Genomic DNA, 45,716 nt, shown 5'->3' with positions numbered 1-45,716 from the left:
GCGCGAGAAGGTAATACGAGTGCGCGCGCGCCGCATCGCCCCTGCGCGCGGCAATGGTCGCGAGTCCAAGCAGGGCATCGGTGCTCTTGGGGTCGCCGCGCAAGAGCTGCTGGTAGGCGCGTTGCGCAATATCGAGTTGTCCGGCCTGCAACGCGTCGTAGGCTTGTTCGAGCGTCAGATTCTGTTTGGGCTGGCTGCGCGCTAGATGGAGCGCGCCATCAGGCGCCGTGGCTGGAGCGGCGGGGGCCATGATTCTCGGCGCCGGTCGGTCGGCGCGATTGCCGGCAGGGGGCGGTGTCGCCGGAGTTTTTACTGTGCTACCGCTGCTCGCGGGAGGTGTTGCCGGGAGCGGTTCTGGCAGCGGACTGGCCGCCTCCACTATGGCCGGTTCGTTGGTTGCTGATGCGGTCGGAGTGGGCGCTTCGATCGGTGCAGGTGTTGTCACTGGCGTTGTCACCGGTGTTGGTGCTGGTACGGACTGGGCGGTGACAGCCATCGGCCCCGGCCGCGCCAGCGAACTACGCGAAACGGCCTGAAGTTGCCACCAGAAGTAAGTGCCGATTCCGGCGGCGACAAGCGCGGCGACGGGCAGAATGAACCACAGGGCGCTCCGGCGTTCGGTCGACTGTTTGGCGGAAAAGACGTTGCGCACGGCCGCTCGCTCCGAGTCGTCTCGCGGCAAATGGCTTGTCGTCTTCGGCGTGGCGTTGTTCGCGGCCGCAGGAACGGATTTGGGTGCGCGCGGCTTGTGCGGCGATCCGGTCGATACCGCCGCGAGATCGGCGTCGACCGACTCGATGTGCAGTGAGAGATCGGGGAGCGGAGATCCGCCGGTGGGCGGCTGCTGCAGCGGGTTACCGTTTGGCGCATCGGCCGGTTTCGTTTCCAGCGGCGCCAGCTCCAGCTCGCGCAGCGCCTGCGTATCCGTCGTCCTGCCTTCGCCGGCCGCGCGCTTGGCCTCCTCGGCCTTCTTGAGCGCATCCATCAGCAAGCTCATTTCAGCGGCTCCTGCATCGCGTTCGGGCCGGAAAAAGGTACGTATACCTTGTCCGTCTGGAAGAAGTCGTGATCTGGCAGCGAACTGGCGTAGTCGCGGAAGTCACCATCGATCGACGCGTCGTTGATGACGGTCGGTCGCAGGACGACAACGAGTTCAGTTTTGGAGGCGGCATTGCTGCGTGTTGTGAAGATTTCGCCCAAAAGCGGGATGTCGCCGGCACCAGGGAATCGCCCACTCTTGTTGTCCATGCGGTCTTCCATCAATCCGCCGAGCACGGCGATGTCGCCGCTCTGCACCCGCAGCATGGATTCGATTTCACGCGTACGGATCTGCGGAACCATGTTGGCGATGGTCAGCGCCGGGTTCGGGTCTCTCTTCAAATCGGAGATGCTTGAAATCGATGGCCGGACATTCAGCGTGACCGTTCCGTTGTCGCTGATCTGAGCCGTCAGGCTCATGAAGAAGCCGATCGAAACTGACTGTGGTGTCGTCGTCGTGGACGTCGTACTCAACGTTCCGCTGGTGCTGCCGGCGACGACATCCTGTTTGACGTTGAAATAGACGAAATCCTCCGATACCTTGAGTGTCGCCGTCTGGTTGTTCAACACCGTCAGCTTCGGACTGGACAGCACTTTTGTCGTTCCAAAACCCCGAAGCATATCGACGACGATGTTCAGACCGCCGGGGATGTTCCGGTACACCAGGCTGAACGGGTTCGTCGCTGCGGTGACGTTCTGCGTGTTTGATGCTCGTGTCAGCGAGAAGCCCGTTTGCGTTGCCGCCTTGGTCCAGTCGATGCCTTGTTGATAGTTGTCATTGAGATTGACTTCGATAATGGTCGCTTCGATGAGGACCTGGCGTTTGGCGCTGCGCATCACGCGGTCAAGGAATTCCTGTACCTTGCCTTGTTGGCGCGATGTGGCGCGAACAGAGATCACTCCTGTCTCGGCGTTGACGATCACGGATGAGGCAAAAACAGTTTCGTAGTTCTTAAATTCCCCAGATGAATCCACCTTGGCACGCGTTTGGCTGCTAACGTTAGCCTCAGTATTTTTACTTTGTGATCTTTCAGTGGTCTGCGTGTCAGTTTTCCGCGTAGTCGAGGACTGACTTGAGCTAGCTTCGGCGTTCGCATTACCCGTGCTAGCTGTAGAGGCGGATGAATCGGCAGTCCGGCGGGATAATATCCTCTCCTTGTCGGTGTCCTGCAGGATGTCCTGAATGTTCTTCTCCAGCGATTCCCAGAAGCGGTTCTTCGACTTGTTCTCGATCTGGATGCGCGAGGTATTGCCGCCGCCGACTCCACCGCTATTGCTGTTCGATACGGCACTCGTCGAAATCTGCGTGTTCGTCGATACCGTGCCGGTGACGTCGCGCGCGATGTTGATGTAGTCGATCTGATAGTTCTTCAGGTACGGCGTATCGGGCATGACTGCCAGATTCGGGCCGTCCAGCTCGAAGCGCATATCAACCTGTTTCGAGATGCGCGTGAGGAGCTGCGGCAGGGTCTGGTCGATGGCGTTGAGGGTGACGGAACCAGTAATTCCGGGATGGATGTCGACGTTGAGCTTTGCGTCGCGCGCCAGCGCAAAAAGCAAATCCTGCACCTTGACGTTGTTGACGACTACGCTATAAGTCTCTGTTTTGGCGGTGGCTTTGGGTCTCGGCAGCGGAACGCTTTGCTGCAGCGTTTGCGGAATGCTTCCTGGCGCCTTCACCGCATCGCTCGATTGCAGGTGCCCGGCGGAGGGGCCGCCGTTCAGTGTCGTTGGCGCGCAGGCGGTGAGAAGAAGCACGGTGATGGCGGCGCCCACGATTCGCAACATGCTCGATCTCTTCGGGTGATAGGTTGGATTGATCATATCACGTAAGGTGTGCTCTTCAAGTTGCTGATTTATATTGATTGATTGGCGAGTTTCAGGACGTTGAGCTTTATCTCAGCGCAGCTTGCTGACGGTCCGGAGGTAGGGGCTGCTTCCGGCGCTGGTGGGCGCGAGCTTTGCCAGTTCGGCTGAGGCCAGCTCTCGCGTCGCGAAGTCTCCATAGATGACGCCAAGCCGCTCGCGGCCGCTGAGCGTTGATCGATAAACCCGGATCTGCTTCGGGTCGAGCGTCTTGCTCACGTTCTCGAGAAAGATCTCGACGCCGTGCTCGTTGTTTCCGTCAGTGCTCAGCAGCTGGATGAAGTAGTGCGTTTCCGGCGTGCGCTCCAGCCACTCGTTCGTTGCGGCGATACGTTCGGCGAGTGTTTGTTTTCTAGCGATGGCCGGTTCTGGGACCGGTGGCGTGCCTTGGTCAGCCTGCGCGTGCTCGGCGTTGGCAGCAGGCGCCGCTGAGGCCTCCTGTATCGGGGCGGGTGCTTCCTGTTGGCGATTGTCGTCGGGTGTGGGCGGGGCGACTGGTTTATCTTCAGGCGCTGCTGGTAGTGGGTTCGCGGTGTTTGCGGTAGTGATTTCGCTTGCGTCCGTGTTCGTCCGGTAGCTGCCCGCGACGAAGGCCAGGCTTGTCAGGATCACGATCAGGGCGGCGCCGGCAACCCACGCGACCGGCCTGGCACTGCCGTCACGCATTGGCGAGAGCTGCGCGTCGCGCGCGGCGGCCTTGACCTGCCTGCGGTCGATCTGGTGTTTGTTCTCCGAAAAAGCGGAGAGCAGGGCCTTGTCGGCGAGGATGTTGATACGTCGGGTGAGCCCCTCTGAGGTCTTGCTGACGAGTTGTACCGCATCCGGCGTAAACAGGTCCGGACCACGATATCCGGCGGCGCGCATGCGGAACATCAGGTACTCGCCGATATCGTCCCGACGTAGCGGTTCGAGTGCGAAATTGTGGGTGATCCGTTCCTTGAGCTGGCGCATGTTCGAAGCGGCAAGGCGTTCGTCAAGTTCCGGCTGTCCAAAGAGCACGATATGCAGCAGCTTGTGCTTGTTCGACTCGAGATTGGAAAGCAGCCGGATTTCTTCGAGCGACTCTGACGGCATGGCGTGCGCTTCGTCGATCATGACGACGACCTTGCGGTCGGCGGCGTAGATTTCCAGCAAGCGGTCCTGCAACACCCGCAGTCGCTGGTGCGCGCGTCCGTCCGGCAGTTCGGTCTGCAACTCGTCGGCGATGGCGTGGTGGATGTCGGCGGCCGACAAGGAGGGGTTGGCGAGGTAAACCGTTTCGACGTCCGGCGGCAGCTTCTCGAGCAGCATCCGGCAAAGCATCGTCTTGCCGCTGCCGACTTCGCCGCTGACCTTGACGATCCCCTCGTCGTGCGTGATGGCGTAGATCAGCGCTTCGAGCGTGGCGCCCCGGTTGGCGCCGGCAAAGAAGAACTCGGTGTGCGGTGTGATGCGAAATGGAGCTTCGCGGAGTCCGAAGTGCTCGAGATACATCACTGCCCCCTGGCGAAGGATTCCATGCGGTTGTAGAGCGTCGTCCGGTTGATGCCGAGCAGGCGGGCGGCCTGGCTGACGTTGCCGTGTGCAAGCTGGAGCGCGGCTTCGATGTAGTTGCGCTCGGTTTCAGCCAGATGGCGGTCGAGGCTGAACGGTTCTGGCTGCAGCAGGCGCTGATTGGCTGATGCGAGGATGGTGTCGGCTTCCCCGTCGTTTGTCGGCAGCGGTCTGTCGACTGACGGCGGATCGTCCTGCAAATCGAGTTCCGCCTCCAGATCAGGCGATTGCACGACCTGGCCCGGATACTTCGCCGTCAGGCGGATGACGATGTTGCGCAGTTCGCGCACGTTGCCCGGGAAGTGGTAGCGCGACCAAAGCGCTTGCGCTGTGTCGGATAGCTGGAAAGGTGGTCGCTGCGACTGCGCGGCATAACGCCGGCGAAAATGCTCAAGCAGCAGCATTTTGTCTTCGTCCATCTCGCGCAACGGCGGCACGCTGATCGTGAACACCGAGAGCCGGTGGTATAGGTCGGCGCGGAAATTGCCGGCCTTGACCTCCTTGCGCAGGTCGCGGTTGGTTGCGGCGATGATGCGCGCGCGGCTCACCCGCTTTTGTGTTTCGCCGACCCGCTGATATTCCCCGTTCTCGAGTACGCGCAAAAGCTTGGGTTGAAGGTCCAGCGGAAGCTCGCCGATTTCGTCCAGAAACAAGGTGCCGTCGGCAGCGTCTTCGAAATAGCCCGCTTTGGCGGCGTTGGCGCCAGTGAAAGCCCCTTTGGCGTAGCCGAACAGGGTCGGTTCGACCAGGCTCGGCGAGATGGCGGCGCAATTGAGCGCGTAGAACGGTTTGCCGTTGCGCCGTGTGTCATGGTGCAGGCAACTGCTGGCGACGATTTCCTTGCCGCTACCGGATTCGCCTTCTATCAATACGGGGAACGGTGAGTCGGCGTACTGCTGCACCTGGACCCGCAGCTTATCGATCGCCGGACTGTTTCCTATCAGCGGAGAGGTTGCTCCGTCCGCCGGACGAGACGTTTCCAGCGACCGGTAGCTAAGTGCGCGTTGCAACACCCGGTGCAGTTCGTCCGGGCTGCATGGCTTGGCGACAAAGTCGGCCGCGCCGAGCGAGCGGGCGCGGCGGGCGTTGCCGGCGTCATTCTGTCCCGACAAAACCACGATCTTGATACCCGGCGTGAGATTCAACAGGTCGGAAATCAACCCGAACCCCTCGTCCGGACGATGCGGGAGCGGTGGCAGTCCTAGGTCGATCAGTGCGAGTTCGGGCAGCCGGCGGAGCTGCCTGAGGAGTTGCGTGCAGTGTGGCCGCGAGTGACTGGTGATGATCTCGAAGGCTGTGCTCATCGTGAAACTCAGAGTGTCGGCGATGAGCGGATCGTCATCGACGATGAGCAACAGAGGCTTCTCCTGCAGAGCGGATTCCGGTGCGTCGGGCATGGAAGTTGGAGCCTTCGATTCAGGTCAGATTTTTATGATTTTCATTATTCCACAATTGTATAGCCGTGGAGTTCTGCCGGAAACGGTCGCGGCTTCAGGTATAATCGCTGCCAATTTTGCCTCTGGGGTTCTGTTGTGCCAGCTGATTGCTTGGTCAAGATTACTGACATCAATTTCGCCTACGACGATCGTGCGATCCTGAAAGGGATCAACATGGAGATCCCGCGCGGTCAGCTCGTGGCGATCATGGGTAACTCGGGGTGCGGCAAGACGACGCTGCTGCGTTTGATCGGCGGTCAACTCAAGCCGACCGGCGGCCGGTTGCTGGTCGACGGCGAGTCGGTGCCGGACATGAACCACGACGAGCTCTACGCAATGCGTCGGCGCATGGGTATGTTGTTCCAGTTCGGGGCGTTGTTTACCGATATTTCGGTCTATGACAACGTCGCCTACCTGATGCACGAGCACACGAGTCTGACGGAGGAGCTGATTCACGACATGGTCATGATGAAGCTCAATGCGGTGGGGCTGCGCGGGGCGCATCATCTGATGCCTTCGGAGCTTTCGGGGGGCATGGCGCGCCGAGTGGCGCTGGCGCGGGCGATCGCGCTGGATCCAATGCTGATCATGTACGACGAGCCTTTTGCCGGACTGGACCCGATCTCGATGGGCGTCATCGGGCAGTTGATCCGGCGCCTGAATGATGCGCTCGGTGCGACGACGCTGTTGGTGACGCATGATGTCCAGGAAGCCTTGCAGATCGTTGACTACGTCTATTTCGTCTCGGACGGGCAGATCGTGGCGCAAGGTACGCCGGACGAGATCCGTGCATCAACCGATCCTTTCGTGCATCAGTTCGTGTTCGGTGAGGCCGACGGGCCGGTGCATTTCCATTACCCGGCGGAGCCCTTCGAGGAGGACTTGATGAGGAGGAGTGCGCGTGGTTGATAAGAGCATGGTTGCCGCGCTTCGGTTTATCGAGAGGGTCGGGCATCGCGTCAACAGCGGCGTGCAACGCCTGGGCTTTGCAGCGCGCTTCTTCGTCATGATCCTGGTGTATTCGGGCCAGTCGTTCAAACGCTTCCATCTGACGATACGCGAAATCTATTTTTCCGGTTTCCAGTCGCTGCTGATCATTCTGGTCTCGGGCCTGTTCATCGGCATGGTGCTCGGCATGCAGGGGTACGAGACGCTGCAGCGTTACGGATCGTCCGAGGCGCTTGGTGTTCTCGTCGCGCTGTCCCTGACGCGTGAACTGGGGCCGGTCGTCGCGGCGCTACTGTTCGCATCGCGCGCCGGGTCGTCGATCACGGCCGAGATCGGCTTGATGAAGGCGACCGAGCAATTGACCGCGATGGATATGATGGCCGTCAATCCCATAGCGCGTGTCGTGGCGCCGCGCTTCTGGGGTGGCGTCATTTCGATGCCCTTGCTGGCGGCCCTGTTTTCCGCGGTCGGTGTTTTCGGCGGTTACCTGATCGGCGTTGTCTTCATCGGCGTTGACGAGGGCGCTTTCTGGTCACAAATGCAAGGATCCGTCGATTTTCGCTTTGATGTGTGGAACGGCGTGATCAAGAGTTTCGTCTTCGGTGTGGCCGTTTCCTTGATTGCTGTTTTTGAAGGCTACGATGCGATCCCGACCGCAGAGGGAGTGTCGAGTTCGATCAAACGAACCGTGGTGTATTCGGCGCTGGCAATTCTTGCGCTGGATTTTGTTCTGACTTCCTTCATGTTCCGGGGGGTTTAATGAGTCGCAAGTTGCTTGATCTCTGGGTGGGTTTTTTTGTCATTTTCGGTTTTGTCGCGCTGCTGTTTCTTGCGTTGCGAGTGGGGAATCTCTCTTCGGCCAATTTCTCCGAGACGTACCAGTTGACAGCGAGGTTTGCTAACATCGGAGGCCTGAAGGTGCGGGGGCCGGTGAAAAGTGCGGGCGTCGTCGTCGGTCGGGTGACCGATATTCGTTTTGACTCCGAGTCGTATGAAGCGCAAGTAACCTTGACGATTGATAGTCGCTACCAGTTTCCAAAGGACACGTTTGCCTCCATCCTCACCGCCGGCCTGCTCGGCGAGCAATACGTGGGGCTGGATGCGGGTGGCGATGAAAAGATGTTGAAGGCGGGCGATGTTTTCGCCAAGACGCAATCGGCGGTGGTTCTCGAGAAACTGATTGGTCAGTTCATGTTCAACAAGGCGTCTGAAGGTACAGGCGAGCAATAACAGGAAGGGTTTGTCCGTGAATAAACAAATCGCTAAGCGCGTCTTGGCGGCGGCATTCGCCGCGACTTTACTCGGTGGATGCGCAACGACCGCGAACAATCCCAAGGATCCGTACGAAGGTTTCAATCGTGCGATGTTCGCGGTTAACGAAGGCCTTGATGTGGTGATCAAGCCCGTCGCGAAGGGGTATGACACCGTGGCGCCAGCGCCTGTCAAGACAGGGATCGGAAACTTCTTCGGCAATCTTCAGGACATCTGGACGGCGTTCAACAATTTCCTGCAAGGCAAGGGTGGCTCCGGGCTTTCGGATGTTGGTCGGGTGCTGATCAACACGACCTTGGGTATCGGCGGGGTCTTCGATGTTGCCAGTGAAATGGGCTTTGAAAAACACGCCGAAGATTTCGGGCAAACCCTTGGAAAATGGGGCGTGGCGGATGGCCCGTATCTGTACTGGCCGCTGATCGGGCCGCGCACGACGCGCGATACCGTGGGCTTTGCCATCGATAGCTACGCCGACCCCGTATGGACGGTGGATCATGTTCCGACACGCAACTCGCTCGTTGGAGTGCGCTTTGTCGATGTGCGTGCCAGCTTGCTGCCGTCTGACAAGGTGGTTGAAGAAGCGGCGTTCGATAAATACGTCTACATCCGTGATGCCTACCTGCAAAACCGTCGCAGCGAAATCCACGACGGCAATGTACCCAAGGAAGATCCGGACGAGTAGTTTTCCGGATTTGCTGACTCACACGGTTTTTTTTGATCAGATCTCTCGAAGGTTGCGTGATGAAATCGCTGTTTTCCATGTTTCTCGGCGTGTTTGTCTGGTGTGCCTCGGCATTTGCACAGGAGTCACCGGATGCACTCATTCAGAAAGTGACGGATGAAGTCTTGACGATCGTGCGCCAGGACAAGGATATCCAGAGCGGAAACACCGGGAAGGCGATTGAACTGGTCGAGATCAAGGTGCTGCCCCATTTCAACTTCCAGCGCATGACTGCGCTGGCCATGGGGAGGGACTGGAAGAAGGCGTCGGGCGAGCAGCAGGCGAAATTGTCGGAAGAGTTCAAAACCTTGCTCGTGCGCACCTATTCGAATGCGCTGACGGGATACAAGGATCAGACGATCCGCTACAAGCCGACAAAAATGCAGAACGGCGATACCGAAGTTGTCGTCAAGACTGAAATTGTCCAGTCGGGCGGGCGGCCGATCCAGCTTGATTACTCGGTGGAAAGACAGAACGAGGGCTGGAAGGTGTACGACGTGGTGGTGGCCGGTGTCAGCCTGGTGACCAACTATCGTGAAACGTTCAACCAGGAAGTGCGGGCGAACGGCGTTGATGGCCTGGTCCAGATGCTGGTCAACAAGAACAAGCAACTCGAAGCCGGCAAGAAATGATCGAGAAGAGTGGCAACGCTTTGCGTGTTTCCGGCCCGATGCTGATCGCCGGAGCTACGGACCTTCTCAAGTCCGGACGCAGTTTCCTGTCGTCGGCAAACGGGGCTGGCGATCTGGTATTCGACCTTTCAGCAGTTGAAGAAACCGACTCGTCTGCCCTGAGCGTGATCTTTGGTTGGCTGCGTACGGCGCAGGCGCTTGGCGTTGGAATCCGCATTGCCAACCCGCCGGCGAGCATGATCAGTCAGGCAGCGCTCTACGGCGTTTCCGATTCCCTGCCGCTCGCCTGACCGGCGGGCGCGTCTTTGTTGTCGAGTGTAGATGCCATGGGCGTCGCCGTTTCCATTCAGAACGTTGTAAAGAACTTCGGCACCTTGCGTGCGCTGGACGGCGTTTCGCTGGAAATCGCCGAAGGTGAGTTCTTCGGTCTGCTCGGACCCAATGGCGCGGGCAAGACGACGCTGATCTCCTGCTTGGCTGGATTGGTTCGTCCTGACGTCGGCGAGTTGTCGGTGATGGGACGCGACGTTCGTGCCGATTACCGCGAAGCGCGGCGACGGCTCGGCGTGGTGCCTCAGGAACTCGTCTTCGACCCGTTCTTCTCGGTGCGCGAGACCTTGCGCATTCAGTCCGGCTACTTCGGACTGCGCAACAACGACGACTGGATCGACGAGATCCTTGAAAATCTGGACCTGACGAACAAGGCCGACGTGAATATGCGCCGGCTGTCGGGCGGGATGAAGCGTCGGGTGCTCGTGGCGCAGGCGCTGGTACACAAGCCGCCGGTTATCGTCCTCGACGAGCCGACGGCCGGCGTCGACGTCGAACTGCGCCAGGGCTTGTGGCAGTTCGTGCAGCGACTGAATCGCGAGGGCCACACGGTGATTCTGACCACGCACTACCTCGAGGAGGCGGAAGCCTTGTGCGGCCGCATCGCGATGCTCAAGCAGGGGCGCATCGTTGCGCTGGATACGACGCGCAATCTGCTCGCCCGTCTGTCGGGGCATGAACTGACACTGCGCCTTGCCGATAGTGAACATTTGCCTGAACGCTTGCGCACTGTGGCGATCAATCAGGGGCAAGACTGGGTTTTTCGGCTCAATGGATTCGATGATATCGAACCGCTGCTTGCCGGGATTCGCCAGGCTGGTTGCACGATCGAGGACCTGCATCTGGCTCAGACCGATCTCGAAGACGTCTTTGTCAGCGTGATGCAGGGGCGTGGCGACCAAGACGGCGGAGAGGTTTCGCGATGATCGGTTTTCGTACGCTGCTGTACAAGGAAGTGCTGCGCTTCTGGAAAGTCGGCTTCCAGACCGTCGCCGCGCCCGTGCTGACGTCGCTGCTCTATTTGCTCATCTTCTCGCACGTGCTCGATGCGCACGTTCAGGTGAACGGCATCCGCTACACGGCCTTCCTGATTCCCGGCCTGGTCATGATGTCGGTGTTGCAGAATGCCTTTGCCAACAGTTCGTCCAGCCTGATCCAGTCCAAGGTGACCGGGAGTGTGGTTTTTGTGCTTCTGCCACCGATTTCGTACGTTGAGTTCTTTCTCGCCTACACGACCGCCGCGATCTTGCGCGGTCTGATGGTCGGCCTCGGCGTGCTGGTCGTGACTGCCTGGCTGGCACAGCTCACCTTCGTGGCACCAGTCTGGATCGTGGCTTTTGCCGTTCTCGGCGGCGGCCTCATGGGGTCGCTCGGCATGATCGCCGGCATCTGGGCAGACAAGTTCGATCAGCTGGCCGGTTTCCAGAACTTCCTGATCATGCCGCTGACGATGCTCTCCGGCGTGTTCTATTCGATCCATTCGCTGCCCGGATTCTGGCCGCACGTATCCCATTTCAACCCCGTTTTCTACATGATCGACGGTTTCCGCTACGGCTTCTTCGGTGCGTCCGACATCTCGCCCGTGATCAGCCTGACCGTCGTCGCCGCAAGCTTTATCGCCGTCGCGCTGGCGACGCTGGCCTTGCTGCGCAGCGGTTACAAATTGAGGTACTGACCAAGATGAAGCCTGAACAAGTCCAGAAGATCATCGCCGACGGCATTCCGTGCGAAGGCTTGAGCGTCCAGGGCGACGACAATTACCCGAAGGCCTTGATCGTCAGCTCGCAATTCGTCGGCAAGAGCCGTGTCCAGCGTCAGCAGATGGTGAACGCGCTGCTCAAGCCGTATTTCGACAGCGGTGAATTGCACTCCCTGCAGATGCAGACGATGACGCCAGACGAGTGGAGCGCCGCACGTGGATAAGCTGCTGATCCAGGGGGGGCGCCCACTATCCGGCGAAGTGTCGATTTCGGGCGCGAAGAACGCGGCGCTGCCCATCCTGTGCGCCGCGCTGCTGTCGGCCGAGCCGGTGCATTTCTCGAACGTGCCGCATCTCAACGACATCTCGACGATGCTGCGCCTGATCGGGCAGATGGGCGTCGAAGTGACGATGGACGGCAATGACGGCCTGATCCTCGACAGCTGCGGCCTCAATAATCCGACCGCGCCGTACGACATGGTCAAGACCATGCGCGCGTCGATTCTCGTCCTCGGGCCGCTCGTCGCGCGCTTCGGCGAGGCCAGGGTGTCGCTGCCCGGCGGCTGCGCCATCGGGGCCCGCCCGGTCGACCAGCACATCAAGGGCCTGCAGGCGATGGGCGCCGAAATCCACGTCGAGCAGGGCTACGTCCATGCCAAGGCGTCGCGCCTCAAGGGCGCGCGCATCGTTACCGATATGGTGACGGTGACCGGCACCGAAAACCTGATGATGGCCGCGGTGCTGGCTGATGGCGAGACGGTCATCGAAAATGCCGCGCGCGAGCCCGAGGTCGTCGACCTGGCAAACCTTCTGATCGCGATGGGCGCGAAGATCACCGGTGCTGGAACAGACAGTATCCGGATCGTCGGCGTTGATCGCCTGCACGGTGCGTCGCACTCGATCATGCCCGATCGCATCGAAACCGGAACCTACCTGTGTGCGGCGGCGGCGACCGGCGGCGATGTGCGGCTGACCAACACGTCGGCCGCTCACCTTGATTCAGTGATCCAGAAACTCGGCGAAGCCGGTTGCGAAATCAGCACCGAAGCCGATGCCATCCGCCTCAAGGCACCGCAGCGCCTCAAAGCCGTGAGCATTCGCACCGAACCGTATCCGGCGTTCCCGACCGACATGCAGGCGCAGTTCATGGCGATCAACTGCGTGGCCGAGGGCGCGGCGGTGATACGCGAGACGATCTTCGAGAACCGCTTCATGCACGCGGTCGAACTGATCCGCCTCGGTGCCGACATCAAGATCGACGGCAACACTGCGCTGGTGACCGGCGTACCGCGCCTCGATGGCGCGACCGTCATGGCCACCGACCTGCGCGCGTCGGCCAGCCTGGTCATCGCCGGCCTGGTCGCGCAGGGCGAAACGCTGATCGAGCGCATCTATCACCTCGATCGCGGTTACGAGCGCATCGAGGAAAAACTGACCCGCCTCGGCGCGAGCGTCCGTCGGGTACGTTGAGGCCCAGGACCGGCAAGCGAGCCGTGCGGTAAAATCGCCGGCGCTGAAACGCAGACAGAACGAAGCGAAAGAAGCGAAAGAAGCACCAGAACATTACGAGGATGAGCGCCGTGGACGGAATTACGATTGCCCTGTCGAAGGGCCGCATTTTTGAAGAGACCTTGCCGTTGCTGGCCGCCGCCGGGATCGAGCCCCTCGAGAATCCGGAAACCTCACGCAAGCTGATCATCCCGACCAATCGCGACGACGTGCGCGTGGTCATCGTGCGCGCGACCGACGCGCCGACCTACGTGCAGTACGGCGCGGCCGACATCGGCGTCGCCGGCAAGGACGTCCTCCTCGAACACGGCGGCGAAGGCCTCTACCAGCCGCTCGACCTGAAGATCGCCAAGTGCAAGATGATGGTCGCCATCCCCGCCGGTTTCGACTACGAGAACGCGGTACGCCAGGGCGCCCGCCTCAAGATTGCCTCCAAGTACGTGAACATCGCCCGCGAGCACTTCGCGGCCAAGGGCGTGCACGTCGATCTGATCAAGCTCTACGGTTCGATGGAACTGGCGCCGCTCGCCGGCCTGGCCGACGCGATCGTCGACCTCGTCTCGACCGGCAGCACGCTGAAGGCCAACAATCTGGTCGCCGTTGAACACATCATCGACATCTCCTCGCGCCTCATCGTCAACCAGGCGGCGCTCAAGCTTAAGCGCGAGATCATCGTGCCGATCCTCGACGCCTTCGCCAGCGTGGTGGGCGAATGATCGCGCTCAAACGCTTCTCGAGCAGCGATGCGGATTTCCAGGCGCGGCTCGACGCATTGCTGGCGTTCGAGGCGGCGCAGGACGAATCGGTCGATCGTGCCGTCGCCGCGATCCTCGCCGACGTCAAGCAACGCGGCGACGCGGCGGTCGTCGAGTATACGAACCGCTTTGACCGCCTCAGCGTGAACTCGCTCGGCGACCTGGAACTGTCGCACCAAGATCTGCAGCAGGCGCTCGACGGCTTGCCGGTGGCGCAGCGCGCGGCGCTGGAGACGGCCGCCATCCGCGTGCGCAGCTATCACGAACACCAGCCCCTGCAGAGCTGGCAGTACGAGGACGCCGACGGTTCGCTGCTCGGCCAGAAGGTGACGCCGCTCGACCGCGTCGGCCTCTACGTGCCGGGCGGCAAGGCCTCCTACCCGTCGTCGGTGCTGATGAACGCGATCCCGGCCAAGGTCGCCGGCGTCGGGGAACTGATCATGGTCGTGCCGACGCCAGGTGGCGAACGCAACCCGCTGGTGCTGGCCGCCGCTGCGCTGGCCGGCGTCGATCGCGTCTTCTGCATCGGCGGCGCGCAGGCCGTCGGCGCGCTGGCTTACGGCACGCAGACCGTCCCCCAGGTCGACAAGATCGTCGGTCCGGGCAATGCCTACGTCGCTGCGGCCAAGCGGCGCGTCTTCGGCGTCGTCGGCATCGACATGGTCGCCGGGCCGTCGGAAATCCTCGTCGTCTGTGACGGCAAAACCGATCCGGACTGGGTGGCGATGGATCTCTTCTCGCAGGCCGAGCACGACGAACTGGCGCAGGCCATCCTGCTCTGCCCGGACTCGGCCTACATCGACCGGGTGGCAGCGGCGGTCGACCGGCTGCTGCCGACCATGCCGCGCCAGGAAGTGATTCGCGCGTCGCTTGAGAACCGCGGCGCCTTGATCCAGGTGCGCGATCTCGACGAGGCCTGCGCCATCGCCAACCGCATCGCGCCGGAGCATCTCGAACTCTCGCTCGCCGACGCCGACGCGTGGGTGGCGAGGATCCGGCACGCCGGCGCCATCTTCATCGGCCCCAATACATCGGAGTCGCTCGGCGACTACTGCGCCGGGCCGAACCACGTCCTGCCGACCTCGGGCAGCGCGCGCTTCTCGTCGCCGCTCGGCGTATACGACTTCCAGAAGCGCAGCAGCCTGATTCGCATTGCCCCGACCGCGGCGAAAACGCTGGGACGTGTCGCGTCGACGCTGGCCACGGGCGAGGGCCTGCCCGCGCACGCACGTTCGGCCGACTACCGCGTCGCCGCCGATTAGGGCGGCCGGGGAGGCGCGGAGAAGGCGGCGCGGTTCGGGCTTTCTGTTATGCTTTTTGCGGTCTGTCGGGTGGCTTGAATCACATGAGACTTCTGATCGTTTTCGTCCTCTTCGGCGTCTTCTGGTGGCTGCTGCGCCGGATGGCCGCGGCGCGCCCGACGCGGCATGAGCGCAGGACCGTCCGCGAGCCCGAGCGCATGGTGACCTGCGCGTATTGCGGCGTGAATCAGCCGGTCAGCGAGAGTCTGCAGGTCGAGGGGCGCTACTACTGCTGTCCCGAACACCGGCACGCGGCAGCGCCGACGGATGACTAATCTTCGATGGTGAGCGAAGCCGTCGCCGGTGCAGACCAGGTCGCCGATTCGCACTGGAAGTCGCTCCGCTATTTCAACGGCTATCGTGTCTCTATCGCCGTTCTGCTCTTCGTCTCGTCGCTCATCCACCCTTCGTCCTTTTCGCTGATTGCGCCCGAGCGAGGCACGCATCATCTGCTCGTCACGGGCTTTTACCTGGCGGCCACGTTGGCCTCGCTGGTCGGCGTCAGCGTGTATCGCCGCCGCTTCAACTTCCAGCTCAATGTGCATGTGCTCGTCGATATCGGCGTGCTTACGCTGCTCATGAATTTCGGCGGCGGCGTGCGCAGCGGCATGGGCATCCTCTTGCTCGTGTCCCTTGCCGGTTCGGGGCTCGTTGGCCACGGGCGACTGGTGCTCTTCTACGCCGCGACGGCGACGCTCGCCGTGCTCTACGAGCAAACGTACCGGGCGATCATGACCGATTTCGCAGCGGCGGACTTCTTCCAGACCGGACTGTTCTGCGCGGGATTCTTCGGCATCGCGATCCTGGCCCGGCTCATCGCGCGGCGTGTCATCGCCAACGAAGAACTGGCGCGCAAGCGCGGGATCGAACTTCGCAACCAGACGCTGGTCAGCCAGCGCATCATCGAGCAGATGCAGGACGGCGTTCTGGTCATCGATCGCGATGGAATGGTGCGCCAGAACAATCCGCGCGCGGCGCGGCTGCTGGGACTGAGCGATCCAGCCAAGCGCAGTTTGACCAGTTATTCGACCGAACTGGCGCGCAGTTTCCGGGTCTGGAGCGAGCGGCCGAGCAGCGAACCCGTGCTCGTGCGGGCGCCGGCCAGCGGCATGCAACTGCGCGCGCGTTTCGTCTCCACCGACAGTTCCGAGCGCGACGTACTCGTTTTCCTCGAGGATACGGGGCGCCTGCAGGAACAGGCGCGGCAATTGAAGCTCGCCGCCCTCGGACGTCTGACGGCGAGTATCGCGCACGAGATCCGGAACCCGTTGTCGGCGATCAACCACGCGGGCGAGTTGCTGCGCGAAGAGAATCACGACCAGACGACCGATCGTTTGCTGCGCATCGTGCTCGACAATACGAATCGCGTCGAACGCATCGTCAGCGACGTGCTCGAACTCGGGCGGCGGGATCGTGCGCATCGCGAGCTGATCGACCTGCGTCAGACCTTGCGCTCTCTGGTTGACGAATACACGGCGAAAGAACGGATCGCCACCGACGTCGTCCGGATCGAAATCAGTGGCGAGGCGAAGATCTGTTTCGATCGCGCGCACTTCTATCAGGTGCTCGGCAATCTTCTTGGCAACGCCTTGCGCCATTCGAGGAAATCGTCCGGCAGCGTGCGTTTGCGGGTGAGTGACAGCGAACAGGATGGCGGCATCGACTTGCACGTGGTCGACGACGGGCCGGGCGTCGACGAGGCAACGCGCGAACATATCTTCGAGCCGTTCTTCACCACACACAGTCGGGGGACCGGGCTCGGGCTCTATATCGCACGCGAGCTGTGCGAGGCAAACGCGGCGCAGCTCGAGTTGAAGGAAAGCGAAGCCGGTGCCGACTTTTGTATTTCGGGGAGGTTCGACGAGTGTCAATAGGCAGGATGGATCGCCGTGGGCGGGGCGACAAGGCTCGGGTGCTGGTGGTCGACGACGAGGCCGATATTCGCGAGCTACTGGATCTGACCTTGGCGCGCATGGGTATCGCCGCTGATTGTGCGGGTACGGTCGCCGAGGCCAAGGCTCACCTTGCGCGTGAGGAGTACAGCCTGTGTCTGACCGACATGCGGCTTCCGGACGGCGAGGGCCTGGAGATCGTGCGCCTGATCGGGACGCAATACGGGCAAACGCCGGTGGCCGTCATCACCGCGTTCGGCAGTGCGGATAACGCGGTCGCCGCGTTAAAGGCCGGCGCCTTCGATTACCTGGCGAAACCGGTGGCGCTCGATCAGCTGCGAACGCTGATCAAATCGGCCTTGAATCTCCCGCGCGGCTCGGTTGACGAAGGCACGGCGCCGACGGCCGGGGGCGCCGCAGGGCAGCTGACTGGCGAATCGGCGGCGATCGTCGCGGTCCGCGAGATGATCGGCAAGCTGGCGCGCAGCCAGGCGCCGGTCTATATCTCGGGTGAGTCCGGGAGCGGCAAGGAACTCGCGGCGCGCCTCATCCACGCGCAGAGCGCGCGCAACAGCGCGCCCTTCGTCCCGGTGAACTGCGGCGCGATCCCGGAGAACCTGATGGAGAGCGAGTTCTTCGGCTACCGGAAGGGGGCGTTCACCGGCGCCGACAGTGACCGCGAAGGTTTTTTCCAGGCGGCCAACGGCGGCACGCTGTTCCTCGACGAAGTCGCCGACCTGCCACTGCACATGCAGGTGAAGCTGCTGCGCGCAATTCAGGAGAAAAAAGTGCGCAAGGTCGGGAGTGCAACGGAAGAGCCGGTCGACGTGCGCATCGTCTCGGCAACGCATCGCAAGCTCAAGGATTGCGTTGATACCGGCAGCTTCCGCCAGGATCTCTATTACCGCCTGAACGTGATCGAGCTGAAGATGCCGGCGCTGCGCGAGCGCCAGGAGGATGTTCCCTTGCTGGTCGAAGCGTCGCTCGCACGGATTTGCGGCGCGCGTCCGCCGCAGCTGAGCGACGACGCGATGAGCGCGCTGTGCCGCTACCCGTACCCGGGCAACGTGCGCGAACTGGAAAACATCCTCGAGCGCGCGACGGCTTTGTGTGCCGACGAGCGGGTCGAGCTTGACGACCTTCAGCTCGCTTCCGTCGGTCCCGTCGAGGAAGGGAACGCTGTTTCGGGTGAAACGCTCGATGACCATATCAACCGGGTCGAGAAGCAGCTCATTCTCGACGCCCTGGCCAAGACCGGATTCAACCGTACCGCGGCTGCGCGCCTGCTTGGCGTGACCTTCCGCTCGTTGCGCTACCGCATCGAGCGGCTGGGAATCGAGGAGTCCTGATGGCCGCTTCGGCATCCGATGGGGGATGGTTGTGCGATGCTCGCCGCTGCGTCTCGCCGAATTACGACGATCGTCCCGACGGCGAGGACGTTTTGCTGATCGTCGTTCACGCGATCAGCTTGCCGCCTTCGCAGTTCGGCAGCCACGACATCGAGCGTTTTTTCACCAACACCCTGAATCCGGAAGCGCATCCTTACTTTGCCGAGATTGCCGGAATGAAGGTCTCGGCGCATTTCCTGATCCGGCGCGACGGCGAACTGGTTCAGTTCGTCTCCTGTGCAAAACGCGCCTGGCACGCCGGCGTATCCATGTGGGACGGACGCGAACGCTGCAATGACTATTCGATCGGTATCGAACTGGAAGGCTGCGACGAACTCCCGTTCGCGGAGGCGCAGTATCAGCGGCTCCTTGAACTTGTCGCTGACCTCAAGCGGCGCTACCCCATTTCGGCGGTTGTCGGCCACAGCGACATCGCGCCATTGCGCAAGACCGACCCCGGCCCCTGCTTCGACTGGACTCGCCTTGAATCCCCGCGAACTGGAGCAGAAGGGCGAGGCGGCAACCGCTGACGCCCTTCCGGGACTCGGCGCTTATTGCTCCGGCCCGATGAAGTAGAAGGTCGCCGTCAGACCGGCGGAGGCCCATAAGCGTTCACATAAAGATTGCGCGTTGTCGTTTTTGATTCGATATTTCCTTTTACTGCTGGGCGGTGTCAATGACCATATTTCAACGTAGAAGTCAAAAATCCTGAAGCAAGTCAATTGCTCGGTCCGAGTGCTCCGGGGCAGCCTATAGGGACATCTGACTCGGCCGGTTCCTTGTATCCACCTGAAAACCTCACCGCGAAGGCGCGAAGATCGCAAAGGAAACAACGGCGGGATCGCATTTGATCATTCACCCTATGGGTGGCTACGGAAGATGCGCGCCGTTCGCGTAGCACTTTGATTTTCTTTGCGAACCTTTGCCTCGTTGCGCTCTTGCGGTGAAGAACTGCGTTTCTTGGGATCAACGCGAGGATCGGATTGGGCGTCAGGCGCGGTGCGCGCGCGATCCGTGCGATAACTCGATGACCTTGATCGGTGACGGCGTGCCGGCCGGCGTCAGCCCGGCGCTCCAGACCTCGCCGTTGCCGGCGATGCGTTCCGGGTAGGCGGGGAGCGTCGCCTCGAGGCAGGCGCGGAAGAGGCGCAGCGTGACGGCATGCGTGACGATCAGCACGTTCTGCAACTTCTCGCGTGCGCATTGCGCACGCAGGTCGACGAGGAACGATTCGACGCGCTCGGCGATCATGCGGTACGACTCGCCACCGCCGTCGGGCACCCAGTCCCAACGTGCCGTTCGATCATGGCAATAGCCCGGGTCGCTCTCGACCTCGGCGTACGACTTGCCGCTGAAGCGTCCCATGTGCTGCTCCTGGATGCGCTCGTCGATGCGTAGCGGCGCGTTGCAGGCGACGAGGAAGGGCGCCGCCGTTTGCTGTGCGCGCAATAGCGGCGAGCACCAGATGAGATCGACATCGATCTTCGCGGCGAACTCGGTGGCGATGGCCGCGGCGTCTAGTTTTCCGGTCGGCGATAGCGGATAGTCGATACGGCCGGCGAGCAGGTTGTCGGCGTTGGCGACGCTCTCGGCGTGCCGGACCAGGTACAAGGTAGTCATACGTATGGGCGATAGAGGGTGATTGAAAGCGGTCGGCTGGTTTGCGTCATCCGGCTGCGGCAAGGGCGTTGATCGTACCGGCGGCGTTATCCGTGCGCAACTTTTCGGGTTCGCGATGAGGTTGTTCCCCGGCTAAGCCGTCGGGCGTTGTTCGGCGGATGCTTGATACGATCTCCCGAAAATATCAATTACTCTTGGTTTCGCTCTGCAAATGTGTACTATAAAACGACGGATTCGTGTCATTCGGCGTTTTGCAGGGCTTCTATATTGATCGCCACGGACGAGCGGGGGAATTAAGGACAAGGAACGACGAAACACGCTCGATCAACAACCGGCAAATCCTCAACCTGAACAGGAGTCAAGAAAATGAGCACCCCCTCTGTAGGTAGACTGAACAAACGCCACGCCATTTTGACCGGCGCCGGCGGCGGCATCGGCGCTGCAGTGGCAGCTGCGTTCTTGCGCGAAGGCGCGCTGTGCACGATCGTCGATCTCGCCGCGCAGCCGTCGCAGGCCGTGCAGGAACTCGCCGCGCAGTACCCGGGCCAGGTGCTCTACGTCGGCGCCGATCTGACCAAGGCGGCGGAGCGTGAGCGCGTCGTTGCCGAGGGCGTCGCCAAGTTCGGTCCGATTCAAGTGCTGCACAACAACGCGGCGATCTTCGACATGGCCCCGCTGCTCGAAGGCGGCGAGGACATGTACGACAAGATGTTCGCGGTGAACGTCAAAGCGGCCTTCTTCATGATGCAGATCGTTTTGAAGAACATGGTCGAGAACAAGACGCGCGGCGCGATCATCAACATGTCGTCGCAAGCCGGTCGGCGCGGCGAGCCGCTGGTGGCGCATTACTGCGCGAGCAAGGCCGCGATCATCAGCTACACGCAAAGCGCGGCACTGGCCATGGCGCCGCATCACATCCGCGTCAATTCCATCGCACCGGGCGTGATCGATACGCCGATGTGGGGCGGCGTCGACGCGCTGTTCGCCAGGTACGAGCATCTGGCGATCGGCGAGAAGAAGATCCAGGTCGGCAAGGCCGTGCCGCTCGGCTACATGGGCGCGCCCAGCGACATCGCCGGCGCGGTCGTCTTCCTGGCCAGCGACGAAGCTTCGTACATCACCGCGCAGACGCTGAACGTCGACGGCGGCAACTGGATGAGCTAAGTCGGCAAAGCCCGGAGTTTTACATGGCCCCTTTGTCCGGTTCCCGCATCAATCGATCGCGCCAGCCTGAACTCGAGGCGGATTTCCACCGTACCCCGTCGCTGGGCTTTGACCCGAAGACGGAAGTCGGGCTGATCCGTTGCCTGGCGCACGGTTATCCGACGCCGCTGGCGCGCTGGCATTGCCACGAAGAGTACGAGTTGCACATCATCACGGAAACTTCGGGCAAGGCGTTCGTCGGGGACTGGATCGGGCCGTTCGAACCCGGGCACGTCGCGCTGTGCGGCCCGCGCCTGCCGCACAACTGGATTTCGCATGACCTGCCCGACGAGGGCGTGAACAACCATCTCGTCATCCAGTTCCTGCATTCCCCGGTCGAAAAGTCCTGCGCCGAAATCCCGGAACTCGGCGACGTGCTGCCGCTCCTCGATCGGGCGCGGCACGGCATCGAGTTTTTCGGCATTTCCGCGCGGGCAGTCGAGTTGTGGAACAAGGTCAAGGCGGCGAAAGGGCTGTTCCGGCTCGCCGCTTTCCTCGAAATGATGGCGGTCCTCTCCAAATGGACCGACTACCGTCTGCTCTCCAGCGTCCAGATGCGCGGCGAGAGCAACTCCGCCGAGCTTGAACAGATCAACACCATCGTCAATCGCATCAGCGGCAACCCCGAGAAGTCGATGTCGGCGACCGAACTCGCGGCCGAACTCGGGATGAGCGAGAGCCGCTTCTCGCGCTTCTTTCACCGCGCGACCGGCAATACCTATACCGATTTCGTCAACCAGGTGCGCATCAACCGGGCGTGCCAGCTGCTGATGAGTTCGGATCGCTACATCGCCAGCATCAGCTACGAAGTGGGCTTCAACAGCGTCGCCAACTTCAATCGGCGTTTCCTCGAAATCAAGGGCGTAACGCCGTCGGAATTCCGCAAGCTGGCGGAGAGCCGCTTTGGCGGTTATTCCTCATACGTCCGCTCCGGGAACGGGCAGCCCGAAGCCGCGACGAAGGCGGCCGAGTAGCGCGCCGGGCGTTCGCAATAACCATAACCTCGACCGGCCGATGTGGCGAAAGGTCGACAACAGGAGGCAAGCAATGAGCAAGATCATGACCATGGGCGAAATCCTCGTCGAGATCATGGCTACCCGAATCGGACAATCGTTCCGCCAGGCGGGCACGTTGGTCGGTCCCTATCCGAGCGGCGCGCCGGCGATCTATCTCGACCAGGTCGCCAAGCTCGGTTTCCCCTGCGGCATCATCGGCTGCGTCGGCAACGACGACTTCGGCTGGGTGAACATCGACCGCCTGAAGCAGGACGGCGCCGACACGTCGACCATCACCATGCTGAAGAACGCCACGACCGGCAGCGCCTTCGTCACCTACAAGGAATCGGGCGACCGCGATTTCGTCTTCAACATCGTCAATAGCGCGTCCGGCCAGCTCGCGCCGGGCATGGTGGACGAGAACGTGCTCAAGGGCTGCACCCACTTCCACGTGATGGGCTCGTCGCTCTTTTCGGCGCAAATCATCGAGGCGATGATCAAGGCCATCCAGATCGTCAAGGCGCAGGGCGGGACGATCTCGTTTGATCCGAACATCCGCAAGGAGATGCTGGCGATTCCCGAGATGCGCGAGGCTCTCGGAAAGATCCTCGCGCTGACCGACGTCTTCCTGCCGAGCGGCGATGAAGTGACCCTGCTGGTCGGCGCGGCCAGCGAAAAGGAGGCAGTTGCGGAGTTGCTGCGGCGCGGCATCCAGGAAATCGTCGTCAAGCACGGTGCCAAGGGCGCGACCTTCTACGATGCGACGCAAGAGATCGAAATGCCGGCGATCACTGTCGAGGAAATCGATCCAACTGGCGCCGGCGACTGCTTCGGCGCGACCTTCGTGACCTGCCGCAAGATGGGCAAGACGCCGGCCGAGGCGATGCGCTACGCCGTCGCCAGCGGCGCCAAGGCGGTGCTGAAGAAAGGACCGATGGAGGGCACGGCGACGTTTGCCGAACTCGACGCCTTCCTCAAGGAAATGGCGCGCTAATTGCGAGGTTTGCCATGAATGCACTCGACGAATTTGTTGCTCAACTGGAACGCAACCGGCGCGGACAGGGCGGTGTCGCCGTCTCGGTCTGCTCGGCGCACCCGCTGGTCCTGCGTGCCGCGTTCCGCTCGGCGCTGCGCCACGACACCTTCGCGTTGATCGAATCGACGTCCAACCAGGTTGACCAGTACGGCGGCTACACCGGCATGAAACCGGCCGACTTTGCCGCGCTGGTCAGGAAGATCGCCGTGGAAGAGGGCTTCCCGGCCGAGCGCGTGCTGCTCGGCGGCGACCATCTCGGGCCGAACACTTGGCGGCAGTTCGGTTCCGAAAAGGCGATGCAGGAGACGCTGGAACTCGTGCGCTCCTACGTGCAGGCGGGCTATCGCAAGATCCACCTCGACGCGAGCTTCGTCTGTTCCGACGACGCCGGTCCGTTGAGCGACGAAATCGTCGCCCGGCGTTGCGCGCAGATGGCTCAGGTCGCCGAAGCGGCGGCTTCCGGCACCAAGCCCATCTACGTCGTCGGCACCGAAGTTCCGATCCCCGGCGGCACGCAAGTCGACGAGGGGATGCACGTCACGTCGCCGGCCGACGTCGAACGCACCCTGGGCATATTCCGGGAAACGTTCCTCGCGCATGGCTTGAGCGACGCGTGGAGTCGCGTCGTCGGTCTCGTCATCCAGCCGGGCGTCGAGTTCGGCGATGCGAGGGTGCATGACTACCAGCCGACGCCTGCGCTGACGGCCGTTATCGACCGGCAACCGGGCCTCGCCTACGAGGCGCACTCGACCGACTATCAATCGGGCTGCAACCTGGCGCGCCTCGCGCAAAACCACTTCTTCATCTTGAAGGTCGGGCCGTGGCTGACGTACGCGTTGCGCGAAGGGCTGTTCAGCCTGGAATGTATCGAGCGCGAGCTGAAACCGTCGAACCCGTCGCGCTTCCGCGAGACGCTGGCCGGCGTGATGAAGGCCGATCCGAAGTACTGGGAGAAGTACTACTCGGGCAGCGCCAACGAGGTGGATTACAAGATCGCCTTCAGCTACTCGGACCGCGCCCGCTACTACCTGGGGCACAAGGACGTGGTCGATTCGCTGAACAGCCTGCTTGAGAATCTTTCGCCGGAAGTGCCGGACGGGCTGATCAGCCAGTACCTGCCGCTGCAGTACCAGGCCGTGCGCGAAGGCCGGCTCGGTAAGCATCCGATGGATCTGGCGGTGGATCGCGTGAGCAATGTGCTCGATCTGTATTTCGCAGCGGGGAAGTGACGCTTCGTCATCAGGACAACGGTTTTTTATCCAGGGAAGATATCCAATGAAAGCGCTAGTCATCAATTGCCCGGGCGAGATGGAAGTGAAGGATGCGGCCAAACCTGCGCCGGGGCCGGGTGAAGTCCTGATCAAGGTGCGCGCGAGCGGCATCTGCGGAACGGACGTGCATATCCTCGAAGGCGGCTTCCCCGGCGCATATCCGCTGATTCCGGGGCACGAGTTCTGCGGCGAAGTCGTCGAGGTCGGACCGGGCTGCACGCGCATCAAGGTCGGCGACCGCGTCGCGGTCGAGCCGAACGTGCCGTGCAACAACTGCCCGGAATGTCTGCGCGGCGATCATCACTATTGCCGCAACATGATCGTTCCCGGCGTCAATCGGCCGGGCGGTTTCGGCGAATACGTCGTCGTTCTCGAACGCGGTGTCTTCTCGGTCGGCGATCTCGATTTTGCCGAGGGCGCCCTGGTTGAACCCCTGTCGTGCGTGCTGCACGCCGTCGAGATGCTTGCGCCGAAGATGTCCGATCGCGCATTGGTCATGGGCGCCGGGCCGATTGGCCTGATGCTCGGCCGCGTGCTCAAGTCGCGCGGCATCGCGCAGGTCGACTACCTCGAACGCCTCGACGAACGCCGCAACTACGCCGCCAAGGAAGGCCTGGGCGAGGTGTTCGCCGGTTTGGGTGAGGTGCCGGAAAAACACTACGAGTGCGTGCTCGACGCGACCGGCGTCGGGATGCTGGTCAGCGCAGCGGCCAATCGCTTCGTGCGTGCGCGCGGCAAGGTGCTGATCTTCGGCGTCCCGCACCCCGACAGCGAGATTCGCCTGAATCACTTCCGCGTCATGCGCGAGGAAATCCAGATCATCTCGAGCTTCACGTCGATCAAGAACACCTTCCAGGCGATCGACCTCATGCGCAGCGGGACGGTCAAGATGGACGGCATCATCAGCGACCGCATCCCGCTGTCGAAGGCGCCCGAGTACGTCCTGCGCATGAAGAACGGCGACGGCGGTATCCGGAAGGTCACGGTTACCGACTTTCAGGCTTGATTGAAGCTATTCCCGGCGGCGCTCCCGCCGGGGTTTTTCTGCGACAGTGATTGAACGCTGCCAATTTGTAGTCAAATCGCGAAACGTTTCGTCCTTGCTTTTGATGATTGAAACGAAACGTTTCGCTTCTCAGTGAAAGGAAGTATTCATGGAAAATCAGACCTTCGCGATTGCCGCCGATGGCGTCGATCCGTCGCGTGTGCCCTACAAGACGCTCCATACCGGCGCTCGCATTCCCTGTATCGGAATCGGAACGTTCGGCTCCGACCGCTTCTCCGGCGAGGAAGTCGCCGCCGCCGTGCTCGGCGCGATCTCGGTCGGTTATCGGCACGTCGATTGCGCGTCGGTGTACGCCAATGAACACCTGATCGGCGAGAGCCTGCAGAAGGCCGTCGCCGGCGGCATCAAGCGCGAAGACCTGTTCATTACCTCCAAAGTCTGGAACAACATGCACGGCGAGGGCGACATCCTGCTCTCGGTCGCGAAAACGCTGAAAGACCTGCGCCTCGATTACCTCGACCTCTTCCTCGTGCACTGGCCGTTCCCGAACCACCACGCCACCGGCGTCAGCGTCAATTCGCGCGATCCGCACGCCGTGCCGTACATCCACGAAAACTACATGAAGACCTGGCGGCAGATGGAGCGGTTGGTCGATATGGGCTTGGTGAAGGCGATCGGCACGTCGAACGTGACGGTACCGAAGCTCAAGCTGATCCTGCGTGACGCGCGGATCAAGCCGGCGGTCAATGAGATGGAACTGCACCCGCACTTCCAGCAGCCGGCGCTTTTTCAGTTCTGCCTGGACAACAACATCGTCCCGATCGGCTACAGCCCGATCGGCTCGCCGAATCGGCCGGACCGCGACAAGACGGACACCGACACAGTCGACGTCGAAGACCCGGTCGTCGTCGCCATCGCCAAGCGCCTGGGCGTGCATCCGGCGCTCGTCTGCCTGAAGTGGGCGGTGCAGCGCGGGCAGATTCCGATCCCGTTCAGCATCCACCGCAAGAACTACCTCGCGAACATTCGCAGCGTGACCGAGAATCTCCTGTCCGACGACGAAATGAAGGCGATGGCCGGCATCGACAGGAACTGCCGCCTGATCAAGGGTCAGGTCTTCCTCTGGCCGACGGCGAAGGACTGGCCGGATCTCTGGGACGAGGACGGGACGATCGCCGGCGCGTAGCCATAGGCGGCAATCCATCGCAGGCCCGGCCGACGAGCGCCGGGTCCGTCCAGCCGGCAGACAGCGAGGCACCCGGAATTTCAGTTACCATCAAGGACGTCGCCCGACATACGGGACTTTCGATCGCGACCATCTCCAAGTTCATCAACGGCGGCAACGTGCTGGAGCGGAACCGGGAGGCCATCGCGCAGGCGATCAGTGACCTCGGATTCCACGTCAACGAGATCGCGCGCGGCCTGAAAACGAGTCGCACGATGACGGTCGGCGTCCTCATCCCCGACCTCGAAAACGTCTTCTGCACGAGCATCGTCGCGCACATCGAGAATACGCTGCTGCGGGCCGGCTACAGCAGCCTCATCTGCGACTATCGCGAGGATAGGGCGCTCGAACGCGAGAAACTGGAGTTCCTGGCCAAGAAGTCGGTCGACGGCTTCATCTACATGCCGCTCGGCAATCAGGAGGATGTCGTCGCACGCTTCCTTGAACGATCGCTCCCGGTCATCCTGATCGACCGTCCGCTGTCGGGCCTCGCTTGCGACACGGTGCTCGTCGACAACCTGAACGCAGCTTACGGCGCGATCGAACACCTCATCCATCACGGACATCGGCGCATCGGGATCATCGCCGGACCACCCGGAGTCTACACCGCGCAGGAACGCCTCAGGGGCTATCGGCGCGTGCACGAGGACTTTGACCTGCCGATCGCCGACGACCTGATTCTCGAGGGCGACTACAGCCTGGAGAGCGGCCATCGCCTGATGGACCAATTACTCAAGCGCCCGGACCCGCCGTCGGCGGTCTTCGTCACGAACTATGAAATGACGCTCGGCGCGATCATGGCGCTGAACGAGTCGCCGATTCGCGTGCCCGACGAACTGTCGATCATCGGCTTCGACAACCAGCAACTCGCCCGCATCGTCAAACCGGCGCTGACCATCGTCGTGCAGCCGATTCAGGCGATCGGCGAGACGGCGGCGGCGTTGCTGCTGAAGCGCTTGCGTGGCGATCGTGCCGGCTTTCCGGCGATACACCGGCTGAAAACGCGTCTGGTCATGGGTGCGTCGGTCAAACGCTCGGACTAGCCCCCGCGACGCGCATCAGGCGCCTGCCTTCGTTGCGCAAAGGCAGGTGGCCCCGGATCTCAGGCGGGCACGTCCGGGACGAGCATTCGTTCGAGATGGTAAATCTTGTCCTTGAGCAGGAGCTTGCGCTTCTTGAGGCGGTGGATCAGCAGCTGATCCTGTTCCGGTAAAGGGGTGCTGGCGAGGTGGTCGATTATCAGGTTCAGGTCGCGGTGCTCCACCTCGAGTTCGTTCAAGGTGGCGCGTGCGTTGGTAATTTCTTCTTCGGTCAGCATCGTTCAACGTCCCATAGGTTGGTATCAGATTCGCGCAAAGGAAAACCGTGAATACCGCTTGATTGGCCAGGATTCGACCACGGCTTTCTTCACCCTCTGCGAGCGCCGGATCGCCCCGTTCAAGGGCTCCGATGCACCACATTGAGGCCTATGGTAGGCGCGCCCAAGGCAAAAGACAACGACGATCTTGCGCTTCCCGGCGGCGCGCCGAAGCCCGGATACGGCGCCGTTCGGCGTGATCGAACTATGGTATCTTGGCCCGTTCGGTTCCCTGAACAGCGGCCGTTGCCGCGTGATCGTCATCTCATGGGCATGGCACTTTTTGCACTGATCGCCGTTCTGCTGATCGAGCAGATGCGGCCCTTGCCGTACCGGCAGGCGGTGCTGGAGCCGCTCGGGCGGCTGGCGCGCCTGCTTGAGGGCGTGTTCAACGCCGGCGAGCACCGCTACGGCGTCGTGGCCTGGCTGGTCGCGGTCGGCGGGCTCGTACTCGTCGCCGTCGTGGTCCATATCTCGCTGGCGGCGCTCAGTCCGCCCCTTGCCTGGCTCTGGAACGTCCTCGTCCTCTACCTCACGCTCGGCTTTCGGCAGTTCAGCCATCATTTCACGAACATTCAGTTTGCCTTGCGCATGGAAGACCTGCCGCGTGCGCGCAAGGCCCTGGGCGAATGGCGCGCGTGTTCGGCCGAAGGGCTCGCGGCGTCCGACCTGGCGCGCCTGGCGATCGAAGAGGCGCTAGCCGCTTCGCACCGGCACGTGTTCGCCGTGCTCCTCTGCTTCATCCTGCTGCCCGGCCCGTGCGGTGCAGTCCTCTATCGCACGGCCGCCTTCCTTGCCGATACCTGGGGCCGGCGCGAGGAAGACGAGGCGGGGTCGTTCGGCGTCTTCTCGCGCCAGGCGTTCGCCGTCATCGACTGGCTGCCGGCCCGGGCGACGGCGGCGGGCTTCGCCATCGTCGGCAACTTCGAGGATGCCGTCTATTGCTGGCGAAACCAGGTCGGCCGCTGGGCGGACAACGCCCGGGGCGGGTGCGCGGGCGTCGTCCTGGCGAGCGGCGCTGGCGCCTTGGGAGTCCGCCTTGGCGTGCCCGCGGCCGGAGATGACGTGATCGACGCGGTGGAGATCGGCGAGGCGGCCGACGTCGATTTCATGCAAGGCGCGGTCGGACTCGTCTGGCGCGCCTTGCTGCTGTGGTTGTCGCTGATGCTGCTGATCACGTTTGCCGGGCTGGTCGGCGGATAGGTCGGCGGCACCGTTCATTTTCCGGGGGAGAGCAGAATGGGTCGAGACGTCGTGGTGTTGAGTGCCGTTCGTTCCGCAGTGGGTACCTTTGGCGGGGCGCTGGCCGGGATCGAACCGGCGGAACTTGCCGGTCTCGTTATGCGCGAGGCCGTCGCCCGATCGGCGGCCGAGGCCGGGCGGATCGGCTACGTCACGCTCGGTACCTGCATCCCGACCGATGCGCGCTACCCCTACGTTGCGCGCGTCGCGTCGATCCAGGCCGGCCTGCCGATGGGTTCGGTCGCCATGCAGGTCAATCGCCTGTGCTCGTCGGGGTTGCAGGCGATCGTCAGCTCGGCGCAGAACATCCTGCTCGGCGACAGCGACTATGCGATCGGCGGCGGCGTCGAGGTCATGTCGCGCGGCGGCTACATGCTGCCGGCCTTGCGCTCCGGCGCGCGCATGGGCGACACGCAGGCGATCGACATGATGGTCTCGGTGCTGACCGATCCCTTTGGCGTCGGGCACATGGGGGTCACCGCCGAGAACCTCGCCGTCAAGTGGGACATCTCGCGCGAAGAACAGGACGCGTTTGCCGTCGAATCGCAGCGCCGCGCCGCACAGGCGATCGCGGACGGGCGTTTCCGCACGCAGATCGTTCCGGTCGTCGTGAAGACGCGCAAGGGCGACGTCGTGTTCGACACCGACGAACACTGCCGGCCGGGCACGACGCTCGAAGCTCTGGCCAAAATGAAGCCGGCGTTCAAAAAGGACGGGACGGTGACAGCGGGCAACGCTTCTGGCATCAACGACGGCGCCGCCTTCCTCGTCCTCGCCGAGGCGGACGTCGCGGCGCGGGCGGGGCAGCGGCCGATTGCCCGCCTCGCCGCCTACGCGCTGGCCGGCGTGCCGAACGAGATCATGGGCGAAGGGCCGATTCCGGCGACGCAGGCGGCGCTCAGGAAAGCGGGCTTGACGCTGGAACAGATGGACGTGATCGAGGCCAACGAAGCCTTCGCCGCGCAGGCGCTGGCGGTGATGCGCAGCCTCGGCCTCGATCCCGGGAAGACGAATCCGAACGGCGGTGCGATCGCGCTCGGCCATCCGGTCGGCTGCTCGGGCGCGTTCATCGCGACCAAGGCGCTGTACGAGTTGCAGCGTATCGGAGGTCGCTATGCGCTGGTGACGATGTGCATCGGCGGCGGGCAGGGCATCGCGGCGATTTTCGAGCGCCTCTGAGCGCGCGCGGTCAGTAGAGCAGGAATTCAGCGCGCTCCGCGCTCCACGCTGTCTCGTCGTGTCGGGCCAGGTGGTCCAGGTCGTCGGGCAGGGCGGCGGGGTCGTCGACCCAGTCGCGCAGCAACGGGCTGCCGTTGATGAGGTCGATGGCCAGGCGGTCGTGCTCGTACTCATAGGCAAAGTCGCGCCACAGCGGATAGTCCGGCTGCAGGCGCCGGATCGCCTTGAAGGCGAGGCTCTGCAGCCGCCACGGACGGAAGCCGTCGTGGCGGTAGCGGCCGTTGTCGACGTGGATCTGGAGCCCGTTGCACAAAGTGCCGGTGTGCTTGTGAAAGGTCGGCTCGAACCAGCAATCGCGCAGGATGCAGCCGTCGAGCCAGCCGGGTGCGAGCGTCTGCATCTCTGCGAGCACGGCACGCGCGTCAAGATCAGGCGCGCCGAACAGTTCGAGCGGGCGGGTCGTGCCGCGGCCTTCGGAGAGCGTCGTCCCTTCGAGCATGACGGTGCCGGCGTAGCAGCGCGCCATCGAGAGATTCGGCGCGTTCGGGCTCGGGTTGATCCAGCAGCGCTCGTCGAGCGGCCAGCCGAAGCCGGGCGCTGCGTCCGGCTGCCAGCCTTCCATCGCGATGACCCGGCAGTCGACGTCGATCCTGAAGCGGGCGATGAACCAGCGCGCCAGTTCGCCCATCGTCAGGCCGTGGCGCATCGGCATCGGGCCGGCGCCGACGAAACTCTCCCAACCGCGGCGCAGCGTCAGCCCCTCGACTGGCCGTCCGGCCGGGTTGGGCCGGTCGAGAATCCACACCGCCTTGCCCGCCGCGGCGGCGGCTTCGAGCAGGTAGCGCAGGGTCGTGATGAAGGTGTAGATGCGGCAGCCGAGATCCTGGAGGTCGATCAGCAGGACGTCAAAAGTGTCCATCATCCCGGCAGTCGGTCGCCTGACTGTGCCGTACAGGCTGAAGACCGGGATGCCGTGGCGCGGATCGACGAAATCCGGCGATTCGACCATGTTGTCCTGCTTGTCGCCGCGCAAGCCGTGCTGCGGGCCGAAAGCAGCGCTGAGTTGGATGTCAGCAAGCGTGGCGAGCGCGTCGATGGCGTGTGTGAGGTTCGTCGTGACCGATGCCGGGTGGGCGAGCAGGGCTACGCGCTTGCCGGCCAGCGGCTTGCGCAAGGCGGGATCGGCAAGCAGGCGGTCAAGACCGAAGATAACGGACATGGCGGACTCTCGGGGAAATGAGGCAGCGATTCTAACGGGTTGCGATTGCCGGAAACCAGTCCGGCATGTGTTTCCGGAACGACGTTCATTACAATGGCGGTTTTCACCGCACATCGTGTGTTCGGCAGGAGAGATCAAAAATGACGAGAAGGTACTTTGGAACAGACGGCGTGCGCGGACGCGTGGGGCAGTCGCCGATTACGCCGGATTTTGTGATGCACCTCGGCTATTCGGCCGGCAAGGTGCTGGTCGCGCATGAAAGCGCAAGCGGACACCTGAAAGCGGGCGAACGCCCCGCCGTGCTGATCGGCAAGGACACGCGCATTTCCGGCTACATGCTCGAGGCTGCGCTTGAGGCGGGTTTCGCCGCAGCGGGTGTCGACGTTTGCCTGGTCGGGCCGATGCCGACACCGGCGGTGGCCTACCTCACACGCGCGCTGCGCCTGCAGGCGGGGATCGTCATTTCCGCCTCGCACAACCCGTTCTACGACAACGGGATCAAGTTTTTTTCGGCGCACGGCACCAAGCTGGACGATGCGATCGAGGCCGGGATCGAGGGCGGCATCGACGCGCCGATCGTCTGCGTACAGTCGTCGGAGCTCGGGCGCGCGCGCCGCATCGACGACGCGGCCGGGCGCTACATCGAGTTCTGCAAGAGCACCTTCCCGAACGATCTCGATCTGCGCGGGCTGAAGATCGTCGTCGATTGCGCGCACGGGGCGGCTTACCACATCGCGCCGCATGTCTTCCATGAACTCGGCGCGGAGGTGATCGCCATCGGCGCCGAGCCGAATGGCTTGAACATCAACAAGGACGTCGGGGCGACGGCAACCGGTGCCCTGAGCAAGGCCGTGCTCGAGAACCAGGCCGACCTGGGTATCGCGCTTGACGGCGACGCCGACCGGGTGATGATGGTCGACTCGTCCGGGCAGGTGTATGACGGCGACCAGCTGCTGCTCGCCGTCGTCAAGAGCCGCTTGCGCCAGGGTCCGGTCGCGGGCGTCGTCGGTACCCTTATGACCAATCTCGCCTTCGAACACGCGCTGGCAGAGCTCGACGTTCCGTTTGCCCGCGCTGCAGTTGGCGATCGCTACGTGCTCGAAATGTTGCGCGAAAAGGGCTGGTTGTTCGGCGGCGAAAACTCCGGACACATCCTCTGTCTCGACAAGCATACGACCGGAGATGGCATCGTCTCCGCGCTACAGGTGCTGACCGCCATCCGTCAGAACGGCGGCGAGCCGGGAAAACTGCTCGGCCAACTCGCGCTGTATCCGCAGCTCCTGATCAACGTGCCGCTCGTGAAAGGCTTCCCGTGGAAGGATCATCCGATGATCAACACGGCGCGCGCCGAGGTCGAGACGGAGCTGAACGGCGAGGGGCGGGTGCTCCTGCGGGCGTCCGGGACCGAGCCTTTGCTGCGCGTGATGGTCGAGGGGCGCGATTCTGCGAAGGTGCAATCGGCAGCTGAAAAGCTCGCGGCCGCGGTGCGGGAAGCGGTTTCGTCGTAACCTGACCCCACAACGAATGCAACACGGTTGGGCGTGAGACTCGGACGGCATGTGCCGGCGACCGCGGGTCCATCTGACTTTCGTGATGGCCGCGAACAATTGACCGGTCCGGCCCTGGCTGACTATAATTCCCACTTTTTTACGGGGTACCTTATGCGCCAAAAGCTCGTAGCAGGAAACTGGAAAATGCATGGTGGTTTGAAGTCCAACCAGCAATTGCTTCAGGACGTCGTTGCAGGTGCTGCTGACTTGAACGGCGTATCCGTTGCCGTTTGTGTTCCTTTCCCCTACCTGGCTCAGGCGCAATCCGCTCTGACCGGTACGGTCGTCGCGTGGGGCGCGCAGAACTTGAGCGAGCACGCGCAGGGCGCCTTCACCGGTGAGGTCAGCGCTTCGATGCTGCAGGATTTTGCTTGCCGTTACGTTCTTGTTGGTCACTCGGAGCGTCGGTCCATCTATGGCGAATCCGACGCGGTCATCGCCGAGAAGTTCGCTGCGGCGCTGGCGGCCGGTTTGCGGCCGGTTCTCTGCGTTGGCGAGACGCTGGCTCAGCGTGAGGCCGGTCAGACCGTCGATGTTGTGTCCGCGCAAATTGATGCTGTCCTCAAGCGTGCCGGTGTTGCCGCGTTTGCCAACGCCGTGGTTGCGTATGAGCCGGTCTGGGCAATCGGTACTGGCCGCACCGCGACTTCCGAGCAGGCTCAGGAAGTGCACGCTGCGATTCGCGCGCAAATCGCGCAAGCCGATGCCGGTGTTGCCAGCGGTCTGCAGATCCTTTACGGCGGCAGCGTGAAGCCGGGTAACGCAGTCGAGCTGTTCGGCATGCCCGACATTGACGGTGGTTTGATCGGTGGCGCCGCGCTGGTTGCTGCCGATTTCCTGGCGATTTGCCGCGCTGGCGCAAAATAAAGAATCGACATGGAATATCTGTTCTCTGTAGTACTGGTGGTCCATATTCTTGCAGCCTTGGGTGTGATCGGCCTCGTGCTGGTTCAGCACGGCAAGGGTGCGGATATGGGCGCCGCTTTTGGCAGTGGGGCGTCCGGTAGCCTTTTTGGGGCGACCGGGTCGGCCAACTTCCTGAGCAGAACCACGGCCGTGTTGGCGACGGTGTTCTTCGTCACCAGCCTGTTGCTGGCCTATGTGGCCTCAAGCGCGCCAAAAACGACTGGCAGTGTGATGCAGGATACGGTAGAATCGACGCCTGCTTCCGGGGCCGTAGAAAAGGCTGGAGATGCTGGAAATACTGGCTCCAAGGCGAAGGATATTCCGAATTAGTTGTGAGTTTCTGGTGGGGAGGTTGTGTGTTCCCTCGTTTTGTCCCCGCCAGACGAAAAAATGCCGACGTGGTGAAATTGGTAGACACGCTATCTTGAGGGGGTAGTGACTTCGGTCGTATGAGTTCGAGTCTCATCGTCGGCACCAAGTTGGGCCATTCGCTGTTGTGATGGCCTGCGTCTGAATACGAGCGATAGCGTGGCGAATCATGCTTGAAAACTACTTCCCGGTTTTTGTGTTTGTTTTGGTGGGCCTGGTATTTGGAATAGCCCCCGTTATCACCGGGATGGTGGTTGCGCCGCATCGCCCCGATAGCGAGAAGCTTTCGCCGTATGAATGCGGCTTCGAGGCTTTCGAAGATGCGCGCATGAAGTTCGATGTGCGCTACTACCTCATCTCGATCCTGTTCATCCTTTTTGACCTTGAGGTCGCCTTTCTGGTGCCTTGGGCGACCATCTTTGGCGAAATCGTAAGCACGGATTCGGTCAAGGTGTTTGGCTTTATCGAAATGCTCGTTTTTATTGTCATTCTGGTCGTTGGTTACGCTTATGCCTGGGCCAAGGGTGCGCTGGACTGGGAGTGAGCGATGGGAATTGATGGCGTTCTCCAAGAAGGCTTCATTACGACGACGGCCGACAAACTGATCAACTACGTGCGTACCGGCTCGATGTGGCCGATGAGTTTTGGTCTGGCTTGTTGTGCGATCGAGATGATCCACGCGGGGTGTTCTCGTTATGACCTGGACCGTTTCGGGATTGTTTTCCGGCCGAGTCCTCGTCAGTCGGATGTGATGATCGTTGCCGGTACGCTGACCAACAAGATGGCGCCGGCATTGCGCAAAGTCTATGACCAGATGGCCGAGCCGCGTTGGGTGATATCGATGGGAACCTGCGCCAATGGCGGTGGCTACTACCACTATGCCTATTCGGTCGTGCGGGGATGTGATCGGATTGTGCCCGTGGATATCTACGTCCCCGGCTGTCCTCCGACGGCTGAGGCGCTGATTTATGGCCTGATTCAGCTACAGAACAAGATTCGTCGCACAAGCACAATCGCTCGTTAATTTCTCCGAAAGTTAGTCATGTCCACCAAGCTTGATCTGCTGAGTTCGAATCTGCAAAAGCACATCGGGGACCGTATAGCATTGCGTCAGGTGGCCCTTGGTGAAGTTACGATCGATGTGGCGGCCTCTGATTACCTGGGTGTGATGGCCGCGCTGCGCGATGAACCGGAATTGCGCTTTGAGGAATTGATGGACTTGTGCGGTATCGACTACCTCACGTACAAGGACGGGAACTGGGGCGGAAAGCGCTTTGCGGTCGTTAGTCATCTCGTTTCCGTCGCAAACAACTGGCGCGTCCGGGTTCGTTGTTTTGCTCCTGACGATGCCTTCCCGTCTGTTCCTTCCGTGGCGTCGATCTGGAATTCGGCCAACTGGTTCGAGCGGGAGGCGTTCGACCTGTACGGGATCGTATTCCCTGGTCATGCGGACCTGAGGCGTATCCTGACCGATTACGGCTTTGTCGGGCATCCGTTCCGCAAGGATTTTCCGATCTATGGGTACGTCGAAATGCGCTACGACCCGGATCAGCAGCGCGTCGTTTATCAGCCAGTGACCGTTGAACCGCGTGAGGTTACTCCGCGTATTGTCCGGGAAGAGAATTACGGGGACGTTGAAAATGCCTGATATTCAGAATTACACGCTGAACTTCGGTCCACAGCATCCGGCGGCGCACGGCGTGCTGCGGATGGTGCTTGAGCTGGATGGTGAGGTTGTTCAGCGCGCGGACCCGCACATCGGCATGTTGCACCGCGCGACGGAGAAACTCGCGGAGACCAAGACTTGGGCCCAGTCTGTTCCTTACATGGATCGCCTCGATTACATGTCGATGATGTGCAACGAGCATGCGTATTGCATGGCCATCGAACGCATGCTGGGCGTCGAGGTGCCAGTTCGGGCGCAGTACATCCGTGTGATGTTCGACGAAATTACCCGGATTCTTAATCATTTGCTGTGGATTGGCTCACACGGACTTGATCTCGGTGCGATGACCATGATGCTCTACGCGATGCGCGAGCGTGAGGATCTGGTTGACTGCTATGAGGCAGTTTCAGGTTCGCGATGGCACGCGGCGTACTATCGTCCGGGCGGCGTCTACCGGGATCTCCCGGATACCATGCCGCAGTACAAGGAATCGAAGTGGAAGAGTGGCGCGAAGCTCAAGAAGCTGAATGAAGCGCGCAGCGGCTCGTTGCTCGATTTTCTCGATGATTTCGTTCGCCGGTTCCCCGGGATAGTTGACGAGTACGAAACGCTGCTGACCGACAATCGGATCTGGAAGCAGCGATTGGTCAATGTCGGTATTGTCTCGCCCGAGCGCGCCATGCAACTCGGCTTTACCGGGCCGATGCTTCGCGGTTCGGGTATCGCGTGGGACTTGCGCAAAAAGCAGCCCTATGAAGTTTATGGCCGGCTCGACTTCGATATTCCGGTTGGCGTGACGGGCGATTGTTACGACCGCTACCTCGTTCGTGTCGAGGAAATGCGCCAGTCGAACCGGATCATCAAGCAGTGCATCGACTGGTTGCGCGTTAACCCCGGTCCCGTGATTACCGACAACCACAAGGTGGCGTCACCGTCGCGGGCGAGCATGAAGGCGAGCATGGAAGAGTTGATTCATCACTTCAAGCTTTGCTCCGAAGGTATTCACGTTCCTGAAGGTCAGGTCTACTCGGCAGTTGAGCATCCGAAAGGGGAGTTCGGGATCTATGTCGTTTCCGATGGGGCAAACAAGCCGTATCGCTTGAAGATTCGCTCGCCGGGCTATGTTCATCTGTCGTCGATGGACGAATTGACCCGTGGTTACATGATCGCCGACGTGGTCACGATGGTAGGCACAATTGATATCGTTTTTGGTGAGATCGACCGTTAATGCTAAATACTGAATCTCTGAGCAGAATCGATCGCGAGATCAACAAGTATCCGCCCGATCAGAAACAGTCTGCCGTCATGGCCGCGCTCGCCATAGCGCAGGAAGAGTTGGGTTGGCTGCCAAGCGAGGCCATCGAATTCGTTGCCAACTATTTGGGCATGGCGCCGATGGCGGCCTATGAGGTCGCAAGTTTTTACAACATGTACGACCTCAAGCCTGTCGGAAAGTACAAGCTGACCGTATGCACCAATCTTCCTTGCATGCTTTCTGGCGGTGTTGATGCCGGCGAGTATCTCAAGCACAAGCTCGGTATCGGGTTCAACGAGACAACGCCGGACGGTCGGATCACCCTCAAGGAGGGTGAGTGCATGGGGGCTTGCGGGGATGCGCCGGTAATGCTGGTCAACAACCGTCGGATGTGCAGTTGCATGCAGCCAGAGCAGATCGACAAATTGCTGGCGGAGCTCGAATAATGGCGATTCTGGGTGCAATCAAACCGATGCTCACGGTCGGCTTGGAAGGACAAGACAAGTGGCAACTTGACGAATACCTGAAACGCGGTGGGTATTCGGCGTTGAAGAAAATCCTTGCGAACAAGACTCCGCAAGAAGATGTTATCAATGAAATCAAGAAGTCTGTTCTCCGCGGACGCGGCGGTGCAGGCTTCCCGACGGGCCTGAAGTGGAGCTTCATGCCGCGCGTTTTTCCCGGCGACAAATATGTTGTCTGCAATTCCGATGAGGGTGAGCCCGGTACTTTCAAGGATCGCGATATCCTCCTGTTCAACCCGCATGCGGTGATCGAGGGGATGACGATCGCGGCGTATGCGATGGGTGCAGCAAGGGGCTACAACTACATTCACGGTGAGGTCTGGGAGGTTTACAAACGCTTCGAGGAGGCGCTTGAAGAGGCTCGCAAGGCCGGTTTGTTGGGAAAGAGCATTCTCGGCTCAGGGTTCGATTTCGAGTTGTTCGCGCATCATGGTTACGGCGCATACATCTGCGGCGAAGAAACGGCGTTGCTCGAATCGATTGAAGGAAAGAAAGGGCAGCCACGCTTCAAGCCGCCGTTCCCGGCGAGTTTCGGCCTTTTCGGCAAGCCGACGACGATCAACAATACCGAGACTTTTGCTGCCGTTCCCTTCATCCTGAACGTTGGGGCGGATGCCTATCTTGACGCTGGAAAAGCCAATAACGGCGGGACAAAGCTTTTCTCGGTTTCCGGGCACGTGAATCGCCCCGGAAATTACGAGATACCACTCGGAACGCCCTTCTCGACCTTGCTTGAAATGGCTGGCGGCATGCGCGGCGGACGCAAGTTGAAGGCGTGTATTCCCGGTGGCTCGTCGTCGCCCGTATTGCCTGGCGATGTGATGATGGATTGCACCATGGACTACGATTCGATCAGCAAGGCTGGATCGATGCTCGGGTCGGGCGCAGTGATCGTCATGGACGAGAGCACCTGCATGGTCAAGGCGCTCGATCGACTCTCGTTCTTTTACTACGAAGAGTCGTGTGGCCAGTGCACGCCGTGTCGCGAGGGTACGAATTGGCTATACAAAGTCGTTCATAGAATCGAGAACGGCTTGGGGCGCCCGGAAGATCTCGGTCTGCTTGGCAGCATTACATCGAATATCATGGGGCGCACGATCTGTGCCCTGGGCGACGCGGCGTCGATGCCGGTGCAGAGTTTCATCAAGCACTTCCGCGACGAATTCGCTTATCACATTGAACACAAGAAGTGCCTGGTTCCGCTTGAAGTGCAACGCGCGGGAAGCGGCTTCTTCAAGGCATCGGTCTAAGGTAGCGTTATGCTAGACATTGAAATCGACGGCAAGCAGGTGCAGGTGCCCGCGGGTAGCACCATCATGGATGCAGCGCAGGCGGTTGGGGCATACATTCCGCATTTCTGCTACCACAAGAAGCTGTCAATCTCGGCGAACTGCAGAATGTGCTTGGTGCAGGTCGAGAAAGCGCCCAAACCATTACCGGCTTGCGCCACGCCGGTGACTGCCGGAATGAAGGTGTTCACCCATTCCGATCTGGCAGTGACGGCACAAAAAGGCGTGATGGAGTTCCTGTTGATCAATCACCCCCTCGATTGCCCGATTTGCGATCAGGGTGGCGAGTGTCAGTTGCAGGATCTGGCCGTTGGTTACGGCGGTAATGCGTCGCGCTACAACGAAGCAAAGCGCGTCGTGTTTCAAAAGAATGTCGGGCCGCTCATTTCGATGCAGGAGATGTCCCGGTGTATCCATTGCACCCGGTGCGTGCGGTTCGGGCAGGAGATTGCCGGTGTAATGGAACTCGGCATGGCTAATCGGAACATGCATTCCGAAATCCAAACTTTCGTCGGGCGTACCATTGATTCCGAACTTTCCGGAAACATGATTGATCTGTGCCCCGTCGGTGCCTTGACGTCCAAGCCTTTCCGGTATTCAGCGCGTAGTTGGGAGTTGTCGCGCCGCAAGTCGATCAGTTCGCATGACAGTCTTGGCTCGAATTTGACCGTGCAAGTGAAGAACGGCAAGGTCATGCGCGTGCTTCCGCGCGAAAACGAGGATGTCAATGAGTGCTGGATCTCGGACAGGGACCGCTTTTCGTACGAGGCACTGAATTCCGCCGATCGATTAACCAAGCCGATGGTCCGTGTTGACGGCGCACTCAGGGAAGTTGAGTGGAATGTCGCACTCGACTACGTTTGCCATGCATTAAAGGACATCGCGAAGACTCACTCCCCGGAATCAATCGCTGCGCTGGCTGCACCGAATTCAACGCTTGAAGAGTTGTATTTGCTCAAGAAGTTGATGACCGGGATCGGTTCGGGAAATATCGATTTCCGTCCTCGCCGGCGTGATTTTTCCACCGACGCCAAACTCAAGGGTGTCCCGTGGCTCGGCCTCAAGCTTTCTGAAATCAAGAGCTTGGATTCGGTTCTTGTCGTCGGCAGTTTCCTGCGAAAAGACCATCCGCTTTTCGCGCAGCGCTTGCGCCAGCTTGCGAAGAAGGGGGGCAAGGTCAGTCTGCTGACTGTGGCTACCGATGATCCATTGATCAACCTTCATGCCCAGATGACGGTCAAGCCGTCGGAGTTGATCGACACGCTGGCCGGCATTGTCAAGGCTGTCGCCGAGGTCAAGGGCGTTACAGTTCCCGTTGGGCTTGAGTCGGTTGCACCCTGTGCAACGAGCGTCTCGATTGCCCGGAGCCTGGTCGATGGCGAACAGCGGGCGGTATTCCTTGGTAATGTCGCAGAGCAGCATCCTCGCGCGGCGCAACTTCACGCACTTGCAGCGACGCTTTCCGATCTGATCGGAGGACGGTTGGGATTCATCACCGAGGCTGCGAACACGGTTGGCGGCTATTTGGTGAATGCACTGCCAACCGGGCTCAATGCTTACGAGATGTTCGCCCAGCCGCGAAAAGCCTACATTCTGCTGGGTGTCGAGCCCGACCTGGATTGCCACAATCCGCTGCTTGCGACAGAAGCGCTCAAGCAGGCGTCGCTGGTCGTCGCAATGTCGCCGTACAAGCATTCCGCAGCGCTCGAGTACGCGGATGTCTTGCTGCCTGTTGCACCGTTTACCGAGTCTTCCGGGACTTTCGTGAATGCCGAGGGACGAATTCAGAGCTTTAACGGTGTGGTGAGACCTCTTGGCGATACGCGCCCCGGGTGGAAGGTTCTGCGAGTACTCGGGAATCTCCTTGGGCTTGCCGGATTCAACCACGAGTCGAGTGAGCAGGTGAGAGACGAGGTGATGCCAGGTGCGGGGCAATTCGCCGACGGACTGAATAACGCGATTGTTGACTTGCCTCTGGTGCTTGAGCAGTCCGAACCATCAGCCTCGCTTCAGAGGATTGCGCAGGTGCCGATCTACTTCTCGGATGCGTTGGTACGACGGGCGGCGTCGCTTCAGATGACGAAGGATTCGGCCGTTCCCACCGTGCGGTTGGCCGCGGAAACGATTGAGAATCTGGGCTTGAGTGTTGGGGGGGCTGTGCGTGTAACCCAGAATGCCGGACAGGCACTTCTCGAGGTCGAGGTTGACGATGCTGTCCCGGCAGGCTGCGCCCGCGTTGTGGCGGGCCATGCCATGACGGCGATGCTGGGTGACATGTTCGGTGTGATTTCGGTGGAGCGCGCATGATGGTCGAGACGCTGCAACAACTATTGCCGACGTTCTTGATGCCGTACTTCGACGGTCTGATGCAGTTCGGCCAGGACGTCTTCGGCTCGAATTGGCAGAACGTGCTGACGTTGGTCTGGACGCTTATCAAGGTCATTCTGATCATCGCGCCGCTGCTTCTTATCGTCGCTTACGTCACGTTCTGCGAGCGTAAAGTTATCGGCTGGATGCAGGTGCGTATCGGCCCGAATCGGGTCGGTCCGTGGGGTTTGATTCAGCCGATCGCTGACGGCCTGAAGTTGATGCTCAAGGAAGTCACCATTCCTTCCGGAGCCGATAAGTCGGTCTTTCTGCTGGCTCCGGTCTTCGCGTTTGCCCCCGCTCTTGTCGCCTGGGCGGTTATCCCCTTCAACGATGTCCTGGTTCTCGCGAATGTGAACGCGAGTCTGCTGTTCATCATGGGGGTCACGTCAATCGGTGTCTATGGCATCGTTTTGGCGGGCTGGGCCTCGAATTCCAAGTACGCGTTTCTCGGCGGAATGCGCTCGGCCGCACAGATGGTTTCCTACGAAGTTGCGATGGGGCTTGCGCTCGTTGTCGTGCTGATGGTTTCGAACAGTCTGAACCTGGTCGATATCGTCAAGGGGCAGGGACAGGGGCGCTTTGCCGACATGGGTCTGGGCTTCCTGTCTTGGAATTGGCTCTCGCTGCTTCCGATGTTCGTTGTCTACATGGTTTCCATCGTCGCCGAGACGAACCGCGCGCCGTTTGACATGGCGGAAGGCGAGTCTGAAATCGTTGGCTATCACGTCGAGTATTCGGGCATGGCCTTCGCCGTATTCCAGCTCGCCGAGTATTCGGCGATGATCCTTTGCTCCACCATGGTTTCGCTGGTATTCCTTGGCGGATGGTTGTCACCGGTCGGCTTCCTGCCTGACAGCGCCTTCTGGTTGTTCGCAAAGATTTCTTCCATCATATTTTTCTTCTTCTGGATACGTGCAACGTTTCCGCGCTATCGCTATGACCAGATCATGCGTTTGGGCTGGAAGGTTTTTATACCGGTGTGTCTCGTCTGGCTCTTGGTTGTCGGCTGCTGGATGATGTCACCGTGGAATATCTGGAAGTGAGAGGCGAAGTGCCAATGGGATCGATAAAAGAGATTTTCAACAGCCTCTTTCTCCGCGAGCTGTTTAAAGGGATGTCCGTGACCGGGCGACACGTGTTCGCACGCAAGATCACCGTTCAGTATCCCGAGGAAAAGACACCACAAAGCTTTCGCTTCCGAGGTTTGCACGCGCTCCGGCGTTATCCCAACGGCGAAGAGCGTTGCATCGCGTGCAAGCTCTGCGAGGCCGTGTGCCCGGCGATGGCGATCGTTATCGAGTCGGCGGAGCGGGATGATGGTTCAAGACGTACGACGCGCTACGACATTGACTTCAACAAGTGCATCTTCTGTGGTTTCTGCGAGGAGGCGTGCCCGGTCGACGCGATCGTCGAGACGCGCGTTTATGAGTATCACGGGGAAAAGCGCGGCGACCTCTACTACACCAAGCCGATGTTGCTGGCCAATGGGGAGCGCTACGAGGCGCAAATCGCTGAAGACCGCGAGCTTGATTCGAAATACCGCTAACAGGCGCTGACAAGATGGAATTCAAGACGTTCGTTTTTTACTTTCTCTCCGCGATCCTGGTCTACGCTGCGTTGCGGGTTGTCACGTTGCGTAATCCGGTACATGCTGCGCTGCATCTGGTTCTGGCATTCTTTAGTGCGGCCGGTGTATGGATTCTTCTGCAAGCCGAGTTTCTTGCTATCGCGTTGATTCTTGTCTATGTCGGCGCGGTGATGGTCTTGTTCCTGTTCGTTGTCATGCTCCTGGACATCAATCTTGATCGCCTGCGCGAGGGATTCTGGAGTTACTTGCCATTGGGGGCGATTGTTGCACTCCTGATGGTCGCCGAGATGGGGCTCGTCCTTGGCGGGAGCTTCTTCAACTGGTTCGAGAAAGACGTTCCGCAGGCTGCCGCCGACTACAGCAACGTCCAGGCAGTCGGGCGCCTACTGTTTACTGACTACGTCTATCCGTTCGAACTTGCTTCAGTCATCCTTCTCGTCGGTATCGTAGCCGCCGTAGCACTCACGCTGCGCGGGAAGAGGAAGAGCAAGTCGGTTAGCCCGTCGCAGCAGGTTTTCGTCAAGTCGGCTGATCGCGTTCGAGTGCTGAAGATGCCGGCGGAAGGCAACGACTGATAGAACACGGATCAATGGAGTCAGGTAGTCGAATCCACCAACGGTGGTGATTAACGGGATGACGAGCTTCAGGTCGCACAGCTAGTTTTTGCTTGACGAAGCCTATCGCTAATAAGTAATCGGAGAGGCATTTTGCTTACACTGTCACATTTTTTGATACTCGGCGCCGTTCTGTTTGCCATTAGCATCGTCGGGATCTTCCTCAACAGGAAGAATCTGATCATCATCTTGATGTCCATCGAGTTGATGCTGCTCTCGGTGAATATGAACTTCATAGCCTTCTCCCACTACCTCCAGGATCTTGCCGGACAGATCTTCGTCTTCTTCATTTTGACGGTTGCTGCCGCCGAGTCGGCCATCGGGCTAGCTATTCTTGTCGTGCTGTTCCGTAACCTCAAAACCATCCATGTGGATGATCTGGACAGCTTGAAGGGCTAACATGGAAATGCAGAATATTTACTTGGCAGTGCCGCTGGCACCTCTTGTCGGCGCAGCGATTGCGGGTCTGTTTTGTCGGCTGATTCCGCGCTGGCTCGCCCATACCGCGACCATCCTCGGGGTCGCCACCGCTTTCGTCCTTTCTGTCGTTATCTTCAACGATGTCAAGGCCGGGAATACCTTTAACGGGCCGGTCTATGAGTGGCTTACCTCCGGCGATTACCGGTTTCAGGTCGGCTTCCTTATCGATCAATTGACGGTAACCATGATGCTTGTGGTCACGTTTGTGTCCCTGATGGTTCACATCTACACGATCGGCTATATGCGTGACGATCCGGGCTACAACCGCTTCTTCAGTTACATCGCGCTGTTTACCTTTGCCATGCTCATGCTGGTCATGAGCAACAATTTCATGCAGTTGTTCTTCGGCTGGGAGGCGGTCGGTCTCGTCTCGTACCTGCTGATCGGTTTTTGGTATACCCGGCCGACAGCGATTGTCGCCAACATGAAGGCTTTTCTGGTTAACCGTGTGGGCGACTTTGGTTTCATCCTCGGTATTGGCCTGGTCCTGGCGCATTTCGGGACGCTGGATTACAAGACGGTGTTTGAACAAGCGCCTACTCTCGCAACTGCGACATTGACATTGGTTCCAGGCTACGAGTGGGGCACAGTTTCGCTGATGAGCGCCATTTGCATCCTCCTGTTCATCGGCGCGATGGGTAAGTCGGCCCAGGTCCCTCTGCACGTGTGGCTCCCTGATTCGATGGAGGGCCCGACACCTATCTCGGCACTTATCCATGCCGCCACAATGGTTACCGCCGGTATCTTCATGGTTGCGCGGATGTCGCACCTGTTCGAGTTGTCCGATACGGCTTTGTCGTTCGTCATCATCATTGGTTCGATCACAGCGCTGTTCATGGGCTTCCTTGGCGTGATCCAGAATGACATCAAGCGGGTTGTCGCCTATTCGACGCTATCGCAGCTTGGCTACATGACCGTTGCGTTGGGTGCGTCAGCCTACTCCGTCGCAATCTTTCACTTGATGACTCACGCCTTCTTCAAGGCACTGCTCTTCCTCGGTGCAGGCTCGGTCATCATTGGAATGCATCACGATCAGGACATTCGGAACATGGGTGGGTTGCGCAAGTACATGCCGGTCACGTGGTTGACGTCGCTGGTTGGTTCGCTTGCGCTCATCGGGACACCTTTCTTCGCCGGCTTTTACTCGAAGGACTCGATCATCGAGGCGGTGGCCTTGTCGCACATCACAGGCTCGGGTTTCGCGTATTTTTCGGTCATGGCCGGCGTCTTCATCACGGCTTTCTACTCGTTCCGCATGTACTTCCTGGTCTTCCACGGTGAAGAGCGTTTTGGCAAAGCACATGCTGACGGCGCCCATCACGATGCACATGCGAAGCATGCTGGCGATGATGACCACGGTAGCGCCGACGATGTACACGAGCATCACGGTCTCAAGCCTGGGCAGAAACCGCATGAGACGCCGTGGGTTGTT

The 45,716-nt window shown here is 60.8% G+C and carries 47 protein-coding genes and 1 tRNA gene; 41 read left to right on the top strand and 7 right to left on the bottom strand.

Going from position 1 to position 45,716, the window contains the following annotated elements:
- From KBA32_RS04445 to KBA32_RS04430, 4 genes are all read right to left on the bottom strand, one after another.
- Positions 1–997, bottom strand: a 997-nt coding sequence (locus KBA32_RS04445; RefSeq protein WP_367113741.1) for a tetratricopeptide repeat protein, incomplete at its 3' end; no start/stop codon positions are given.
- Positions 994–2,826 (bottom strand): type II secretion system protein GspD, encoded by a 1,833-nt coding sequence (locus KBA32_RS04440; protein ID WP_294355865.1) that lies wholly within the window; start codon positions 2,824–2,826, stop codon positions 994–996. The genes KBA32_RS04445 and KBA32_RS04440, both read right to left, overlap by 4 nt.
- 111 nt (positions 2,827–2,937) lie before the next feature.
- Positions 2,938–4,377 carry an AAA family ATPase gene (locus tag KBA32_RS04435; protein ID WP_294355863.1) on the bottom strand — a complete coding sequence of 480 codons (1,440 nt, stop codon included), beginning with the start codon at positions 4,375–4,377 and terminating at the stop codon, positions 2,938–2,940.
- Entirely contained in the window at positions 4,377–5,834 is a 1,458-nt protein-coding gene (locus KBA32_RS04430) for a sigma-54 dependent transcriptional regulator (protein WP_294355860.1), read from the bottom strand. The genes KBA32_RS04435 and KBA32_RS04430 overlap by 1 nt, the downstream gene beginning before the upstream one ends.
- A 150-nt stretch (positions 5,835–5,984) precedes the next feature.
- Between KBA32_RS04430 and KBA32_RS04425 the strand changes: the two genes are divergently transcribed.
- The 16 genes from KBA32_RS04425 (at position 5,985) to ampD (ending at position 18,850) form a co-directional block, all read left to right on the top strand.
- A complete protein-coding gene (locus KBA32_RS04425; RefSeq protein ID WP_294355857.1) occupies positions 5,985–6,782 on the top strand; it encodes an ABC transporter ATP-binding protein in 798 nt (265 codons plus the stop codon).
- Positions 6,783–6,789: 7 nt separating this feature from the next.
- Positions 6,790–7,581 (top strand): lipid asymmetry maintenance ABC transporter permease subunit MlaE, encoded by a 792-nt coding sequence (gene mlaE, locus KBA32_RS04420; protein WP_294355886.1) that lies wholly within the window; start codon positions 6,790–6,792, stop codon positions 7,579–7,581.
- Positions 7,581–8,051: an outer membrane lipid asymmetry maintenance protein MlaD gene (gene mlaD / locus KBA32_RS04415; RefSeq protein ID WP_294355853.1), complete on the top strand. Its 471-nt coding sequence runs from the start codon at positions 7,581–7,583 to the stop codon at positions 8,049–8,051. Before mlaE ends, mlaD begins: the two co-directional genes overlap by 1 nt.
- A gap of 16 nt (positions 8,052–8,067) precedes the next feature.
- A complete protein-coding gene (locus tag KBA32_RS04410) occupies positions 8,068–8,775 on the top strand; it encodes a VacJ family lipoprotein (RefSeq protein ID WP_294355850.1) in 708 nt (235 codons plus the stop codon).
- A 59-nt stretch (positions 8,776–8,834) separates the two neighbouring features.
- The gene (locus KBA32_RS04405; protein ID WP_294355847.1) at positions 8,835–9,446 is read left to right on the top strand and encodes a phospholipid-binding protein MlaC; all 612 of its coding nucleotides are present in this window, start codon (positions 8,835–8,837) and stop codon (positions 9,444–9,446) included.
- Positions 9,443–9,736, top strand: a complete 294-nt coding sequence (locus KBA32_RS04400) for a lipid asymmetry maintenance protein MlaB (RefSeq protein ID WP_294355842.1) — start codon at positions 9,443–9,445, stop codon at positions 9,734–9,736. Before KBA32_RS04405 ends, KBA32_RS04400 begins: the two co-directional genes overlap by 4 nt.
- Positions 9,737–9,772: 36 nt before the next feature.
- Positions 9,773–10,702, top strand: a complete 930-nt coding sequence (locus KBA32_RS04395; protein WP_294355839.1) for an ABC transporter ATP-binding protein — start codon at positions 9,773–9,775, stop codon at positions 10,700–10,702.
- Positions 10,699–11,451, top strand: coding sequence for an ABC transporter permease (locus tag KBA32_RS04390; protein ID WP_294355837.1), 753 nt, complete (start codon positions 10,699–10,701; stop codon positions 11,449–11,451). Before KBA32_RS04395 ends, KBA32_RS04390 begins: the two co-directional genes overlap by 4 nt.
- Before the next feature lie 5 nt (positions 11,452–11,456).
- On the top strand, positions 11,457–11,699 hold the full coding sequence (locus KBA32_RS04385; RefSeq protein ID WP_294355833.1) for a BolA/IbaG family iron-sulfur metabolism protein: 243 nt from the start codon (positions 11,457–11,459) through the stop codon (positions 11,697–11,699).
- The gene (gene murA / locus KBA32_RS04380; protein WP_294355830.1) at positions 11,692–12,945 is read left to right on the top strand and encodes a UDP-N-acetylglucosamine 1-carboxyvinyltransferase; all 1,254 of its coding nucleotides are present in this window, start codon (positions 11,692–11,694) and stop codon (positions 12,943–12,945) included. Before KBA32_RS04385 ends, murA begins: the two co-directional genes overlap by 8 nt.
- Before the next feature lie 110 nt (positions 12,946–13,055).
- Positions 13,056–13,700 (top strand): ATP phosphoribosyltransferase, encoded by a 645-nt coding sequence (gene hisG, locus KBA32_RS04375; RefSeq protein WP_294355827.1) that lies wholly within the window; start codon positions 13,056–13,058, stop codon positions 13,698–13,700.
- Positions 13,697–15,001, top strand: a complete 1,305-nt coding sequence (gene hisD / locus KBA32_RS04370; RefSeq protein ID WP_294355825.1) for a histidinol dehydrogenase — start codon at positions 13,697–13,699, stop codon at positions 14,999–15,001. Before hisG ends, hisD begins: the two co-directional genes overlap by 4 nt.
- 83 nt (positions 15,002–15,084) lie before the next feature.
- Positions 15,085–15,315 carry a PP0621 family protein gene (locus KBA32_RS04365; RefSeq protein ID WP_294355822.1) on the top strand — a complete coding sequence of 77 codons (231 nt, stop codon included), beginning with the start codon at positions 15,085–15,087 and terminating at the stop codon, positions 15,313–15,315.
- A 6-nt stretch (positions 15,316–15,321) separates the two neighbouring features.
- Positions 15,322–16,914, top strand: a complete 1,593-nt coding sequence (locus KBA32_RS04360; protein ID WP_294355819.1) for an ATP-binding protein — start codon at positions 15,322–15,324, stop codon at positions 16,912–16,914.
- A gap of 5 nt (positions 16,915–16,919) precedes the next feature.
- Positions 16,920–18,281, top strand: a complete 1,362-nt coding sequence (locus tag KBA32_RS04355) for a sigma-54 dependent transcriptional regulator (RefSeq protein ID WP_294355815.1) — start codon at positions 16,920–16,922, stop codon at positions 18,279–18,281.
- On the top strand, positions 18,281–18,850 hold the full coding sequence (ampD, locus tag KBA32_RS04350; protein WP_294355812.1) for a 1,6-anhydro-N-acetylmuramyl-L-alanine amidase AmpD: 570 nt from the start codon (positions 18,281–18,283) through the stop codon (positions 18,848–18,850). The genes KBA32_RS04355 and ampD overlap by 1 nt, the downstream gene beginning before the upstream one ends.
- A gap of 460 nt (positions 18,851–19,310) precedes the next feature.
- Here ampD and KBA32_RS04345 read toward each other — a convergent pair whose 3' ends face one another.
- Positions 19,311–19,940 carry a histidine phosphatase family protein gene (locus tag KBA32_RS04345; protein ID WP_294355809.1) on the bottom strand — a complete coding sequence of 210 codons (630 nt, stop codon included), beginning with the start codon at positions 19,938–19,940 and terminating at the stop codon, positions 19,311–19,313.
- 366 nt (positions 19,941–20,306) lie between these two features.
- Between KBA32_RS04345 and KBA32_RS04340 the strand changes: the two genes are divergently transcribed.
- From KBA32_RS04340 to KBA32_RS04310, 7 genes are all read left to right on the top strand, one after another.
- On the top strand, positions 20,307–21,104 hold the full coding sequence (locus KBA32_RS04340) for an L-iditol 2-dehydrogenase (RefSeq protein WP_294355806.1): 798 nt from the start codon (positions 20,307–20,309) through the stop codon (positions 21,102–21,104).
- A gap of 23 nt (positions 21,105–21,127) precedes the next feature.
- The gene (locus KBA32_RS04335; protein ID WP_294355804.1) at positions 21,128–22,117 is read left to right on the top strand and encodes an AraC family transcriptional regulator; all 990 of its coding nucleotides are present in this window, start codon (positions 21,128–21,130) and stop codon (positions 22,115–22,117) included.
- Positions 22,118–22,190: 73 nt separating this feature from the next.
- Positions 22,191–23,132 (top strand): sugar kinase, encoded by a 942-nt coding sequence (locus KBA32_RS04330; RefSeq protein WP_294355802.1) that lies wholly within the window; start codon positions 22,191–22,193, stop codon positions 23,130–23,132.
- 14 nt (positions 23,133–23,146) lie between these two features.
- The gene (locus KBA32_RS04325) at positions 23,147–24,403 is read left to right on the top strand and encodes a class II D-tagatose-bisphosphate aldolase, non-catalytic subunit (RefSeq protein ID WP_294355797.1); all 1,257 of its coding nucleotides are present in this window, start codon (positions 23,147–23,149) and stop codon (positions 24,401–24,403) included.
- 46 nt (positions 24,404–24,449) lie between these two features.
- Positions 24,450–25,451: an alcohol dehydrogenase catalytic domain-containing protein gene (locus KBA32_RS04320; protein WP_294355794.1), complete on the top strand. Its 1,002-nt coding sequence runs from the start codon at positions 24,450–24,452 to the stop codon at positions 25,449–25,451.
- 148 nt (positions 25,452–25,599) lie between these two features.
- A complete protein-coding gene (locus KBA32_RS04315; RefSeq protein ID WP_294355791.1) occupies positions 25,600–26,637 on the top strand; it encodes an aldo/keto reductase in 1,038 nt (345 codons plus the stop codon).
- Positions 26,544–27,719: a LacI family DNA-binding transcriptional regulator gene (locus tag KBA32_RS04310; protein ID WP_294355883.1), complete on the top strand. Its 1,176-nt coding sequence runs from the start codon at positions 26,544–26,546 to the stop codon at positions 27,717–27,719. The genes KBA32_RS04315 and KBA32_RS04310 overlap by 94 nt, the downstream gene beginning before the upstream one ends.
- A 59-nt stretch (positions 27,720–27,778) precedes the next feature.
- Here the strand turns inward: KBA32_RS04310 and KBA32_RS04305 are convergent, their stop codons facing one another.
- Positions 27,779–27,994: a DUF465 domain-containing protein gene (locus KBA32_RS04305; protein WP_294355788.1), complete on the bottom strand. Its 216-nt coding sequence runs from the start codon at positions 27,992–27,994 to the stop codon at positions 27,779–27,781.
- A 306-nt stretch (positions 27,995–28,300) separates the two neighbouring features.
- Here KBA32_RS04305 and KBA32_RS04300 point away from each other — a divergent pair, with 306 nt between their 5' ends.
- Both KBA32_RS04300 and KBA32_RS04295 read left to right on the top strand, forming a co-directional pair.
- Positions 28,301–29,236 carry a CobD/CbiB family protein gene (locus tag KBA32_RS04300; RefSeq protein WP_367113740.1) on the top strand — a complete coding sequence of 312 codons (936 nt, stop codon included), beginning with the start codon at positions 28,301–28,303 and terminating at the stop codon, positions 29,234–29,236.
- A gap of 36 nt (positions 29,237–29,272) precedes the next feature.
- Positions 29,273–30,454: an acetyl-CoA C-acyltransferase family protein gene (locus tag KBA32_RS04295; protein WP_294355785.1), complete on the top strand. Its 1,182-nt coding sequence runs from the start codon at positions 29,273–29,275 to the stop codon at positions 30,452–30,454.
- Positions 30,455–30,464: 10 nt separating this feature from the next.
- Here the strand turns inward: KBA32_RS04295 and KBA32_RS04290 are convergent, their stop codons facing one another.
- Positions 30,465–31,673 carry a DUF1343 domain-containing protein gene (locus KBA32_RS04290; RefSeq protein WP_294355783.1) on the bottom strand — a complete coding sequence of 403 codons (1,209 nt, stop codon included), beginning with the start codon at positions 31,671–31,673 and terminating at the stop codon, positions 30,465–30,467.
- Between the two features lie 140 nt (positions 31,674–31,813).
- On the opposite strand from KBA32_RS04290, the gene glmM reads away from it, so the two are divergent.
- The 16 genes from glmM to nuoL form a co-directional block, all read left to right on the top strand.
- On the top strand, positions 31,814–33,181 hold the full coding sequence (gene glmM, locus KBA32_RS04285) for a phosphoglucosamine mutase (RefSeq protein WP_294355781.1): 1,368 nt from the start codon (positions 31,814–31,816) through the stop codon (positions 33,179–33,181).
- Positions 33,182–33,334: 153 nt separating this feature from the next.
- Positions 33,335–34,090, top strand: coding sequence for a triose-phosphate isomerase (tpiA, locus tag KBA32_RS04280; RefSeq protein ID WP_294355778.1), 756 nt, complete (start codon positions 33,335–33,337; stop codon positions 34,088–34,090).
- A 9-nt stretch (positions 34,091–34,099) separates the two neighbouring features.
- A complete protein-coding gene (secG, locus tag KBA32_RS04275; RefSeq protein ID WP_294355777.1) occupies positions 34,100–34,459 on the top strand; it encodes a preprotein translocase subunit SecG in 360 nt (119 codons plus the stop codon).
- A gap of 62 nt (positions 34,460–34,521) precedes the next feature.
- A tRNA-Leu gene (locus tag KBA32_RS04270) sits at positions 34,522–34,606 on the top strand.
- 61 nt (positions 34,607–34,667) lie between these two features.
- Positions 34,668–35,042, top strand: coding sequence for an NADH-quinone oxidoreductase subunit A (gene ndhC / locus KBA32_RS04265; protein WP_294355775.1), 375 nt, complete (start codon positions 34,668–34,670; stop codon positions 35,040–35,042).
- 3 nt (positions 35,043–35,045) lie between these two features.
- A complete protein-coding gene (locus KBA32_RS04260) occupies positions 35,046–35,522 on the top strand; it encodes an NADH-quinone oxidoreductase subunit B family protein (protein WP_294355771.1) in 477 nt (158 codons plus the stop codon).
- Between the two features lie 18 nt (positions 35,523–35,540).
- Positions 35,541–36,146 carry an NADH-quinone oxidoreductase subunit C gene (locus tag KBA32_RS04255; RefSeq protein ID WP_294355769.1) on the top strand — a complete coding sequence of 202 codons (606 nt, stop codon included), beginning with the start codon at positions 35,541–35,543 and terminating at the stop codon, positions 36,144–36,146.
- Positions 36,139–37,392, top strand: a complete 1,254-nt coding sequence (locus KBA32_RS04250) for an NADH-quinone oxidoreductase subunit D (protein ID WP_294355766.1) — start codon at positions 36,139–36,141, stop codon at positions 37,390–37,392. The genes KBA32_RS04255 and KBA32_RS04250 overlap by 8 nt, the downstream gene beginning before the upstream one ends.
- Positions 37,392–37,865 carry an NADH-quinone oxidoreductase subunit NuoE gene (gene nuoE, locus KBA32_RS04245; RefSeq protein WP_294355764.1) on the top strand — a complete coding sequence of 158 codons (474 nt, stop codon included), beginning with the start codon at positions 37,392–37,394 and terminating at the stop codon, positions 37,863–37,865. Before KBA32_RS04250 ends, nuoE begins: the two co-directional genes overlap by 1 nt.
- On the top strand, positions 37,865–39,193 hold the full coding sequence (gene nuoF / locus KBA32_RS04240) for an NADH-quinone oxidoreductase subunit NuoF (protein WP_294355878.1): 1,329 nt from the start codon (positions 37,865–37,867) through the stop codon (positions 39,191–39,193). Before nuoE ends, nuoF begins: the two co-directional genes overlap by 1 nt.
- A gap of 9 nt (positions 39,194–39,202) precedes the next feature.
- On the top strand, positions 39,203–41,539 hold the full coding sequence (nuoG, locus tag KBA32_RS04235) for an NADH-quinone oxidoreductase subunit NuoG (protein WP_294355762.1): 2,337 nt from the start codon (positions 39,203–39,205) through the stop codon (positions 41,537–41,539).
- A 59-nt stretch (positions 41,540–41,598) separates the two neighbouring features.
- Positions 41,599–42,645 (top strand): NADH-quinone oxidoreductase subunit NuoH, encoded by a 1,047-nt coding sequence (nuoH, locus tag KBA32_RS04230; protein ID WP_294355874.1) that lies wholly within the window; start codon positions 41,599–41,601, stop codon positions 42,643–42,645.
- A gap of 14 nt (positions 42,646–42,659) precedes the next feature.
- Positions 42,660–43,148: an NADH-quinone oxidoreductase subunit NuoI gene (gene nuoI, locus KBA32_RS04225; RefSeq protein ID WP_294355870.1), complete on the top strand. Its 489-nt coding sequence runs from the start codon at positions 42,660–42,662 to the stop codon at positions 43,146–43,148.
- 14 nt (positions 43,149–43,162) lie between these two features.
- On the top strand, positions 43,163–43,765 hold the full coding sequence (locus tag KBA32_RS04220; protein ID WP_294355759.1) for an NADH-quinone oxidoreductase subunit J: 603 nt from the start codon (positions 43,163–43,165) through the stop codon (positions 43,763–43,765).
- 129 nt (positions 43,766–43,894) lie between these two features.
- Complete coding sequence (gene nuoK, locus KBA32_RS04215; RefSeq protein WP_367113742.1) at positions 43,895–44,203, top strand: NADH-quinone oxidoreductase subunit NuoK; 309 nt, start codon at positions 43,895–43,897, stop codon at positions 44,201–44,203.
- A 1-nt stretch (position 44,204) separates the two neighbouring features.
- Positions 44,205–45,716, top strand: a 1,512-nt coding sequence (gene nuoL, locus KBA32_RS04210; protein ID WP_294355753.1) for an NADH-quinone oxidoreductase subunit L, incomplete at its 3' end; no start/stop codon positions are given.

This window comes from Propionivibrio sp. (assembly GCF_017995515.1).
In the GTDB taxonomy this organism is placed as follows: domain Bacteria; phylum Pseudomonadota; class Gammaproteobacteria; order Burkholderiales; family Rhodocyclaceae; genus Propionivibrio.
This window is presented reverse-complemented; position numbering and strand designations above follow the sequence as displayed.

Coding starts and splice junctions, on each gene's coding strand:
- KBA32_RS04440 (WP_294355865.1), bottom strand. CDS start 2,826: ATGTTGCGAATCGTGGGCGCCGCCATCACCGTGCTTCTTCTCACCGCC.
- KBA32_RS04435 (WP_294355863.1), bottom strand. CDS start 4,377: ATGTATCTCGAGCACTTCGGACTCCGCGAAGCTCCATTTCGCATCACA.
- KBA32_RS04430 (WP_294355860.1), bottom strand. CDS start 5,834: ATGCCCGACGCACCGGAATCCGCTCTGCAGGAGAAGCCTCTGTTGCTC.
- mlaE (WP_294355886.1), top strand. CDS start 6,790: ATGGTTGCCGCGCTTCGGTTTATCGAGAGGGTCGGGCATCGCGTCAAC.
- mlaD (WP_294355853.1), top strand. CDS start 7,581: ATGAGTCGCAAGTTGCTTGATCTCTGGGTGGGTTTTTTTGTCATTTTC.
- KBA32_RS04405 (WP_294355847.1), top strand. CDS start 8,835: ATGAAATCGCTGTTTTCCATGTTTCTCGGCGTGTTTGTCTGGTGTGCC.
- KBA32_RS04400 (WP_294355842.1), top strand. CDS start 9,443: ATGATCGAGAAGAGTGGCAACGCTTTGCGTGTTTCCGGCCCGATGCTG.
- KBA32_RS04395 (WP_294355839.1), top strand. CDS start 9,773: ATGGGCGTCGCCGTTTCCATTCAGAACGTTGTAAAGAACTTCGGCACC.
- KBA32_RS04390 (WP_294355837.1), top strand. CDS start 10,699: ATGATCGGTTTTCGTACGCTGCTGTACAAGGAAGTGCTGCGCTTCTGG.
- KBA32_RS04385 (WP_294355833.1), top strand. CDS start 11,457: ATGAAGCCTGAACAAGTCCAGAAGATCATCGCCGACGGCATTCCGTGC.
- hisD (WP_294355825.1), top strand. CDS start 13,697: ATGATCGCGCTCAAACGCTTCTCGAGCAGCGATGCGGATTTCCAGGCG.
- KBA32_RS04365 (WP_294355822.1), top strand. CDS start 15,085: ATGAGACTTCTGATCGTTTTCGTCCTCTTCGGCGTCTTCTGGTGGCTG.
- KBA32_RS04360 (WP_294355819.1), top strand. CDS start 15,322: ATGGTGAGCGAAGCCGTCGCCGGTGCAGACCAGGTCGCCGATTCGCAC.
- KBA32_RS04355 (WP_294355815.1), top strand. CDS start 16,920: ATGGATCGCCGTGGGCGGGGCGACAAGGCTCGGGTGCTGGTGGTCGAC.
- ampD (WP_294355812.1), top strand. CDS start 18,281: ATGGCCGCTTCGGCATCCGATGGGGGATGGTTGTGCGATGCTCGCCGC.
- KBA32_RS04345 (WP_294355809.1), bottom strand. CDS start 19,940: ATGACTACCTTGTACCTGGTCCGGCACGCCGAGAGCGTCGCCAACGCC.
- KBA32_RS04340 (WP_294355806.1), top strand. CDS start 20,307: ATGAGCACCCCCTCTGTAGGTAGACTGAACAAACGCCACGCCATTTTG.
- KBA32_RS04335 (WP_294355804.1), top strand. CDS start 21,128: ATGGCCCCTTTGTCCGGTTCCCGCATCAATCGATCGCGCCAGCCTGAA.
- KBA32_RS04330 (WP_294355802.1), top strand. CDS start 22,191: ATGAGCAAGATCATGACCATGGGCGAAATCCTCGTCGAGATCATGGCT.
- KBA32_RS04325 (WP_294355797.1), top strand. CDS start 23,147: ATGAATGCACTCGACGAATTTGTTGCTCAACTGGAACGCAACCGGCGC.
- KBA32_RS04320 (WP_294355794.1), top strand. CDS start 24,450: ATGAAAGCGCTAGTCATCAATTGCCCGGGCGAGATGGAAGTGAAGGAT.
- KBA32_RS04315 (WP_294355791.1), top strand. CDS start 25,600: ATGGAAAATCAGACCTTCGCGATTGCCGCCGATGGCGTCGATCCGTCG.
- KBA32_RS04305 (WP_294355788.1), bottom strand. CDS start 27,994: ATGCTGACCGAAGAAGAAATTACCAACGCACGCGCCACCTTGAACGAA.
- KBA32_RS04300 (WP_367113740.1), top strand. CDS start 28,301: ATGGGCATGGCACTTTTTGCACTGATCGCCGTTCTGCTGATCGAGCAG.
- KBA32_RS04295 (WP_294355785.1), top strand. CDS start 29,273: ATGGGTCGAGACGTCGTGGTGTTGAGTGCCGTTCGTTCCGCAGTGGGT.
- KBA32_RS04290 (WP_294355783.1), bottom strand. CDS start 31,673: ATGTCCGTTATCTTCGGTCTTGACCGCCTGCTTGCCGATCCCGCCTTG.
- glmM (WP_294355781.1), top strand. CDS start 31,814: ATGACGAGAAGGTACTTTGGAACAGACGGCGTGCGCGGACGCGTGGGG.
- tpiA (WP_294355778.1), top strand. CDS start 33,335: ATGCGCCAAAAGCTCGTAGCAGGAAACTGGAAAATGCATGGTGGTTTG.
- secG (WP_294355777.1), top strand. CDS start 34,100: ATGGAATATCTGTTCTCTGTAGTACTGGTGGTCCATATTCTTGCAGCC.
- ndhC (WP_294355775.1), top strand. CDS start 34,668: ATGCTTGAAAACTACTTCCCGGTTTTTGTGTTTGTTTTGGTGGGCCTG.
- KBA32_RS04260 (WP_294355771.1), top strand. CDS start 35,046: ATGGGAATTGATGGCGTTCTCCAAGAAGGCTTCATTACGACGACGGCC.
- KBA32_RS04255 (WP_294355769.1), top strand. CDS start 35,541: ATGTCCACCAAGCTTGATCTGCTGAGTTCGAATCTGCAAAAGCACATC.
- KBA32_RS04250 (WP_294355766.1), top strand. CDS start 36,139: ATGCCTGATATTCAGAATTACACGCTGAACTTCGGTCCACAGCATCCG.
- nuoE (WP_294355764.1), top strand. CDS start 37,392: ATGCTAAATACTGAATCTCTGAGCAGAATCGATCGCGAGATCAACAAG.
- nuoF (WP_294355878.1), top strand. CDS start 37,865: ATGGCGATTCTGGGTGCAATCAAACCGATGCTCACGGTCGGCTTGGAA.
- nuoG (WP_294355762.1), top strand. CDS start 39,203: ATGCTAGACATTGAAATCGACGGCAAGCAGGTGCAGGTGCCCGCGGGT.
- nuoH (WP_294355874.1), top strand. CDS start 41,599: ATGCAGTTCGGCCAGGACGTCTTCGGCTCGAATTGGCAGAACGTGCTG.
- nuoI (WP_294355870.1), top strand. CDS start 42,660: ATGGGATCGATAAAAGAGATTTTCAACAGCCTCTTTCTCCGCGAGCTG.
- KBA32_RS04220 (WP_294355759.1), top strand. CDS start 43,163: ATGGAATTCAAGACGTTCGTTTTTTACTTTCTCTCCGCGATCCTGGTC.